The sequence below is a fragment of the Clavibacter nebraskensis NCPPB 2581 genome, from assembly GCF_000355695.1.
In the GTDB taxonomy this organism is placed as follows: Bacteria; Actinomycetota; Actinomycetes; order Actinomycetales; family Microbacteriaceae; genus Clavibacter; species Clavibacter nebraskensis.
On sequence record NC_020891.1, the window covers coordinates 1,809,599 to 1,867,269 of the forward strand.

Consider the following 57,671-nt stretch of genomic DNA (forward strand, 5'->3'; position numbering starts at 1 on the left):
GCGAAGTAGTTGGCGAGCCGGGCGCGCAGGTTGTTCGCCTTGCCGACGTAGAGGACGCGGTCCGCGGCGTCGCGGAAGCGGTACACGCCCGGCGACGTGGGGATCTCCCCCGCCGCCGGACGGTACCCGACGGTGTCGGTGCGGGCCATCAGACGGCGGCGCGCTCCGGGCGCGCACGCGAGGACTCGAGCGCGGCGGTCTCGGCCTCGGCCTCGAACACCTCGCGGAGGAACCTGCCCGTGTAGCTCTCGGGCACGGTGGCCAGGTGCTCGGGCGTGCCGGTGGCGAGCACCGTGCCGCCGCCCGCGCCGCCCTCCGGCCCCATGTCGATGAGCCAGTCGGCGGACTTGATGACGTCGAGGTTGTGCTCGATGACGATGACGGTGTTGCCCTTGTCGACCAGCCCGTTGAGCACGAGGAGGAGCTTCCGCACGTCCTCGAAGTGGAGGCCGGTGGTCGGCTCGTCGAGCACGTAGACGCTCCGGCCGTTCGACCGGCGCTGCAGCTCCGTGGACAGCTTGACGCGCTGCGCCTCGCCGCCGGAGAGCGTGGTGGCGCTCTGGCCGAGGCGCACGTAGCCGAGGCCCACGTCCACCAGCGTCTTCATGAAGCGGTGGATGGCCTGGATCGGCTCGAAAAACTCCGCCGCCTCGCTGATGGACATGTCGAGCACCTCGGCGATGCTCTTGCCCTTGTAGTGGACGCTCAGGGTGTCGCGGTTGTACCGCGCTCCCCCGCAGACCTCGCAGGCCACGTACACGTCGGGCAGGAAGTTCATCTCGATCTTGATGGTGCCGTCGCCCGAGCACGCCTCGCAGCGCCCGCCCTTGACGTTGAAGCTGAAGCGGCCGGGGAGGTACCCGCGCGCCTTGGCCTCGGTGGTCTCGGCGAAGAGGGTGCGGATCCGGTCGAACACGCCCGTGTACGTGGCCGGGTTTGACCGGGGCGTTCGGCCGATGGGGTTCTGGTCGACGTGGACGACCTTGTCGAGGTTCTCGAGCCCGGTGACGCGCGCGTGCTTGCCCGGCACCTTGCGGGCGCCGTTGAGCTCGTTGGCGAGCACCCGGTAGAGGATGTCGTTCACGAGCGACGACTTGCCGGATCCGCTGACGCCCGTGACGGCCGTGAGGGTGCCGAGCGGGAAGGCCGCCGTGACGTTCTGCAGGTTGTTGGCGCGCGCGCCCACGACCTGGATCTGGCGCTTCCGGTCGACCTTGCGGCGCTTCGTGGGCGTGGCGATGGCACGGCGTCCCGCGAGGTAGTCGCCCGTGAGCGACTCGCGGTTCTCGATGAGCCCCTCGTACGAGCCCGAGTGCACGACCTTGCCGCCGTTGACGCCGGCGCCGGGACCGATGTCGACGATCCAGTCGGCCGTGCGGATGGTGTCCTCGTCGTGCTCGACGACGATGAGCGTGTTGCCGAGGTCGCGCAGCTTCACGAGCGTCTCGATGAGGCGCCGGTTGTCGCGCTGGTGCAGGCCGATGGACGGCTCGTCCAGCACGTAGAGCACGCCCGTGAGCCCCGAGCCGATCTGCGTGGCCAGGCGGATCCGCTGCGCCTCGCCGCCCGAGAGCGACGCCGCCGCCCGCGCCAGGTTGAGGTAGTTGAGCCCCACCTCGATGAGGAACTCGAGGCGCACGCGGATCTCCCGGAGCACCTGCGCGGCGATGTGCGCCTCGCGGTCGGTGAGCTCCAGCTGCGCCATGAACTCCTGCGCGTCCGAGAGGCTCATCTCGGCGACGTCCGCGATGTTCGCCCCGTGCACGAGCACCGCGAGCACCTCGGGCTTCAAGCGCTTGCCGTCGCACACGGGGCATGGGATCTCCCGCAGGTACTCGCCCCAGCGCGCCCGCTGGTTGTCGGTCTCCGCCTGGGCGAACTGCCGCTCGATGTACGGCATGACGCCCTCGAAGCCCGACGAGTAGGTCATCTCGCGGCCGTAGCGGTTCTTCCACTTGACCTGGACCTCGAAGTCGTTGCCGCGGAGGACCGCCTCGCGGACCTCCTCGGACAGCTTCCGCCAGGGCGTGGTGAGGGAGAACTTGAGGTCGCGCGCGAGGCCCGCGAGCAGCTTCTCGTAGTACTGGAAGAGGCCCTTGCCCTGCGTGGTCCACGGCAGGATGACGCCGTCGGCGATGCTCAGCGACTCGTCGCCGATGAGGAGCTCCTGGTCCACCGACATGCGCGTGCCGAGGCCCGAGCACTCGGGGCAGGCGCCGAAGGGCGCGTTGAACGAAAAGGTGCGCGGCTCGATCTCGGTGAGCTGGATGGGGTGGTTGTTCGGGCACGACAGCTTCTCCGAGTACGTCTGGAGGCCCCCGGGGCCCTCGACGTCGACGAAGTCGATCATGACGATGCCGTCGGTGAGCCGGAGCGCGGTCTCGAGCGAGTCCGTCAGGCGGCCGAGGATGTCGTCGCTCGCGACCAGGCGGTCGACGACGACCGAGATGTCGTGCTTGTACTGCTTCTTGAGCTTCGGCGGCGAGCTGAGCTGGATGAGCTCGCCGTCGACGATGGCGCGCGAGTAGCCGCCGGAGGCGAGCTCCGCGAACAGGTCGACGAACTCGCCTTTCTTCTGGGACACGATGGGGCTGACGACCTGGTAACGCGTGCCGGTCTCCAGCTCCATGAGCTGGTCGGCGATCTGCTGCACGGTCTGGCGGGAGATGCGCTCGCCGCACACGGGGCAGTGCGCGACGCCGATGCGCGCCCACAGCAGGCGCATGTAGTCGAAGATCTCGGTGATGGTGCCCACCGTGGAGCGCGGGTTGCGGTTCGTCGACTTCTGGTCGATGGAGACCGCGGGGCTCAGGCCCTCGATGAAGTCGACGTCCGGCCGGTCGACTTGGCCGAGGAACTGGCGCGCGTACGCGGACAGCGACTCGACGTAGCGGCGCTGGCCCTCGGCGAAGATCGTGTCGAACGCGAGGGACGACTTGCCGGACCCCGACAGGCCCGTGAAGACGACGAGCGAGTCGCGCGGGATGTCGAGGTCGACGTCGCGGAGGTTGTGGACGCGAGCGCCGCGGACGCTCAGGAGGGACGAGGACTCGACGGGGGAGATTGACACCCGTCCATCGTATGCGTCGCCACCGACACCTCCGACGGCGCGGGGGTCGCCGGCCATCGCCGCTCCCCCGCGCCGGCCGGTCAGGACAGGTGGCCGGCCTTCTCCATCTGCCGGAGCTCGCGCTTGAGGTCGCCCAGCTCGTCGCGGAGGCGCGCCGCGAGCTCGAACTTGAGCTCGCCCGCGGCCTGCAGCATCTGGTCGTTGAGGTCGGAGATGATCGTCTCCAGCTCGTTCGCCCCGGCCGCTGCCTTGCCCTCGCGCCGCAGGTTCGGCGTGGGCGAGCGCTTGCCGCCGCCGCGCCCCTCCAGCATCTTCTTCGTGTCCTCGCCTTCGCGGGCGAGGATCTCGGTGATGTCCGCGATGCGCTTGCGCAGCGGCGTCGGGTCGATCCCGTGCTCGGTGTTGTAGGCGACCTGCTTCTCGCGACGCCGGTCGGTCTCCTCGATGGCGCGCTTCATGCTGTCGGTGAGCACGTCGGCGTACATGTGCACCTCGCCGGAGACGTTGCGCGCCGCGCGACCGATGGTCTGGATGAGCGACGTGGACGAGCGGAGGAAGCCCTCCTTGTCGGCGTCGAGGATCGCGACGAGCGACACCTCCGGCAGGTCGAGGCCCTCCCGGAGGAGGTTGATGCCGACGAGCACGTCGTACACGCCGGCCCGCAGCTCGCTCAGCAGCTCGACGCGACGCAGCGTGTCGACGTCCGAGTGGAGGTAGCGCACGCGCACGCCCGCCTCGGCGAAGTAGTCGGTGAGCTCCTCGGCCATCTTCTTCGTGAGCGTGGTGACGAGGATGCGCTCGTCCTTCTCCACGCGGATGCGGATCTGCTCGAGCAGGTCGTCGATCTGACCCTTGGTGGGCTTGACCACGATGGCCGGGTCGACGAGGCCGGTGGGGCGGATGATCTGCTCCACCACGCCGTCGCCCATGCCGAGCTCGTACTTGCCGGGCGTGGCCGACATGTAGACGGTCTGGCCGACGCGCTCGGTGAACTCGTTCCACTTCAGCGGCCGGTTGTCGAGCGCGCTCGGCAGCCGGAAGCCGTGCTCCACGAGCGTGCGCTTGCGCGAGGAGTCGCCCTCGAACATGGCCCCGATCTGCGGCACCGTGACGTGCGACTCGTCGATGATGACGAGGAAGTCGTCCGGGAAGTAGTCGAGCAGGCAGTGCGGGGCCTCCCCCGCGTCGCGCCCGTCGATGTGGCGCGAGTAGTTCTCGATGCCGGAGCAGAAGCCGATCTGCTGCATCATCTCGATGTCGAAGTTGGTGCGCATGCGCAGGCGCTGCGCCTCGAGCAGCTTGCCCTCGCGCTCGAGGACGGCGAGCCGCTCCTCGAGCTCCTGCTGGATGGTGCCGATGGCCCGCCGCATGACCTCGGTCTCGGCGACGTAGTGGGAACCCGGGAACACGGACACGGAGTCCATCTTGCGGACCACGTCGCCCGTGAGCGGGTGCAGCTGGTACAGCGCCTCGATCTCGTCGCCGAACATCTCGATGCGGATGGCCAGCTCCTCGTACATCGGGATGATCTCGATGGTGTCGCCGCGCACGCGGAAGTTGCCGCGCGAGAAGTCGACGTCGTTGCGCTGGTACTGCATGGAGACGAACTTGCGGATGAGCGTGTCGCGGTTGATCTGCATGCCGACCTGCAGCGCGACCATCGCGTTCATGTACTGCTCGGGCTGGCCGAGGCCGTAGATGCAGGACACCGTGCTCACCACGACGACGTCGCGACGGCTGAGCAGCGAGTTGGTCGTGGAGTGGCGCAGGCGCTCGACCTCGGCGTTGACGGACGAGTCCTTCTCGATGAAGGTGTCCGTCTGCGGGACGTACGCCTCGGGCTGGTAGTAGTCGTAGTAGGAGACGAAGTACTCGACCGCGTTGTCGGGCATGAGCTCGCGGAACTCGGTGGCGAGCTGCGCGGCCAGGGTCTTGTTGTGCGCGAGGATCAGCGTCGGGCGCTGGACCTTCTCTATGAGCCAGGCGGCGGTGGCCGACTTGCCGGTTCCCGTGGCGCCGAGGAGCACGACGTCGGGCTCACCTGCGTTGACGCGTCCGGCCAGCTCGGCGATGGCCGTGGGCTGGTCGCCGCTCGGGGAGTACTCGCTGACGACCTTGAACGGGCGCACGGAACGGGTGGGCTGCATGCCATCAGCCTACGAGCGGCCACCGACACCACCGGGCAGGTTCGCCCAGAGCCGATCCGTCTGCGCGAGCGTCGACGCGAGCGAGACGCCGGAGTCGATGACGTCGTCGGCCACGGCGAGGCGGTCCTCGTCGGTCGCCTGGGACGCGATCCGGCGCCCGGCCTCCTCGGGCGACATCCCGCGCAGCTCGACGAGGCGGCGGATCCGCTCCTCGCGCGGCGCGTGGACCACGACGATCCGGTCGAACTCGTCGACGCGGCCGGACTCCACCAGGAGCGGGATGTCGTAGACGACGACGGCAGCCGGGTCCGCCTCCCCCGCCGCGGCCATGCGCGCGGCGGACAGCGCCCGCACGGCGGGATGCGTGATGGCCTCGAGGTCGCGGCGCGCGTCCGGGTCCTGGAAGACGACGGCGCCGAGCGCGGGCCGGTCGAGGGAGCCGTCCGGGGCGATCACGCCGGGACCGAAGCGCCGGGCGATCTCGACGAGGGCCGGCGTGCCGGGCTCCACCACCTCGCGGGCGAGCCGGTCGGCGTCGATGCGCACCGCGCCGAGCTCCGCCAGCCGGTCGGCCACCACCGTCTTGCCCGCGGCGATGCCGCCCGTCAGTCCGATCACCTGCATGGATCCAGCCTAGGCGCGGTCGGGACCGGGGACGACGGAGGCCGCCCTCCCCGAAGGGAGAGCGGCCTCGTCGTGGTGCGGTGGGACTACTTCGAGCTGGACAGCTTCTCGCGCAGGGCGGCGAGGCTCTCGTCGTCCGCCAGCGTGCCGGCGCCCGTCGAGTCGCTCGTGAAGCCGGGGCCGGCGGACGTGATGCCCGTGTCGGCCGCCTCGGCCTCGGCTGCCGCCGCGACCTGCTTCTTGTGGGCCTCCCAGCGGGCCTGGGCTGCGGCGTACTGCTGCTCCCAGGTCTCGCGCTGCGACTCGAAGCCTTCCTTCCACTCGTTGGTCTCCGGGTCGAAGCCCTCGGGGTACTTGTAGTTCCCCTGGTCGTCGTACTCGGTGAGCATGCCGTAGAGGGCGGGGTCGAACTCGGTGCCCTCGGGGTCGACGCCGTCGTTGGCCTGCTTGAGGCTCAGCGAGATGCGGCGACGCTCGAGGTCGATGTCGATGACCTTGACGAACACCTCGTCGCCGACGGACACGACCTGCTCGGCGAGCTCGACGTGCTTGCCGGAGAGCTCCGAGATGTGCACGAGGCCCTCGATGCCCTCGGCCACGCGGACGAACGCACCGAACGGCACCAGCTTGGTGACCTTGCCGGGCGTGACCTGGCCGATGGCGTGCGTGCGGGCGAAGACCTGCCACGGGTCCTCCTGCGTCGCCTTGAGCGACAGGGAGACGCGCTCGCGGTCCAGGTCGACCTCGAGGATCTCGACGGTCACCTCCTGGCCCACCTCGACGACCTCGCTGGCGTGCTCGATGTGCTTCCAGCTGAGCTCGGAGACGTGCACGAGGCCGTCGACGCCGCCCAGGTCCACGAACGCGCCGAAGTTGACGATCGAGGAGACCACGCCCTTGCGGACCTGGCCCTTCTGGAGGTTGTTGAGGAACGTGCTGCGGCTCTCGGACTGCGTCTGCTCGAGCAGGGCACGGCGCGACAGGACCACGTTGTTGCGGTTCTTGTCGAGCTCGAGGATCTTGGCCTCGATCTCCTGGCCGAGGTACGGCGTGAGGTCGCGGACGCGGCGCAGCTCGATGAGCGAGGCCGGGAGGAAGCCGCGGAGGCCGATGTCCACGATGAGGCCGCCCTTGACGACCTCGATGACGGTGCCGGTGACGACGCCGTCGGACTCCTTGATCTTCTCCACGTCGCCCCACGCACGCTCGTACTGCGCGCGCTTCTTGGACAGGATCAGACGGCCTTCCTTGTCCTCCTTCTGGAGGACGAGGGCCTCGACGGTGTCGCCGACCTTGACGACCTCCGTGGGGTCGACGTCGTGCTTGATGGACAGCTCACGCGAGGGGATGACTCCCTCGGTCTTGTAGCCGACGTCGATCAGGACCTCGTCCCGATCGATCTTCACGACGGTGCCCTCGATGAGGTCTCCGTCGTTGAAGAACTTCAGTGTCTTCTCGACCGCGGCGAGGAAGTCCTCTGCAGATCCGATGTCGTTGATCGCGACCTGCTTGGGCGCCTTGTCGGTCGTTGCGATTGTCATGTAGTTAGTGCTCCAGGATGGGCATGAATAAGGCCGCTGGCGCGGACCCGCGCGGGTACCGGTCGAGCGGCGGACGGATGGGTCGTCGCAGAAGTGCGACACTCAATCTTAGACCCGGCCCGGGAGGCGGGACAACCGCGCCGCGCGGGACGACCGCCGGGCGCGGTCTCAGCGGAGGACCGCGGCCCGCAGGGTGTCGAGGCCCACGCCGCCGACGTCGAGCGCGCGGCGGTGGAACGCGCGGATGTCGAACGCGTCGCCCTCGCGGCGGCGGGTCTCATCGCGGAGGTCCTCCCAGATGCGCTGGCCCACCTTGTAGGAGGGGGCCTGGCCCGGCCAGCCGAGGTAGCGGTTGACCTCGAAGCGGACGAACGACGGATCCATGTTGACGTTGCGGCCCATGAAGTCGAAGGCGTAGTCGGCGTCCCACCGCGCCTCGCCGTCGGGGCGCGTCTTGCCGAGGTGGACGCCGATGTCGAGCACGACGCGGGCGGCGCGCATGCGCTGGCCGTCGAGCATGCCGAGCCGGTCGGCCGGGTCGTCGAGGTAGCCGAGCTCCTGCATGAGGCGCTCGGCGTACAGCGCCCAGCCCTCCGCGTGGCCCGACGTGCCGGCGAACCGCCGCCAGGTGTTGAGCTCGGCCTTGTTGTAGGTGGCCTGCGCGATCTGCAGGTGGTGGCCCGGGACGCCCTCGTGATAGACGGTGGTCAGCTCGCGCCAGGTGTCGAACTCGGTCACGCCCTCGGGCACCGACCACCACATGCGGCCCGGGCGGCTGAAGTCGTCCGCGGGGCCGGAGTAGTAGATGCCGCCCTCCTGGGTGGGGGCGATCATGCACTCGAGCGCCCGGATCTCCTGGGGGATGTCGAAGTGCGTGCGGCCGAGCTCCTCGACCGCGCGGTCGCTCGTCTCCTGCATCCAGGCCCGCAGCGCATCGGTGCCGTGGAGCTTGCGGGACGCGTCGCCGTCGAGGTGCGCAATGGCCTCGAGCACGCTCGCGCCGGGGAGGATCTCGCGGGCGATGGCCTCCTGCTCCTCCACCATGCGGGCGAGCTCGCCCACGCCCCACTCGTACGTCTCGTCCAGGTCGACCTCGGCCCCGAGGAACGAGCGGGAGCGGAGGGCGTACTGCTCGCGGCCCACGGCGTCGGCCTCGCGGCCGGCCGGCTCGAGCTCGGAGCCGAGGAACGCGGCGAGCCGCGCGTAGGCCGAGCGGGCCTCCTCGGCGCGCGCGCCCACGGCCTGGCGCAGCGATGCGGGCAGCTCGCCGGCGTCGGGTCGCGCGTCCTGGGCGAAGGAGCGGAAGAAGCCGTCGGGCGCCGCCTGGCGCTCGACCTGCCCGAGCACCTCGCGGATCTGCCGCTTCGCGGGGACCTGGGCGCGGCGGACGCCCTCGCGCAGGGTCTCGATGTAGCCGTCGACCGCGCCGGCGACGTTGCCGAGCCGCGTGGCGACGTGCTCCCAGTCGTCCACGGTGGCCGTGGGCGAGATGTCGAAGACCTCGCGGATCGCCTGCGCGGGCGAGGCGATCACGTTGAGATCGGAGAGGTGCACGCCCGCGTCGTGCATCTCGACGTCCAGCTCCAGCTCCCGGGTGAGGTCCATGCGGGTGACCTCGTCGACCGCGTCGACGGGCGTGGCCGCAGCGAGCTGCCGGACGACCGCACGGGCCGCCTCGGCGTGCGCCGCGTGCCCCACGGGCGACGTGTCGCCGTACTCGCCCTCGCGGCCCGGGCGGCCGAGGTAGACGCGCTCCTCGGGGCGCAGGTCGAGCGAGGCGTCGATCCACCCCTCGGCGATGCGGTCGATGTCCGTCTGCGGTCGGGGGGCCTTCGGCGTCGTCGTCATCCCTCGACCGTACCGGCTCCCAGGAGGGCCCGGACGGTCGCGGGATCCGTCGCGCCGCGCAGCTGCTCGGCGCGCACGGGGTCGAGCAGGATCTCGGCGAGGCGCGACAGCAGCGCGATGTGGCCGCCCCCGGTGGCCGCGATCCCGATGACGATGCGGACGTCGTGGCCGTCCCAGTCGACGCCGTCGGGCAGCCGCAGCAGGCTGATGGCGTCGGCCCGCACGAGGTCGCGTCCCGCCGCGAGGGTGCCGTGCGGCACCGCGACGCCCTCGCCCACGAAGGTGGACACGGAGCGCTCGCGCTCGAGCATGGCCTCCACGTAGCCGGCCTCGACGGCGCCGGCCGCGACCAGCGCCTCGCCCGCCTGGCGGATGGCGGACTCGCGGTCGTCTGCGCGCGCGTCGAGCCGGACGGAGCCGTCGGCGAGGAGGTCGGAGAGTCGTGCTGTCGTCATGCGCTGTGCTCCTCGTGCTGGGGGATGGGCGGGCGGATCCGCGGGTCAGTGCGCGGCGGCGGCCCACGAGTCGCCGCGGCCCACCTGCACCTCGAGCGGCACCCGGAGGTCGGCGGCGTGCGCCATGCGGTCCGTGACGATGGCCTCGAGCGCCTCCCACTCCCCCGCGGCCACCTCGAGGATGAGCTCGTCGTGCACCTGCAAGAGCATGCGCGACGCCATGTCGCGCTCGCGCATGTTGGCCTCGATGCGGATCATCGCGATCTTCATGATGTCGGCCGCGGACCCCTGGATGGGCGCGTTGAGCGCGGCCCGCTCGGCGTTGTCGCGGAGGACGCGGTTGGGGCTGTTGAGGTCGGGGAACGGGCGCCGGCGGCCGAAGATCGTCTCCGTGTACCCGGCCGCACGCGCCTCCTCCACGACCTGGCGGAGGTAGTCGCGCACCGCGCCGAAGCGGGCGAAGTAGTCGGTCATGAGCTGCTTCGCCTCGGACGACGGGATGCGCAGCTGCTTCGACAGGCCGAACGCGCTGAGGCCGTAGGCCAGGCCGTAGCTCATGGCCTTGACCTTGGCGCGCATCTCGGCGCTGACGTCCGCGGGCTCCACGGCGAAGATGCGGGAGCCGACGAAGCGGTGCAGGTCCTCCCCCGCCGCGAACGCCTCGATGAGGCCCGCGTCGCCGGAGAGGTGCGCCATGATGCGCATCTCGATCTGCGAGTAGTCGGCCGTGAGCAGCGTCTCGTAGCCCTCGCCCACGCGGATGGCGCTGCGGATGCGGCGGCCCTCCTCGGTGCGCACGGGGATGTTCTGCAGGTTCGGGTCGTTCGAGGAGATGCGGCCGGTGGTGGTGCCGGTCTGCACGTAGGTGGTGTGGATCCGCTCGTCGTCGCCGATGCCGCGCTCGAGGGTCTGGATGATCTGCCGCAGCTTGCTCGCGTCGCGGTGCTCGAGGAGCAGGTCGAGGAACGGGTGCGGGTTCGACGCCTGCAGGTCGGCCAGCGCGCCGGCGTCCGTGGAGAAGCCGGTCTTGTTGGCGCGCGTCTTCGGCATGCCGAGCTGGTCGAAGAGGACCTCCTGCAGCTGCTTCGGCGAGCCGAGGTTGATCTCCTTGCCGATCTCCGCGAAGGCGCGCTGGGCGAGGTCGGTGATGCGCTCCTGCAGCTGCGCCGACAGCTCGGCGAGCCCGGCGCGGTCTGTCGCGACGCCGCGGAGCTCCATCTCCACCAGCACGAGGAGCGTGGGCATCTCGATGTCGACCATGACGCCGAGCGTGCGCTCGTCGAGCACCTCGCGCAGCGCGTGCTCGACCCGGAGCGTGTACCAGGCCTCGACGGGCGCCGTCAGCGCCTCGGTCTCGGGGACGAGCTGGTTGGCGTCGGGCTGGGGCAGATCCTCCAGGAGGTACCGGCTGACGAGAGCACCGAGCGTCTTGTCGGTGAAGCCCGGACGCAGCAGCCACCCCGCGACGAGGACGTCGAAGGCGAGGCCGGAGACGGCGAGGCCGGCGCGGCGCATCGCCTTCACCTGGACCTTGGCGTCCGCCATGATCTTCGGGGCGTCGCTCGCGAGCCACCGCTCGAAGGGCGCGTAGTCGGCGCGCCCCTCCTGCCACGGCAGGGTCACCGCCTCGGTCGCGCTCGCGAGCCCGAAGCCGACGGGCTTCCCGTCCTGCGTCTCGACCGTGAGGCCCAGGCCGTGGGGCGAGGCGGCGCTCTGCCTCTCGATCCACTTCGCGAGCTCCTCGTCGAGCAGCTGCTGCGGCTGCGGGGCGGCCGGGGCGGTGGACGGCTCCTGCTCGACCGCGCCGACGGGCGTGCCCGCGCTGGACGCCGAGGCGCCGGATCCCTCGAGCTTCAGCACACGGTCCAGCAGCTGCTTGAACTCCAGCACCGCGAACACCTCGCGGAGGGCGGGTTCGTCGATGGGCTTCCGCTCGAGGTCGGCCGGGCCGAGCGGCAGCTCGACGTCGGTGAGCAGCCGGTTGAGGCGGCGGTTGCGGATGACGTTCTCGTACTGCGCGCGGAGGTTGTCGCCGACCTTGCCGGAGATCTCGTCGCGGTGCTCGAGGACCGCGTCGAGCGACCCGTACTGGTTCAGCCACTTCACCGCGGTCTTCGGGCCGACCTTGTCGACGCCGATGAGGTTGTCGCTCGTCTCCCCCACGAGCGCGGCGATGTCCGGGTACATCTCGGGCTGCACGCCGTACTTCTCGAACACCTTCTCCGCGTCGTAGCGCGTGAGCTGGGAGACGCCCTGCGTGGACGGATAGAGCAGCGTGACGTCGTCGTTGACGAGCTGGATGGCGTCGCGGTCGCCCGAGACGACGAGCACGCGGAAGCCCTGCTCGCGACCCTGCGTGGCGAGGGTCGCGAGGATGTCGTCCGCCTCGTGGTCCTCCTTGGTGAGGGTGGGGATGTTCATGGTCTTCAGCGCCCGCTCGAGCAGGGGCACCTGGCCGGTGAACTCCACGGGCGTCTCGCCGCGCGTGCCCTTGTACTCCGGGTACTCGCGCGTGCGGAACGAGAAGCGCGAGATGTCGAACGCGACGCCCACGTGCGTGGGCCTCTCCTTCTGCAGGAGGTTGATGAGCATCGCGATGAAGCCGTGCACGGCGTTCGTGTGCTGCCCCTCGCGGTTCTGGAAGCTCTCCGCCGGCAGGGCGTAGAAGGCCCGGAACGCCAGGGAATGGCCGTCGATGACGAGGAGGGTAGGCTTTTCCGTGTTCGGCACGGGTCCAGCCTATAGAGGGCTCCCGACGTCCGACCGGCCCTGGAGGATCCCCCATGACCCAGCCCGCACCCGAGGACGACATCGGCGCGCGGCTCGTCCGCCAGCCCCAGGACGTGGGCGCGCTCGCCGCGAAGATGGGCATCGTCTTCCACGAGCTGAGCCCCGGGAGGTCCGTCGCGACCATGCCCGCGGAGGGCAACACGCAGCCCTACGGCGTGGTGCACGGCGGCGCGTACGTGGTGCTCGCGGAGTCGCTCGGATCCATGTCCGCGAACGTCCACGCGGGCCCCGACCGCGTCGCGTTCGGCATCGAGCTCAACGCGAGCCACACGCGGTCCGCCTCGTCCGGAACGATCACCGGCACCTGCACGGCGATCCACCTGGGCGGCACGCTCACGACGCACGAGATCGTCATGACGGACGACGAGGGACGCCGGCTCTCGACCGTGCGCATCACGAACATCATCCGCGAGCGCACACCGCGCTGAGCGGGTCGCCCCGCGGCCGGGGCCTCGACGCGTCGGGCCGGCTAGGCCTTCTTGGCGCTCAGCTGCTCGATGATGGCCTGCGCCACGTCGTGCATGGTGAGGCGGCGGTCCATGGACGCCTTCTGGATCCAGCGGAACGCCTCGGGCTCGGTGAGGCCCATCTTCTCGTTGAGCAGGCCCTTGGCCCGGTCGACGAGCTTGCGGGTCTCGAAGCGCTCGACCAGGTCGGACACCTCGGCCTCGAGCGTGATGATCTGGGCGTAGCGGGCCAACGCGATCTCGATCGCGGGGAGCAGGTCGTTCGGCGTGAAGGGCTTGACCACGTAGGCCAGCGCGCCGGCCTCGCCCGCGCGCTCCACGAGCTCCTTCTGGCTGAAGGCCGTGAGGAGGACGACGGGGGCGATGTGGTTGCGGTTGAGGCGCTCGGCCGCGGAGATGCCGTCGAGCTGCGGCATCTTGACGTCCATGATGACGAGGTCGGGCCGGAGCTCGGTGGCGAGCGCGACGGCCGTCTCGCCGTCTCCCGCCTCGCCCACGACCTCGAAGCCGTTGTCGCGGAGGGTCTCCACGATGTCGAGGCGGATGAGCGACTCGTCCTCGGCGACGACGACACGGCGGGGGGCTGCGGGGGCTGTTTCCTGGTCACTCACGGATAGGAGCCTACGGTATCGTCGGGCGGGCCGGTGCGCGCCGGGACGGCGGATGACCGCAGGATCCCGGGTCGACCGGGGTGCGCCGGATTGGCGGAATGGCAGACGCGGAGCACTCAAAATGCTCTGTCCGTGAGGGCGTGTGGGTTCGAGTCCCACATCCGGCACCGCGTCCCGCGAGGGACATGCGAGAGGGCGGGCGACCACGTGGTCGCCCGCCCTCTCGCACGGGCACGGGAGCCGGGCCCCGCGCGTCCGCGCTACTTCTCGTACGCGGGAGCGGCCTCGTTCACGGCGTCGCCGACGACGTGGACGCGCAGCTCGTTCGTGGAGCCCGCGATCCCGGGAGGGGACCCGGCGATGACGACGACCTTCTGTCCGACCTCCGCGAGGCCCTCCGCGAGGAGGACCTCGTCGACCTGGTGGAACATCTGGTCGGTGTGCGTGACGGGCTCGACGAGGTACGTCTGCACGCCCCACGACAGGGCCAGGCGACGGCGGATGCCCTCGTTCGGCGTGAACGCGAGGATCGGGATGCCGTTGCGCAGGCGCGTCATGCGACGCACGGAGTCGCCCGACTCGGTGAAGACGCAGAGCGCCTTTGCCTCGACGAACTCGGCGACCTCGGCGGCCGCGAGGGTGATGGCGCCGCCCTGCGTGAAGGGGCGCGTGCCGAGCTTCGGGATGCGCTCCAGCCCGTGCTCCTCGGTCGACTCGATGATGCGGGCCATGGTCTTCACGGTGACGACGGGGAACTCGCCCACGCTCGTCTCGCCGCTCAGCATTAGCGCGTCGGCGCCGTCGAGCACCGCGTTGGCGCAGTCGGAGGCCTCCGCGCGGGTGGGACGGGGGCTCGTGATCATGGACTCCAGCATCTGCGTCGCGACGATGACGGGCTTCGCCTTGCGGCGGGCCAGCTCGACCGCGCGCTTCTGCACGATCGGCACGGCCTCGAGCGGGAGCTCGACTCCCAGGTCGCCGCGGGCGACCATGATGGCGTCGAAGGCGTCGACGATCTCCTCGAGCGCGTCCACGGCCTGCGGCTTCTCGACCTTGGCGACGACGGGGACGCGGCGGCCCTCCTCATCCATGATCTCGTGCACGCGGACGATGTCCGAGGCGTCGCGAACGAAGCTCAGCGCGATGAGGTCGGCGCCGAGGCGCAGGCCCCAGCGGAGGTCCGCCTCGTCCTTCTCGGACAGCGCGGGCACGTTGACCGCCACGCCCGGGAGGTTGATGCCCTTGTTGTTGCTGACCGCCCCGGCCACCTCGACCGTGGTCGTGACGCGGGTACCGTCGGTGGAGACCACGCGGAGGGTGACCTTGCCGTCGTCGATGAGCAGCGGGTCGCCCGGCTTCACGTCGCCCGGGAGGCCCTTGTACGTGGTGGAGCAGATGTCCTTGGTGCCGAGGATGTCCTCGACCGTGATGACGAAGGTGTCGCCGAACGCCAGGTCGTGCGGGCCGTCGGAGAACTTGCCGAGCCGGATCTTCGGGCCCTGCAGGTCGACCAGGACCGCGACCGCGCGGCCCGCGTCGTCGGCGGCCTTCCGGATGGTGGAGTAGATGCCCTCGTGGACGTCGTAGGTGCCGTGGCTGAGGTTCATCCGGGCCACGTCCACGCCGGCGTCGATGATGGCGCGGATGCTCTCGTAGGAGCTGGTCGCGGGCCCGAGGGTCGCGACGATCTTCGCTCGTCTGGTCATGCTCTGTCTGTCTCGCGTTTCTGCGTCGCACACGGACGCGGTTCGGGTGAGTGGTCGCGGTCGCGCCGAGGGCGGCGTCCGGGTCAGATGGAGAGAGCGCGGTCCGTGGGACGGACCGGGAACGGGAGCTCCGTGTCCCCCTCAAGGTACCGGTCGACGGCGGAGGCCGCTGAACGTCCCTCCGCGATGGCCCAGACGATGAGCGACTGGCCGCGGCCCGCGTCGCCCGCGACGAAGACGCCGGCCTGGTCGGTCTGGTAGTCCTCGCCGCGCGCGACGTTGCCGCGGTCGTCGAACGGGACCGCCAGCTGGCTCTCCAGGGCGTCCTTCTCGGGGCCGGTGAAGCCGAGCGCGAGGAGCACGAGGTCGGCGGGGATCTCGCGCTCGGTGCCCGACTTCGGCACGCGTCGGCCGTCGCGGAACTCCGTCTCGGCGACGCGGACGGCGCGGACGTGACCGTCGTCGTCCTTCAGGAACTCGACCGTGGTGGCGAGGTACTGGCGCTCGCCGCCCTCCTCGTGCGCGCTCGACACCTCGAAGAGCGTCGGGTACGTCGGCCACGGCTGGTCGGGGCGTCGCTCCGACGGCGGCTGCTGGCCGATGGCGAGGTTGGTGACCGAGGCCGCCTTCTGGCGGTGCGCGGTGCCGATGCAGTCGGCGCCCGTGTCGCCGCCGCCGAGGACGACGACGTGCTTGCCCTCCGCGTGGATCTGCTCGGGCACCTGGTCGCCCGCCGTCGCGTGGTTCGACTGGCGCAGGTAGTCCATGGCGAAGTGGACCCCGTCGACGTCGCGGCCCGGGATGTCGAGGTCGCGGGGCACGAGCGCGCCCGTGCAGACCACGACCGCGTCGTAGCGCAGGCGCAGGTCGGACCAGGTGATGTCCGTGCCGATGTCCACGCCCGCGCGGAAGCGGGTGCCCTCGGCGGTCATCTGCGCGAGGCGCGCCTCGAGGTGGCGCTTCTCCATCTTGAAGTCGGGGATCCCGTAGCGCAGCAGGCCGCCGATGCGGTCGTCGCGCTCGAACACCGCGACCGTGTGGCCGGCCCGCGTGAGCTGCTGGGCGGCGGCGAGGCCGGCGGGACCGGATCCCACGACCGCGACGGTCTTGCCCGTGAGGCGCTCGGGCGGGTGCGGCTGGACCCAGCCGTTCTGGAAGGCGTCGTCGATGATCGACACCTCGACCTGCTTGATGGTCACGGGCGGCTGGTTGATGCCGAGCACGCACGAGCTCTCGCAGGGCGCGGGGCACAGCCGTCCCGTGAACTCCGGGAAGTTGTTCGTGGCGTGCAGTCGCTCGATGGCCTGGCGGCCCTCGCCGCGCCACGTGAGGTCGTTCCACTCCGGGATGAGGTTGCCGAGCGGGCAGCCCTGGTGGCAGAACGGGATGCCGCAGTCCATGCACCGGCCGGCCTGGCGCACGAGCTCGCCGCGCTCCTGCTGCTCGTACACCTCCTTCCAGTCCATGAGCCGCACCGAGACGGGGCGGCGCTTGGGGAGCTCGCGCTCCGTCACCTTGAGGAAGCCCTTGGGGTCAGCCACCTGTCACCTCCAGGATGCGCTTCCAGGCGACGTCGCCGTCGGGGTCGAGGCCCTCGTCGACCGCGGTCTGGCGGGTGGCGAGGACGGCCGCGTAGTCCCGCGGCAGGATCTTGGTGAAGCGTTCCATGGAGGTCTCCGGGTCGGCGAGCAGGCGCTCGGCCACGGTGGATCCGGTCTCGGCGAGGTGCCGGCGGAGGAGGTCGAGCACGATCTCGGCGTCGGCGCTCCCGAGCGGGTGCAGCTCGAGCTCGCCCGATGCGAGGGCGTCGGTGTTGATGCGGTCGCGGTCGAGGTCGATCACGTACGCCGTGCCGCCCGACATGCCGGCGCCGATGTTCCGGCCGGTGCCGCCGAGGACGAGCGCGAGCCCGCCGGTCATGTACTCCAGCGCGTGGTCGCCCACGGCCTCGACGACCGCCGTGGCGCCGGAGTTGCGCACGAGGAACCGCTCCCCCACCATCCCGCGGATGAACATGGTCCCCTGCGTCGCGCCGTAGCCGATGACGTTGCCCGCGATGACGTTCTCCTCCGCGGGGAAGCCGGCCTTCTCATCGGGCCGCACGACGATGTCGCCGCCCGAGAGGCCCTTGCCGAGGTAGTCGTTGCTGTCGCCGACGAGGCGCAGCGTGATGCCCGCCGGCATGAACGCTCCGAAGGACTGGCCGGCGGACCCGCGGAGCGTGACGTCGATGGATCCCGTCGGGAGGCCGTCCTCGCCGTGCGCCTTCGTGACGAGGTGGCCGAGCATCGTGCCGACCGCGCGCGCCGTGTTCCGCACCGGCAGGTCGATCTCGACCCGGCCGCCGTGGTCGAGCACGTCGCGGCTGAGGCGGATGAGCTCGTTGTCGAAGTGGGCCTCGAGCTCGTGGTCCTGCGACCGGCCGTGCTTCATCGGCTCGTCGTCCGCGAAGGTCGGGCCGACCAGGATCGGCGTGAGGTCGAGCCCCGACGCCTTCCAGTGGTCCACCGCGTCCTCGACGCCGAGCAGGTCGTTGCGGCCCACGATCTCGTCGAGCGAGCGGTAGCCGAGGGCAGCCAGGTGCTCGCGGACCTCCTGCGCGATGAACTCGAAGAAGTTGACGACGTGGTCCGCCTTGCCGGGGAAGCGCTTGCGCAGCTCCGGGTTCTGCGTGGCGACGCCGACCGGGCACGTGTCGAGGTGGCAAACGCGCATCATGATGCAGCCAGACACGACGAGCGGCGCGGTCGCGAAGCCGAACTCCTCGGCGCCGAGCAGCGCGCCGACGATGACGTCGCGGCCGGACTTCATCTGCCCGTCGACCTGCACGACCACGCGGTCGCGCATGCCGTTGAGGCGGAGGGTCTGCTGCGTCTCGGCGAGGCCCAGCTCCCACGGGGTGCCCGCGTGCTTGAGCGAGTTGACGGGGCTCGCGCCGGTGCCGCCGTCGTGGCCCGAGACGAGGATCACGTCGCTCAGCGCCTTCGCCACGCCCGCGGCCACCGCGCCGATGCCCGACTGGCTGACGAGCTTCGTGTGGATCCGGGCGGACGGGTTCGCGCGCTTGAGGTCGAAGATCAGCTGCTTGAGGTCCTCGATCGAGTAGATGTCGTGGTGCGGCGGCGGCGAGATGAGGCCGACGCCGGCGGTCGCGTGGCGCGTGCGCGCCACCCACGGGTACACCTTGCCGGGCGGCAGCTGGCCGCCCTCGCCGGGCTTGGCGCCCTGCGCGAGCTTGATCTGGATGTCGTCGGCGTGCGTGAGGTACATGCTCGTGACGCCGAAGCGCCCGGACGCGACCTGCTTGATGGAGCTGCGGCGCTCGGGGTCGAGCAGGCGCTCGACGTTCTCGCCGCCCTCGCCCGTGTTCGACTTGGCTCCCAGGCGGTTCATCGCGATGGCCAGCGTCTCGTGCGCCTCCTCGGAGATGGATCCGTAGCTCATCGCGCCCGTGGAGAAGCGCTTCACGATGTCGCTGATGGGCTCCACCTCGTCGAGCGGCACCGGCGGGCGCGTGCCCGTGCGCAGCCGGAACATGCCGCGGAGGGTCATCAGGTCCTTCGACTGCGCGTCGACCATCGACGTGTACTCGCGGAAGATGTCGTACCGTCGCGTGCGCGTGGCGTGCTGCAGCCGGAAGATCGTGTCCGGGTTGAACAGGTGGGGGGATCCGTCGCGACGCCACTGGTACTCGCCGCCCGTCTGGAGGCGCTCGTGCGAGAGCACGGCCCCGTCCGTCGGGTAGGCGCTGCGGTGGCGCGCGGCGTTCTCCGCCGCGATGACATCGATGCCGACGCCGCCGAGTCGCGTCGTGGTGCCCGAGAAGTACTGGTCCACGAGCTGCTGCGAGAGGCCGACGGCCTCGAAGCACTGCGCGCCCGCGTAGGAGGACACCGTCGAGATGCCCATCTTGGACATGATCTTCAGGACGCCCTTGCCGAGCCCCTTGATGAGGTTCCGCGTGGCCTTCTCCGGCGTCACCCCCGTGAGCATGCCGCTACGGACCAGGTCCTCGCAGGACTCCATCGCCAGGTACGGGTTGACCGCCGAGGCGCCGTAGCCGATGAGCAGCGCGATGTGGTGCACCTCGCGCACGTCTCCGGCCTCGACCACGATGCCGACCTTCATGCGGGTCTGCTTGCGGATGAGGTGGTGGTGCACCGCCGCGATCATGAGCAGCGACGGGATGGGGGCGAGGTCGCGGTTCGAGTCGCGGTCCGACAGGACGATGAACTGCGCGCCGTGCGCGATGGCGCGGTCGACCTCGTCGCACATGGCGTCGATGCGCTTCTGCATGGCGAGCGGCCCGTCGTCCACGCGGTAAAGGCCGCTCACGATGGTGGTGGTGCGGCTGCCCGGCCGGTGGTCGATGTGGATGACCTTGGCCAGCTCGTCGTTGTCGATGACAGGGAAGTCGAGCACGACCTGCTTGGTGTGCTCGGGCCCGGCGTCGAGCAGGTTGCGCTGCGGACCCAGTCCGAGGCGGAGGCTGGTGACGACCTCCTCGCGGATGGAGTCGAGCGGCGGGTTCGTGACCTGCGCGAACTGCTGCGTGAAGTAGTCGAACAGCAGGCGCGGGCGCTGCGAGAGCACCGCGATGGGCGTGTCCGACCCCATGGCGCCGAGCGGCTCGGCGCCGACCTTCGCCATGGGCGTGAGGAGCATGCGTACCTCCTCCTCCGTGTAGCCGAAGGTGCGCTGGCGCCGCACGACGGACGCGGGGGTGTGCACGACGTGCTCGCGCTCCGGCAGGTCGGCCAGGTGGATGCGGTTCCGGAGCCACTCCCCCCAGGGCGCGCTGGCGGCGAGCTCGGACTTGATCTCCTCGTCCTCGATGATGCGGCCGGCCTCGGTGTCGACGAGGAACATCTTCCCGGGGCGCAGGCGGCCCTTCCGCATGATGCGCGCGGGGTCGATCTCGAGCACGCCGATCTCGCTGCCGAGCACCACGAGGCCGTCGTGCGTGACGAGGTAGCGGCCGGGGCGCAGGCCGTTGCGGTCGAGGGTCGCGCCGACGAGCGTGCCGTCGGTGAAGGTGAGGGCGGCCGGACCGTCCCACGGCTCCATGACCATGGAGTGGTACTCGTAGAAGTCGCGGCGGACCGGGTCGATGTCGGTCTGCTTCTCCCACGCCTCGGGGACCATCATCATCATCGCGTGCGGCAGGCTGCGGCCGCTGAGGCTGAGGAGCTCGAGGACCTCGTCGAAGGAGGCGGAGTCGCTCGCGCCGGGCGTCACGATGGGCAGCAGGGGCGCGAGGTCACCGAGCAGCTCCGACTCGAGCTGGGACTGGCGGGCGCGCATCCAGTTGCGGTTGCCCGCGACCGTGTTGATCTCGCCGTTGTGCGCCATCATCCGCAGCGGCTGCGCCAGCGGCCACGACGGGAACGTGTTGGTGGAGTACCGTGAGTGCACGATGGCGAGCTTGGAGGCGAAGCGCTCGTCGGAGAGGTCGGGGTAGAAGGGCTCCAGCTGGAGCGTCGTGACCATGCCCTTGTAGACGAGGGTGCGCGAGGACAGCGAGATGAAGTACGCGCCGAGCTCCCGCTCCGCGCGCTTGCGCAGCCGGAACGCCAGGCGGTCGAGCTCGAGCCCCGACGAGCGGTCCTCGGGCCGCGCGGCGTCGGAGGCGAGGAACAGCTGACGGAAGACGGGCATGGCCTTCCGCGCCAGGTTGCCGAGGTGCGACGGGTCCACCGGCACCTCGCGCCAGCCGAGGACGCGCAGGCGCTCGTCGCCGGCGATGCGCTCGATGCCGGCCTGCAGCTCCTCGCGCTCGGCGTCGTCCGTCGGCAGGAAGGCCATGCCGACCGCGTACTCCCCCATGGCCGGCAGCTCGAAGCCGACGACCCCGCGGAGGAAGGCGTCCGGGACCTGCGTCATGATGCCGGCGCCGTCGCCCGTGCCCGCGTCGGATCCGATCGCGCCGCGGTGCTCCAGGTTCCGGAGCGCGTCGAGCGCGTTGACGATGATGTCGTGGCCGGGGGTGCCGCGCAGGGTGGCCACCATGGCCAGGCCGCACGCGTCCTTCTCGAACGCCGGGTCGTAGAGGCCCTGCTTCGCGGGGAACGACCCGCCGGGAGGGGAGGTGGAGGAGAACGCCATGGGAACCGTCCTAGATGCACTGCGGAGGGACGTCGCTGGCCCTGTGGTGGGGACCGCCTCGCGGGGGAGGAGGCGGTGACCGCGGGGGTGCCCGCGCTGGGGACTAGGCGCCGCGTCCGCTTGTGGCGGGGAGAGCGTGGGAGTCCGACCCGGTGGATGCCCGATCGTCGTCGACGTCGGCGAAATCCGAATCCGTGTACACCGATGCTACCTCGCCGTCGCGGCCCGCCTTCGCGCGGGCGCTCACGTCCTCCGGGGTGCGGCCGGGCAGGTACGGGCTCGGCTCGCTGCCGACGTGGCGCCGGGTCTGGACGAGGAAGAGCACGAAGCCGACCGCGACGGCGAGGAACGCCGCCCAGACGTTGGTGCGGACACCGAAGAAGATCTCGCTGGGGTCGATGCGGATCGACTCGAAGACCATGCGCCCGAGGCCGTACCACATGAGGTACACGGCGAGGCCGCGGCCCCATTGGAGGCGGACGGCGCGGCCGAGCAGGATGATGAGCAGCGCCCCCGCGACGTTCCACACGATCTCGTAGAGGAACGTGGGGTGGAACAGCGTGCCGGCCGGGAGGCCGGCCGGGAACGCGGCGTTGGTCGGGTCGACCTCGAGGCCCCACGGCAGCGTGGTGGGCGTGCCGAACAGCTCCTGGTTGAAGTAGTTGCCCATGCGGCCCGCGGCCTGGGCGAGGAGGAGGCCGGGGGCCAGCGCGTCGGCGAAGGTCCAGAAGCGGACGCCCGTCCACTTGGAGCCGAGCCACACGCCCACGGCACCTCCGATGAGGGCGCCGAAGATGGCGATGCCGCCCTCCCACACGTAGAGCACGCGCCACAGGTTCGCGCCGTCGTAGAAGTAGTCGCCGGGGTGGGTGAGCACGTGGAACGCGCGGGCGCCGACGATGCCGAGGACGAGCGCGCACAGCGTGAAGTCGATGGTGACCCAGCTCTCCGCCCCGCGCTTGGTGAGCCGGTGGTTCGTGACGAACGCGGCGATGACGATGCCGATGAGGATGCACACGGCGTACGCGTGGATCACGAAGGTGAGCGGCAGGTCGATGCCGAGGCCCTGGAGCCACGCCGTGACGTCGAACCGGGTGTCGGACGGATCCGGGCTGGGGATGCTCATCGGGTCGAACAACGGATGGCGCTCACTTTCGCAGGGGATTCGGCGGGCGCGGCGGGACCGCGGGCCGGGGGCTACTGTAGCGCGGTTCCCCGCGCGAGATCGGCCGCGGCGCGGGCGACCCCGGGCACGCCGCCGTCGGCGAGGGCCGCGACGAGGGCGGACCCGACGATGGCGCCGTCGGCGTAGTCGAGCACCTCGCGCACCTGGTCGCCGGTGGAGATGCCGATGCCCACGCAGGCGCTCGTGGAGCCGGCGTCGCGCAGGCGCGACACGAGCCCGCGCGCGGCCTGGTCGACGTCCTGCCGCGCTCCCGTGATGCCCATCGTGGAGACCGCGTAGACGAACCCGCGGCTGCGCTCGACCGCCTGGTGCAGGCGGGCCTCGCTGGAGGACGGCGCCGCGAGGAACACGCGGTCGAGGCCCGTGCGCTCGGACGCGGCGAGCCAGTCGGCGCCCTCGTCCGGGATGAGGTCCGGCGTGATGAGGCCGGCACCGCCCGCGGCGAGGATGTCGTCCGCGAAGCGCTCCACGCCGTACTGCACGACGGGGTTCCAGTAGGTCATGAGGAGGACGGGGGCGTCGACGCGCTGCGTGATCGCGTGCAGCGCGTCGAAGCCGTCCCGGAGCCGGAAGCCCTGCGCGAGGGCCGTCTGCGTGGCGCGCTGGATGACGGGGCCGTCCATGACGGGGTCGCTGTAGGGCAGGCCGAGCTCGATGACGTCGACGCCGTTCTCGACGAGCGCGACGGCCGCCTCGATGCTCGTGGCGACGTCGGGGAAGCCGACGGGCAGGTAGCCGACGAGGGCGCCCGATCCCTGCTCGCGGCGGAGCGCGATGGTGCGCTCGACGGGACTGCCGGTGGGCGCGGCGGCGTGCGCGGCCGCGGTCACGACTGCTCCGCCCCGGCGTCGATGAGGTCGAAGTACCTGCCCGCGGTCTCCATGTCCTTGTCGCCGCGGCCGCTGAGGTTGACGAGGATGATCGACTCCGGGCCGAGCTCCTCGCCGAGCTCGAGCGCGCCGGCGAGGGCGTGCGCCGACTCGATGGCCGGGATGATGCCCTCGGTGCGGCTGAGCAGGCGGAGCGCGCTCATGGCCTGGTCGTCCGTGACGGGACGGTACGACGCGCGACCCAGGTCCGACAGCCACGAGTGCTCCGGGCCGACGCCCGGATAGTCGAGGCCGGCGGAGATCGAGTGCGAGTCTATGGTCTGGCCGTCCTCGTCCTGGAGGAGGTAGCTGCGCGCGCCGTGCAGCATGCCGGGGCGGCCCTTGGTGATGGTGGCGGCCGTGCGCGGGGTGTCCGCGCCGTCGCCGCCGGCCTCGAAGCCGTAGAGGGCCACGTCGGCGTCGTCGAGGAACGCGTGGAAGATGCCGATGGCGTTGGATCCGCCGCCGACGCACGCCGCGACGGCATCGGGCAGGCGGCCGGTGAGCGCGAGGACCTGCTCGCGCGCCTCCTCGCCGATGACCTTCTGCAGGTCCCGGACCATGGCCGGGAACGGGTGCGGTCCCGCGACCGTCCCGAAGACGTAGTTCGTGGTCTCGACGTTGGTGACCCAGTCGCGCATGGCGTCGTTGATGGCGTCCTTGAGCGTGCGCGAGCCCGAGCGGACCGGGATGACCTCGGCGCCGAGCAGGCGCATGCGCGCCACGTTCAGCGCCTGGCGCTCCGTGTCGACCTCGCCCATGTAGATGACGCAGTCGAGGCCGAAGAGCGCGGCCGCGGTGGCCGTCGCGACGCCGTGCTGGCCCGCGCCCGTCTCCGCGATGATGCGCTTCTTGCCGATCTTCTTCGTGAGGAGCGCCTGGCCCAGCACGTTGTTGATCTTGTGCGAGCCGGTGTGGTTGAGGTCCTCGCGCTTGAGGATGATGCGCGCGCCCCCGGCGTGTTCGGCGAACCGCGGCACCTCCGTGATGAGCGACGGGCGGCCCGTGTAGCTGCGGTGCAGCTCGCGGAGCTCCTCGATGAAGGCGGGGTCGACCTTGAGCTCCTCCCACGCCGCCGACAGCTCGTCGAGGGCGGCGACGAGGGACTCCGGGACGTAGCGGCCGCCGAACTCGCCGAAGTACGGGCCGGTGACGCTGCGCAGGTCGGTCATGTGCGGATGTCCAGGAACTCGGAGAGCGTGCGGACGGGATCGCCCGTGACGAGCGCCTCGCCCACCAGGACGACGTCGGCGCCCGCGCGGCGGTAGTGCGCGACGTCGTCGGCGGTCTTCACCGCGGACTCGGCGATGCGCACGACCCCCGCGGGGATGGAGTCGGCCAGGCTGCCGAAGAGGTCGCGGTCGAGCTCGAAGGTGGTGAGGTTGCGGGCGTTGACGCCGACGACCTGCGCGCCGAGGTCGAGCGCGCGGGACACCTCCTCGGCCGAGTGCGTCTCGACGAGCGCGGTCATGCCGAGCTCGCTCACGAGCGCGTGCAGTTCGACGAGGGTCTTCTGGTCGAGCGCGGCGACGATGAGGAGGACGAGGTCGGCGCCGGACGCTCGGGCCTCGAGCACCTGGTACGGCTCGCCGATGAAGTCCTTGCGGAGCACGGGGATGGAGACGGTGTCGCGAACCTGCTCGAGGTCCTGCAGCGAACCGCGGAACTTGCGGCCCTCGGTGAGGACGCTGATGGCGCTGGCGCCGCCGGTCTCGTAGCGGGACGCGAGGAGCGCGGGATCGGGGATCTCGGCGAGGGCGCCGCGCGACGGGCTCGAGCGCTTGACCTCGGCGATGATCTTCACGCGGTCCGCGGGCGCGAGCGCGCTGAGCGCGTCGAGGGCGGCGGGACGCGCGAGCGCCTCGGCCTCGACCTGGGCGAGCGGACGGGTCTCGCGGCGTGCGGCCGCGTCCTCGAGGGCGCCGGCGAGGAGGTCGCCCAGCATCTAGGAGTGCGCCTTCGCGTGCGTGACGGTGCGGTGCCCGCCGACGCCGAACCCCAGCTTCTTCATGACGCCGCCGGTGATCCAGCCGAGGATGGCGAGGACCGCCGATGCCCACACGACGGGCTCGATGGCGAACCAGAAGGCGATGGTGCCGACGGTGAACGCGACGAGCATGATGACGACAGCCGTCCAGGCCGCCGGCGAGTTGCCGTGGCCGGGTTCTGCGGACTCTGTGGACATGCGTGCTCCTCGGGGGTCGTGCGATCGGGACGGATCGAGTCTACCCGGCGGCGTCGGGGCGGCCGTCGGCTTGGGGAGGGCGGTCGGGGACGTCAGTCGACCCTCACGTGGCCGCGCCGGGCGGGGTCTCGTCCGCGTCGCCCGCCTCGCGGCGGGTGGGATCCGCGCCGCCGCTCAGGCTGTCCCAGGCCGCCACCGGGTCCTCCCGCGGGACGATCCGGCGGGCGGGCGACTGGTCGGGCGCGTCGTACCGGGACCGGCGGGTGGGCCAGCGCGGTCCCGTGACCGCGACGAAGAGGCCCGTCAGCGCCGACGCGATGCCCGCGACCAGCGTGATCGGACCCCACGGGGTCGTGGCCCACCCGTCGACGAGCTCCGCCACGGCCGACGAGCCCGCCACGCCCGTGACGGTCGTGACCGCGGCCTCGCCCGCCTGGACGGGACCCGCGGTCGCGGCGAACGCCGTGAGCGCCACCGTCGCGCCGATGAGCGCCTGCAGGATCCCGAGCACCACGCGGAGCACGCGGCCCGCGATGGCGAGCGCGCCGGCGAGGGCGAGGCTGGAGAGCGCGAGGGCGCTGAGCGCGGGGGCGGCGACGCTGCCCGCCACGGGCACGAGCGTCGGCGCCTGGCCGCCGATGCGGAGCGTCGACCAGTCCTGCGACCAGCCGAGGAACGTGGCGGCGCTCGTCGCGAGGACGAGCAGGAGAGCGAGGGACTTCGTGCGGCGGGTGACGCGCATCAGCGGAGGCGCCGCATGGCCTCGGCGACGGCGACCGCGCGCAGCGGGGCGGCGGCCTTGTTCTGCGTCTCGAGGTACTCGGCGTCCGGGTCGGAGTCGGCGACCATGCCGCCGCCGGCCTGGACGTGGGCGATGCCGTCGACGATGGTGGCCGTGCGGATCGCGATGGCGAGGTCCGCGTCGCCCGCGAAGTCGAAGTAGCCCACCACTCCCCCGTACACGCCGCGCTGGGCGGGCTCGAGCTCGTCGATGATCTGCAGCGCGCGCGGCTTCGGCGCACCCGAGAGCGTGCCGGCCGGGAACGTCGCGCGGAAGACGTCGATGCTCGAGACGCCGGGCCGGAGCGTGCCCTCGACCGAGCTGACCAGGTGCATGATGTGGCTGAACCGCTCGACGCGCATGAACTCGGTGACCTCGACCGATCCCGGGGCGCACGCCTTGAGCATGTCGTTGCGGGCGAGGTCCACCAGCATGAGGTGCTCGGCGCGCTCCTTCGGGTCGGCGAGGAGCGACTCCTCGTGCGCGACGTCCTCCTCCACGGTCGCGCCGCGCGGGCGGGACCCGGCGATCGGGTGCATGTAGACGTGGTCGTCGGTGACCGTGACGAGCGCCTCGGGCGATGACCCGACGATGGAGTACGGCTTCCCGTCCGCGTCCTCGAGCGTGAGGAGGTACATGTACGGGCTCGGGTTGAGCACGCGCAGGATGCGGTAGACGTCGATCGGCTCGGCCGTGGTGGGCTGGTCGAACCGCTGCGAGACGACGACCTGGAAGACGTCGCCCTCGTGGATGTGGTGCTTGCTGCGCGCGATGGCCGCGTGGAAGTCGGCGGGCTCGGTGCGGAGCGTCGCGGACGGCTGCGCCTGGAGGTCCACCTCCGCGAGGAACGTCTCCGACGGCCGGGCGAGGTCGGCCTGCATGCGGTCGAGGCGCGCCTGCGCGTCGGCCCACATGGCGTCCGCGTCGTCGGCGCCGTCATTGAGGGCGGTGGCGACGAGCGTGACGGTGCCGCGGCGGTGGTCGAGCACCGCGAGCTCGGAGACGAAGCTGAGCGCCTGCCCGGGCACGGGCACCTCGGCCGGCGGGCGGTCGGGCAGGCGCTCGATCTGGCGCACGGCCTCCCAGCCGATGAAGCCGACGAGACCGCCCGTGAGCGGGGGCAGGCCGGGGATCCGCGGCGTCTCCCAGCGGGCGTAGAGGGCGGCGAGGGCGGCGAGCGGGCCGTCGGGCGCGTCGTCGCCGAGGGCGCGGCGCGCGTCCATGCCGTAGTCGAGCCAGCGGGCCTCGTCGCCCTGCTGCGTCAGCACGCCGAAGGACGAGACGCCGACGAACGAGAAACGGGTCCAGATGCCGCCCTGGCCGGCGGACTCGAGCAGGAAGCTGCCCGGGCGGCCGGCGGTGAGCTTGCGGTGGACGCCGACGGGCGTCTCGCCGTCCGCGAAGACCTCGCGGAGCACGGGGATCACACGGTGGTCGGCGGCCAGGTCGCGGAACGCCTCCCGCGTGGTGGTGCCGGGTGCGGGGACGGACGGCGCGGCGGGGCGCGGGGTCTCGCTCATGGGGTGGGCCCTTCGTCGGCGGCGGGGCGCGCGCCCGGGACGGGGTGGAGGTGGTCCGCGTCGAAGCAGGTGCGCGTGCCGGTGTGGCAGGCCACTCCTACCTGGTCGACCTGGACGAGGACCGTGTCGCCGTCGCAGTCGAGGGCGGCGTCGCGCACGTACTGGCCGTGCCCGGACGTGTCGCCCTTCCGCCAGTACTCGCTCCGGGAGCGGGACCAGAAGGTGACGCGGCCGGTGGTGAGCGTGCGGCGGAGGGCCTCGCGGTCCATGTAGCCGAGCATGAGCACCTCGCGCGTGTCGTGCTGCTGGATCACGGCGGGCAGCAGCCCGTCGTCGGCGAAGGACGCGCGGGCGAGGATGCCGTCCACGTCGGGGACGGACGCCGATGCGCTCATCGTCGGACCACCTGACCGGCGTCCTGGAGGGCGCCCTTGACGTCGCCGATGGTGAACCGGCGGGAGTGGAAGACGCTCGCGGCGAGCACGGCGTCGGCGCCGGCCTCGATCGCGGGCGCGAAGTGGTCGAGCTCGCCCGCGCCGCCCGAGGCGATGACGGGCACGCGGCTGGCGGCGCGCATGGCGGCGACGAGCTCGAGGTCGAAGCCGTCGCGCGTGCCGTCGGCGTCGATGGAGTTGACGAGCAGCTCGCCCGCGCCGCGCTCGACGGCCTCCCGGGCCCAGGCGACCGCGTCGATGGTCGTGCGCGTGCGGCCGCCGTGCGTGGTGACGACGAAGCCGGACTCCGTGTCGCCGCGCGTCACGTCGAGCGAGAGGACGCACACCTGCGCACCGAACCGGTCGGCGATCTCGCCCACGAGGTCGGGGCGGGCGATGGCCGCGCTGTTGACGCCGATCTTGTCCGCGCCGCTCGCGAGCAGGCGGGCCACGTCGTCGGCGCTGCGCACTCCCCCACCGACCGTCAGCGGGATGAAGACCTGCTCTGCGGTGGCGCTCACGACGTCGTACATGGTGGAGCGGTCCTCGACCGTGGCCGTGACGTCGAGGAACGTGAGCTCGTCGGCGCCCTGCTCGTAGTAGAGCCGCGCGAGCTCGACCGGGTCGCCCGCGTCCTGCAGGTCGAGGAAGTTGACGCCCTTGACGACACGGCCGGCGGCCACGTCGAGGCACGGGATGACGCGGACCGCGAGCTGCGCGGCCGGGCCGGGGGCGGCGGATCCAGCGGATGCCACGGTCAGATCCGGGCGGCGTGGATGGGGCTGACGAGGATGGCGCGCGCGCCGACCTCGTGCAGGCGGTCCATGATCTGGTTTGTGTCGTCGCGCGGCACCATCGAGCGCACGGCGACCCACGCGGGGTCCTGCAGCGGCGAGATGGTGGGCGACTCGATGCCCGGCGTGATGGCCGTGGCGGCGTCGAGCAGGTCGAGCGGCACGTCATAGTCCATCAGCACGTAGCGGCGCGCGACGAGCACGCCCTCGAGGCGGCGGAGCAGCGTCGCGGCGCCCGGCTTCTCCTCGGCGCCGGAGATGAGCACGGCGGTCGAGCGGAGGATCACGGGGCCGAAGATCTCGAGCCCGGCCTTCCGCAGCGTCGTGCCGGTCTCGACCACGTCGGCGATGGCGTCGGCGACGCCCAGCTGGATGGCCGACTCGACGGCGCCGTCGAGGCGGATGAGCTGCGCCTCCACGCCGTGCTCGCGGAGGAACCCGCCGACGAGCACGGGGTAGCTGGTGGCGATGCGGACGCCCGCGAGGTCCTGGAGGTCGGCGAAGCGGCCGACGGGGCCGGCGAACCGGAACGTGGATCCCGCGAAGCCGAGCTCCGCGGTCTCGGACGCGTCCGACGCGGAGTCGATGAGGAGGTCGCGGCCGGTGATGCCGACGTCCAGCGCGCCGGATCCGACGTAGGTCGCGATGTCGCGCGGGCGGAGGTAGAAGAACTCGACGTCGTTGCGCGCGTCGAGGACGTAGAGCTCCTTCGGGTCACGACGGCCGGCGTACCCGGCCTCGGCGAGCATCTGGGCGGCGGTCTCGGCGAGCGAGCCCTTGTTGGGCACGGCGACACGGAGCATGGGGATCACTTCTTCCGATGGAGGGGGCGGCACGGGTGACGGGGCGCGTCACAGATGTCGGCCGACATCCTCCAGGGAGAGGCCGCGCGCGATCATCATGACCTGCACGTGGTACAGCAGCTGCGAGATCTCCTCGGCCGCGCGGTCGTCGGACTCGTGCTCGGCCGCCATCCAGACCTCGGCGGCCTCCTCGACGACCTTCTTGCCGATCGCGTGCACGCCGCCGTCCAGCTCGCGGACGGTGCCGGATCCCTCGGGCCGCTCGGCGGCGATCCGGGTCAGCTCGCCGAACAGGTCATCGAAGGTCTTCACGTGCTCCAGGGTACAGGCGCGCGCGGCCGCCCCGGCACGACGACGGGAGGCCGGGAGCGATGCGCTCCCGGCCTCCCGGTGGTCGTGCTGGTCGTGCGGGGACGCTCGCTAGCCGACGCCCTGCAGGTCGATCACGAAGATCAGCGTGCGGCCGGAGAGGCGGTGGCCGCCGCCCGCGGCGCCGTAGGCGAGCTCCGGCGGGACGACGAGCTGGCGGCGTCCGCCGACCTTCATGCCGGGGATGCCCTGCTGCCAGCCGGCGATGAGGCTGCGGAGGGGGAAGCGCACGGACTGGCCGCGGCTCCAGGAGGAGTCGAACTCCTCGCCGGACTCGAAGTCGACGCCGAGGTAGTGCACGTCGACGGTGTCGCCGGGCTGGGCCTCGGGGCCGTCGCCCACGGTGATGTCGGAGATGGTGAGCTCTGCGGGGGCCGGGCCGTCGACGGGCTCGACCTCGGGCTTCGTGGTGTCGGTCATGGATCCAGTCAAGCAGATCCGCGCGCGCCTCCCGTCAGTGCGCGTGCGTGTGCGCCTCGGCCGCGAGGCGCAGCTCGGCGATGGCCGCCTCGGGGTCGCCGCCGCGGAACACGCCGGATCCGGAGACGAAGGTGTCGGCGCCGGCCTCGGCCGCGCGGCCGATGGTCTCGACGTCGATGCCGCCGTCGACCTGGAGCCAGACGTCGTGGCCGGACTCGCGGAGGCGGGAGCGGAGGGCGCGGAGCTTGGGCATGGTCTCGGGCATGAAGGACTGGCCGCCGAAGCCGGGCTCGACCGTCATGACGAGGACCTGGTCGAACTCGGGCAGCAGCTCGAGGTAGTCGTCGACGGGCGTGCCGGGCTTCAGCGCGATGCCGGCGCGCGCGCCGATCTCGCGCAGGCGCCGGGCGAGCGCGACGGGCTCGCGCGTGGCCTCCGCGTGGAAGGTGACGCTCGCGGCGCCCGCCTCCGCGTAGCCGGGCGCCCAGCGGTCCACGTCGTCGATCATCAGGTGGATGTCGAGCGGCACGGACGTCACCTGCTGGAGGCGCTCGACCATCGGCAGCCCGAACGTGAGGTTCGGGACGAAGTGGTTGTCCATGATGTCGACGTGCACGAGGTCGGCGGTCGCGAGGCGCTGGATCTCGCGCTCCAGGTTCGCGAAGTCGGCGGACAGGATGCTCGGTTCGATGCGGACGGGCATGCTCCCGACCCTACCGGCGGGTCAGCAGGGCGATGAACATGGCGTCCGTGCCGTGCCGGTGCGGCCAGAGCTGCACGCTGGATCCGCGGGTCGCGGCGTCGGGGTCGGCGTCCGGCAGCTCGAGGTCGCCGTCGGCCACCTCCTGCAGCACCGCGCGCGTGTCGAGCGCGGTCACGTCCGCGTGGCGCTGGAGCGCCGCCTGCACGATGGCGCGGGTCTCGGCGAGGTGCGGCGAGCACGTGACGTAGGCGAGGATCCCGCCGGGCGCGAGAGCGCCGATCGCGGAGTCGATGAGGCCGGCCTGGAGGGCGCCGAGGCCCGCGACGTCGCGCGGGGTCTTCCGCCAGCGCGACTCGGGCCGGCGGCGGAGGGCGCCGAGGCCGCTGCAGGGGGCGTCGAGGAGGATCCGGTCGAACTCCCCCGGGTGGGTCTCCCCCACGGTCGTGCCGTCGAGCTCCCACACCTCGGTGTCGCCCGGGACGGCCCGGAGGGCGTCGCGGACGAGACCGGCGCGGGCGGGGACGAGCTCGTTCGCGGTGAGCAGGGCGCCGGAGCGGCCCGCCTCGGCGGCGAGGAGAGCGGCCTTGCCGCCGGGACCCGCGCAGAGGTCGAGCCAGCGCTCGCCGGGGGTGACGGCGCGGGCGCGGCTGAGCGCGAGGGCGGCGAGCTGGGATCCCTCGTCCTGGACGCAGACGCGGCCCTCGGCGACGCCGGGGGCGTCCATCGGGTCGCCGCCCTCGAGGTAGGCGCCCACGGGCGAGAACGCGGCCGGCTGCTCGCCGGTCTCCTCGACGGTCGCGAGGCCCGGGAGCGCGACGAGGCCCACGGCGGGCGCGGCGTTGTCGGCGCGCAGCAGGTCCTCGAGCTCGTCGGCGCGGCCCTCGCGGGCGAGCGCCTGGCGGAGGGCGCGCAGCACCCACAGCGGGTGGGAGTGCTCGAGCGCGAGGCGCTCGTCGTCGCTCGCGGCGCTGTCGAGCACGCGCTGCCGCCACCCGTCGGGCTCCGTGCGCGTGATGGTGCGGAGGACGCCGTTGACGAAGCCCGTGGCGGAGCGGGATCCGACCGCGCGCGCCATGTCGACGCCCTCGTTGACGGCCGCGTGCGTGGCGACGCGCATGCTCAGCAGCTGGTGGACCGAGAGGCGGAGCACGTCGAGGATGGGCGCGTCGATCGCGATGACGGGACGGCCGGCGGCCAGCTCGATCACGCGGTCGTAGTAGCCGGACATGCGCAGGGTGCCGTAGGCCAGCTCGGTGGCGAGCGCCGCGTCCTGGGCGCTGAGGGCCGCGCGGCGGATCCGGACGGGCAGCAGCAGGTTCGCGTAGGCGTCCGACTCGCGGACCGCGCTCACGACCTCGTAGGCGACGCGGCGCGCCGGGCTGACGGTCGACGGGCTGCCGACCTCGGCGCGGTCGGCGGCTCGACGGCGGTCGCCTCCCGCGAGGCGGCGGCCGGCCGGTCGGCGGGCGGGGGAACCGGTGCTGTCGTTCATCGTGCGGTGACGTCCTCCGTCGTGACGCCGCGCCACCAGTCGGCGGCGGGCATGGGGCGCTTGCCGGCGGGCTGCACCTGGATGAGCTCGACGGGGTGGCTGGCGGTGCCGACGGCGACGACGCCGCCGACGGACCGGATGCTCCCGGGATCCAGCGGGGCGGCGTCGTGCAGCTCGGCTGCCCGGTGGACCTTGACGCGCACGTCGTCCACCGAGGTGAACGCGCCGGGCTCCGGCGTCACGCCGCGGATCTGCGCGAGCACGGCGTGCGACGGGCGCGCCCAGTCGATCCGGCCGTCGTCGATGGTGGTCTTGGGCGCGAGCGTGGGCTCGCCCTCCTGGGGGCGCGCGACGGCGCTGCCCGCGGCGATCCCGTCGACCGTGCGCACGAGGAGGTCGGCGCCCTGCATCGCGAGCGCGTGCAGCACGTCCCCCGCGGTCTCGTGCGCCCTCGTGGGCCGCTCCTCCCGCGCGAAGACGGGACCGGTGTCCATGCCCCGCTCCAGCTGGAAGACGCTGGCGCCGGTGACGGTCTCGCCCGCCATGATCGAGCGCTGCACGGGAGCCGCTCCCCGCCAGCGGGGCAGCAGGGAGAAGTGCAGGTTGATCCAGCCCTGCGCGGGCGTCGAGAGGAGCGGCTCGCGCACGAGGCCGCCGTAGGCGACGATGACCCCGAGGTCGGCGCCGAGGGCGACGATGCGGGCGGTCGCGTCGTCGTCCAGGCGGTTGGTGCGGAGCGTCGGGATGCCCAGCCGCTCGGCCTCCGACGCGACCGGCGACGGCGTGAGCACGCGCTTGCGGCCGGTGGGCGCGTCGGCGCGCGTGACGACGAGCGCGACCTCGTGGCCCGAGGCGTGCAGGCGGACGAGCGACGGGACGGCCGCGCGGGGCGTGCCGGCGAAGACGAGTCTCATGCGGATCCATTCCGGGGACGGCGAGCAGGGCGGGCGGTGGCTGCGGGGAGCGCGGTCGGACCGCGACCGCGGTCGGCGCGGCGTCCGCGGATCAGAACAGCCCCGTGTCGTCGAACCGTACACGGAGCGGGACCGTGGGCCGGAACCCGGTGCGGCCCGCGACGGGCTTGCGGCGGCTGGAGGCATTCCTCACGACCGCCGCACGCAGCTCGCGCGCCGTGTCCGGGCCGCTCGCGTAGTCGAGGCGGACGATCGCGCGCACGCGGCCCTGCTCGGTGGGCACCGGGCCGAGGACGTCGACCCCCTCGATCCCCGCGAGCCGCTCCACCGCCTGGCCGACCGCGTCCGGCAGCCCCTCGACGCTCGCGGCGCGCACGGCCGGCGGGAAGCGCAGCGCCCGGCGCTCGAGCAGCTCCTCGCGCGCGTACCGCGGCTGCTGCCACGTGGCGAGGGCGCGCGCGACCTGGCCGCCGACGCCCACGAGCATCACGGGCGCCCGCGGCGCGGCGAGGGCGGCCGCGTTGGACCACTGGCGGAGCACGTCCTCCCCCACCCGCAGGCTCTCGCGCGCGAGCATCCGCTCCCCGTCGAGCAGGAGGATCGCGCGGTAGCCGCCGGCCGCGACGGGCTCGGCCCCGCGCGTGGCGACGACGAGCCGCGCCTCGGCGTCGACCTCCTGCACGTGGCGCTCGCCGTCGGCCAGCACCACCTGCACGCCGGGGAACGCGCGGCCGAGCTCCTCCGCGGTGCGGCCGGCGCCGATGGTGACGAGGCGCAGCTCGTCGGATCCGCAGTTCGCGCAGCGCCAATCGCCCGCGAGGTGGCCGCACCAGCCGCAGGTCGGCGTGCTCGTGGCGGTGGACATGCCGAGCGGGCCCGTGCAGACGGTGCAGCGGGCGGCCTGCCGGCAGGCGCGGCAGGCGACGAGGGGCGCGTAGCCGGGGCGCGCGACCTGGATGAGGACCGGCCCGTGCTCGACGGCGTCCTTCGCCGCGCGCCACGCGCCCGACGGGATCCTGGCCTGCCGGGCGAAGCCCTCGTCGCCCGTCTGCGAGGTGGTCGGGATCACCCGCGGGGTGCGGTTCGTGGCGGGAGCGACGCTCGTGAGGTAGCCGATCGCGACGAGCCGCTCGACCTCCGTGCTCCGGGAGTGCGCGAGCAGCACGAGCGCGGTGCCCTGCTGGCGGCTGCGCAGGAGAGCGACGTCGCGGGCGTGCGCGTACGGGCTGAGCGGCTCGGCGTGCAGCGGGTCGCCCTCGTCCCACATCGCGACGAGGCCGAGGCTCGGCGCGGGCGCGTACACGGCCGAGCGGTTGCCGACGACGATGCGGGGCACGTCGCCGAGGCCCGCGAGGAAGGAGCGGTAGCGGTCGGGGCCGGACTGGCGCGCGTCGGTGCGCAGGACGGAGCCGGTGGGGGCGTGCGCGGCGAGGGCCGCCTCCAGCTGGTCCTGGTCGCGGTAGTCGGGCACAACGAGCACGCTGCTGCGGCCCGACGCGAGCACGCGCGCGGCGGCCTGCGCGAGCGTGACGGCCCAGCGTCCGGCCCAGAGGCCGCCGGGCAGCTCGACGACCTCGGGGATCGCGTCGACGGCCACGCGACCGGATCCGTCGACCGCCGCGTCGAGCGTGCCGGGCGCGTAGCCGTCGATCACCGGGAGCGCGGCGGGGTCGACGACGGGAGCCGCGGGATCGGCGGGGGACGCCGCGTCCGCGTCCGCCACGGCCGCGAGGGCCGCGAGGTGCGCCTTCTCGACGCGCACCTGGCGCGGCGGCACGGCCAGCCGGATCACGTCGGACGCGGTCCCGGCCTGCCGGTCGGCGACCTCCCGCGCGAGCGTCCAGATCTCCGGGCGCAGCACGGGCAGCGCGGACACGACCTGCTCGACCTCGCTGAGCGCGCCGTCGTAGCCCCCGCCGTCGCCGACCTCTACGACGTAGCCGTCGGCGACCCGACCCGCCGAGCGCAGCGGCACGCGCACGCGGACGCCGGGCACGCATGTGTCCCGGAGCGCCTCGGGCACGGCGTAGTCGAACAGCCGGTCCAGCTGCGGCAGCGGGGAGTCGACCATGACGCGCACGACGGGGGGGCGTGCGTCGGCGGAGCCGGATGTCGTGGCGTCCGCGGCAGCCCCTGCCGTGGGCACGCCGGACGGATCCCCCGCGGTCACCCGGCGCCCCCGGTCATGCCGGGACCCGGGCGGCGGCGCGCGTCAGAGGCCCGCGGCGCTCTGCAGGTCGGCGACACGGTCGAGCGCCTCCCAGGTGAAGTCCGGCAGCTCGCGGCCGAAGTGCCCGTAGGCGGCGGTCTGCGCGTAGATGGGGCGGAGCAGGTCGAGGCGCTCGACGATGGCGGCGGGACGCAGGTCGAAGGTCTCGCGGATGGCGCGCACGATGCGCTCCTCGGGCACGTGCGCCGTGCCGAACGCCTCGACGTACAGGCCCACGGGCGCGGCCTTGCCGATCGCGTACGCGACCTGCACCTCGAGCCGGTCGGCGAGACCCGCGGCGACCGCGTTCTTCGCGACCCAGCGCATGGCGTACGCGGCGCTGCGGTCGACCTTCGACGGGTCCTTGCCGCTGAACGCGCCGCCGCCGTGCCGGCTGAAGCCGCCGTACGTGTCGACGATGATCTTCCGGCCGGTGAGCCCCGCGTCGCCCTTGGGCCCGCCGATCTCGAACTTGCCGGTGGGGTTGATGAGCAGGGTCGCCTCGCGCGAGTCGAGCTCGATGCCGATCTCCGCCGCCTGCGCGAGCACCGGGCGGATGACGTGCTCCTCGACCTCGCGGCGGAGGTCCTCCTGCGAGACCTGCGGGCCGTGCTGGGTGGAGAGCACGACCGTGTCGACGGTGCGCGGCACGAGGCCGTCGTACCCGATGGTGACCTGCGTCTTGCCGTCGGGCCGCAGGTACGCGAGCTCCCCCGAGTGGCGGACGGCCGCGAGACGCTCGGCGAGGCGGTGCGCGAGGTAGACGGGCAGGGGCATGAAGACGGGGGTGTCCCGCGACGCGTAGCCGAACATGAGGCCCTGGTCGCCGGCGCCCTGGAGGTCGTGCGCGTCGGTGGACGCGGATCCCGAGCGCGACTCGTACGAGCGGTCGACGCCCTGCGCGATGTCGGGCGACTGCGCGCCGATGGACACCGTGACGCCGCAGTTGTAACCGTCGAAGCCCACCTCGGAGGAGTCGTAGCCGATGTCCCGGATGCGGTCGCGCACGATCTGCGGGATGTCGACGTACCCGCTCGTGGTCACCTCGCCGGCGACGTGCACGAGGCCCGTGGTGACGAGCGTCTCGACGGCGGCGCGGCTCGTCGGATCCTGCGTGAGGAGCGCGTCGAGGATGCTGTCCGAGATCTGGTCGCAGATCTTGTCGGGGTGGCCCTCGGTAACAGACTCGGAGGTGAACAGGCGCAGGTCGGTCACAGGTGAGCTCCAGAGGATCGCGTGGTCGCCCGCCGGCCGCTACTGCGGCGTCGGCGCTCCCACTACGTCGAGAATTTGATGGGCCACCTGCTCCTTGGAGCCGGAGGCCTCCACGAGTGTATCGCCGGACCTCGCGAGCACCGTGATGGTGTTGCGCTCCGCGGTGAACCCGTGAGACCATCCGACCCTGTTGACGACGAGCAGGTCGCAGCCCTTCCGCTGGAGCTTGGCGCGGCCGATCCGGAGTAGCTCGGCCGGGTCCTCCTCGGTCTCCGCCGCGAAGCCCACGACGACGCGGCGCGTGCCGTCCGCCCGCGGGACGGCGGCGTCGGCGGCGAGCCGCTGCAGGACGTCCGGGTTCCGCACGAGCTCGACGGAGAGCGCGTCGCCCGCCTCCTCCTTCTTGATCTTGCCCGCGGAGACGGCGACGGGTCGGTAGTCGGCGACGGCCGCCGCCATGATGACGACGTCGGCGCCGTCGGCCTCGCGCACCATGGCGTCGGAGAGCTCGAGCGCGGTCGAGACGGGCACCACGCGGACGCCCGCCGGCGCGGGCACCTCCAGGTGCGCGGCGACGAGAATGACGTCGGCACCGCGGTCGCGGGCCGCGACCGCGAGGGCGACCCCCTGCCGGCCGGACGAGCGGTTGCCGAGGAAGCGCACGGGATCCAGCGGCTCGCGCGTGCCGCCGGCGGAGACGACGACGCGGCGCCCCTCGAGGTCCCGCCCGCCGGGGCGGACGGCGGCGAGGGCGGCGGCGATGACGTCCTCGACCTCGGCCATGCGGCCCGGCCCGGAGTCCGTGCCGGTGAGGCGGCCCGACGTGGGGCCGACGAGGGTGGCGCCGCGGGAGCGCAGGAGCGCCGCGTTCGCCTGCGTGGCCGGGTGCTGCCACATCTCGGTGTGCATCGCGGGGGCGACGACGAGGGGCGCGCGGCTGGCGAGGATCGTGGTGCCGAGCAGGTCGTCCGACAGACCGAGCGCCATGGTCGCGAGCGTGTGGGCGGTGGCCGGGGCGACGACGATGAGGTCGGCCTTCTGGCCGAGCGCCACGTGGCGGACCTCGGAGACGCCGTCGTAGAGGTCGCTCGTGACGGGGTTGCGGCTGACGGCCTCGAGCGTGGGCTTCCCGACGAAGCGGAGCGCGGCCTCGGTGGGCACGACGTGCACGTCGTGGCCGAGGAGCACGAGGCCCCGGACCACGCCGACGGCCTTGTAGGCCGCGATGCCGCCCGTGATCCCCACGAGGACCATCACGCGGCGGCGCTCCGGTGCCGCGTGGCGGGGCGGGCGTGCGGCGTGCGGTCGGCGCGGGGCATCCGGGGCGGTGCGGCTAGGAGGCCGCGGGCTCCGCGATGGGCGTGGCGACGAGCTTGTCCTCGTTGATCTCGTGCATGGCGACCGAGAGGGGCTTGTCGTCGATGGTGGAGTCGACGAGCGGTCCGACGTTGTCGAACAGGCTGCCCTCGTGCAGGTCGGCGTAGTAGTCGTTGATCTGGCGGGCCCGCTTCGAGGCGAAGATCACGAGCGCGTACTTCGAGTCGACCTTCGAGAGGAGCTCGTCGATGGGCGGGTCGATGATGCCCTGGGTCTTGTCAACCATGGATGTGCCGCTCCCTCATTGCATGGAAGAAGGCCGTGCGGGTCCGCGTCATGGACCGACGGCCTTCCTGGATCTCATCAAGTCTACGACCTCGCGCGCCGCCTCCGCGACATCGCGGTTGACGACGAGGTGGTCGAACTCGTCCTGCGCGGCCAGCTCCACCTTCGCGGTGTCCAGCCGGCGCTGCTGCTCCTCGGGCCCCTCGGTGCCGCGGCCGACCAGGCGGCGCACGAGCTCCTCCCAGGTGGGCGGCAGCAGGAACACGAGCCGCGCCTCGGGCATCGCGGCCCTCACCTGGCGCGCGCCCTGGATGTCGATCTCGAGCAGCACGCTCCGACCCTCGGCCAGCGCGGCGTCGATGGGCGCGCGCGGGGTGCCGTAGCGGTGGGCGTTGTGCACCGTCGCCCACTCGAGGAGCTCCTGCTGCTCGACCATGCGGTCGAACTCGGCGTCGGAGACGAAGTAGTAGTTGACGCCCTCGACCTCGCCCGGACGCGGCGCGCGCGTGGTGGCGGAGACGGAGAGCAGCACGTCGGGCTCGTTCTCACGGATGAATGTGGAGACGGTCCCCTTGCCCACCGCGGTGGGACCCGCGAGCACGACGAGGCGGCTGGGCTCCACGATCTGCTTCGCCGCCTGCCACTCCTCGAGGAAGCGCGTGAGGCGCACACGCTGGTGCACGCCCAGGCCGCCGAGGCGCTTGGCGGTGGAGATGCCGAGCTCGGCGAGGATCCGCTCGAGCTTGGTGGGGCCGATGTTCGGGATGCTCGTGAGGAACTCGGTGACGCGGAGGGTGGCCTCGGCGCGGCGGGCCGGATCCGCGGACGCGTCGAGCACGCCGAGCGGCGTGCGCTCCCCCGTGACGATGTCGTGCTTCACCTGCGCGCGCGCGCGACGGGCGGCGACGGCGGCCTGCGACGCGGCGACCCGGTCGACCTCGGGTGGTTCGGGCCTCATGGCAGCACCTCTTCGAGTCGTCCGGCGTGGTCGGTGACGGCCTCCGCGACACGCCGTGGCCCTGCCGCGAGGATACTCCGCGACGCGGCCGCGATCACAACGCCGGCGGCCGGGCCGAACAGCTTCCGGACATCGCCGAGCAGCGCGCCCTGGTGGCCGAAGCCGGGCGCGAGGATCGGGGTGCGGACGAGCCGCGCGAGGTCGAGCCCGGCGTCCGCGGCGTCGACGGTCGCGCCGACCACGAGGCCGAAGGCGCCGGGATCCGTCGAGGGGGCGTCGAGGGGGCCGTTCGCGGCGACGGCGGCGTCCTGGATCCCGCGCGCGACCGTGCGCGCGGCGGACCCGGCGGCGGATCCGTCGGCCGGGAGCACCGCGCGCTGCAGGTCCCGCGCCTCGGGGTTCGAGGTGGCGGCGAGGACGAAGACGCCCGCGCCCCACGCGTCGGCCGCGGCGCGGACGCCGTCCAGAGATCCGACGCCCGTGTAGGCCGTGAGGGTGACGGCGTCGGCGCGCAGCGGGCTGTCGGGCGCGAGCCAGGCGGCGCCGTACGCGTCGACCGTGGAGCCGATGTCGCCGCGCTTGGCGTCGGCGATCACGAGGAGACCCGCGTCGCGCGCCGCAGCGAGCACGCGCTCGAGGGCGGCGTACCCGGCGGATCCGTCGCGCTCGAAGAACGCGACCTGCGGCTTGACGATGCCGGCCCGCCCCGCGGTCGCCTCGACCACGCGCAGGCCGAACTCCTCGAGGCCGCGCGCGTCGTCGGCGAGGCCCCACGCGTCGAGCAGCGACCGGTGCGGGTCGATGCCGACGCACAGGTGCCCGCGCTCGCGGAACGCGCGGGCGAGGCGCGCGCCGAACGGCGGGGCGACCGGGGCCGCCCCGCCATCCGCGATCGTCACCTGCGGGCCTCGCGGGCGATCGCGTAGTCCTGCAGGCTCGTGACGTCGAAGCCCGCGCGGATGGCGTCGAACGACGCGACCGCGGCGGTGAGCTGCGCGATGGTCGTGAACAGCGCCTTGTCGGCCGCGACGGCCGCCGCGCGGATCTCGTAGCCGTCCGCGCGGGCGGTGCGTCCCGACGGCGTGTTGATGACCACGTCCACCTCGTCGCGGTTGATGAGGTCCACGATCGACGGCGAGTCGCCCGCGGCGGGCTCCTCGCTGTACTTGCGGACGACACGCGCCTGGATCCCGTTGCGGCTGAGGATCTCCGCCGTGCCCGCGGTCGCGAGCACCTCGAAGCCGAGCTGCTGGAGGCGGAGCACCGGCAGCACGATGGAGCGCTTGTCGCGGTCGGCGACCGAGACGAACACCGTGCCGGAGAGCGGGAGGCCGCCGAACGCCGCCTCCTGGCTCTTCGCGAACGCGCGCGGGAAGTCGCGGTCGATGCCCATGACCTCGCCGGTGGAGCGCATCTCCGGGCCGAGCACCGAGTCGACGATGAGGCCGTCCTTCGTGCGGAACCGCTTGAAGGGCAGCACGGCCTCCTTCACCGCGACGGGCGAGTCCATCGGCACGTCGGATCCGTCGCGCTCGGGCAGGAGCCCCGAGGCCTTGAGCTCTGTGATGGACGTGCCGACCATGACGAGCGACGCGGCCTTCGCGAGCGGGATGCCGAGCGCCTTCGAGACGAATGGCACCGTGCGGCTCGCGCGCGGGTTCGCCTCGAGGACGTAGAGCACGCCCGCGCCGATCGCGAACTGCACGTTGAGGAGGCCGCGCACGCCCACGCCCTCGGCGATGGCGCGCGTGGCGTCGACGACCTGCTGGATCTGGCCGCGGCCGAGGGTCACGGGCGGGAGCGTGCAGCTCGAGTCGCCCGAGTGGATCCCGGCCTCCTCGATGTGCTCCATGACGCCGCCGACGTACAGCTCGGTGCCGTCGTAGATGGCGTCGATGTCGATCTCGATGGCGTCGTCGAGGAACCGGTCGATGAGGAGGGGCTTCCCCGCGCCGATGATGCCCTGGTCGGCCATGCGCAGGAAGTAGTCGTGCAGGGTGGCGGTGTCGAAGACGATCTCCATGCCGCGGCCGCCGAGCACGTAGCTGGGGCGGACGAGCACGGGGTAGCCGATCCCCTCCGCGACGACCACGGCCTCGTCGATCGCGGTGGCCGTGCCGTTGCGCGGCGCGACGAGGCCCGCGGCGTCGAGGATGCCGGAGAACAGGCCCCGCTCCTCCGCGAGGTCGATGGCCGACGGGCTCGTGCCGAGGATGGGGACGCCCGCGGCCTCGAGGCCCTTGGCGAGCCCGAGCGCCGTCTGGCCGCCGAGCTGCACGACGACGCCCACGAGCTCGCCCGCCTGCTGCTCGACGTGCACGATCTCGAGCACGTCCTCGAGCGTGAGCGGCTCGAAGTAGAGCCGGTCGCTCGTGTCGTAGTCGGTCGAGACCGTCTCCGGGTTGCAGTTGATCATGATGGTCTCGTATCCGGCGTCGGAGAGCGCGAAGGACGCGTGCACGCACGAGTAGTCGAACTCGATGCCCTGGCCGATGCGGTTCGGGCCGGAGCCCAGGATGATCACCTTGCGGCGGTCGGACGGCACGATCTCCGTCTCGGAGTCGTAGCTGGAGTAGTGGTACGGCGTGAGCGCCGGGAACTCCCCCGCGCACGTGTCGACCGTCTTGTAGACGGGGCGGATGTCGGCCGCGTGGCGCGCGTCGCGCACCTCCTGCTCGGCGAGGCCGCGGATCTCGGCGATCTGCGCGTCCGAGAAGCCGTGGTCCTTGGCCTCGCGGAGCGTCGCCGCGTCGAGGGAGTCGGCGTCGCGCACGGCGTCGGCGACCTCGTTGATGAGCACGATCTGGTCGATGAACCAGGGGTCGATCTTCGTGGCGTCGAAGACCTGCTCCGCCGTGGCGCCCGCGCGGAGCGCCTGCTGCACCGTGACGATCCGGCCGTCGGTGGGCGTGCGGCTGACCTCGAGCAGCTCGTCGACCGAGCGGCTCTCGGGGCCCCAGTGGAACGAGGATCCGCGCTTCTCGAGCGAGCGCAGCGCCTTCTGCAGCGCGGTGGAGTAGTTGCGGCCGATGGCCATGGCCTCGCCCACCGACTTCATGGTGGTGGTGAGCTCGGCGTCCGCGGCGGGGAACTTCTCGAACGCGAAGCGCGGCACCTTCACGACCACGTAGTCGAGCGTGGGCTCGAAGCTCGCGGGCGTGACCTTGGTGATGTCGTTGGGGATCTCGTCGAGGCGGTACCCGATGGCGAGCTTCGCCGCGATCTTCGCGATCGGGAAGCCCGTGGCCTTCGACGCGAGCGCGCTCGAGCGGGAGACGCGCGGGTTCATCTCGATGACGATGAGGCGGCCGTTCGTCGGATCCACCGCGAACTGGATGTTGCAGCCGCCCGTATCGACGCCCACCCGGCGGATGATGTCGATGCCGATGTCGCGCATGTGCTGGTACTCGCGGTCGGTGAGCGTGAGCGCCGGCGCGACCGTGATCGAGTCGCCCGTGTGCACGCCGACCGGGTCGACGTTCTCGATCGAGCAGACGACGACCGTGTTGTCGGCCGTGTCGCGCATGAGCTCGAGCTCGTACTCCTTCCAGCCGAGGATCGACTCCTCGAGGAGCACCTCGGTGGTGGGGCTCGACTGCAGGCCGTCCGCGACCATGCGCTCGAGCTCCTGGCGCGTGTGCGCGAAGCCGGAGCCGAGCCCGCCCATGGTGAAGGACGGGCGGATCACGAGCGGGTAGCCGAGGTCCTCGGCGAACTCCACGGCCTGCTCGAGCGTCTTCGCGACGTGCGAGCGGGCGACGTCGGCGCCGGACTCGATGACGAGGTCCTTGAAGAGCTGGCGGTCCTCGCCCTTCTGGATGGCCTCGACCTTCGCGCCGATGAGCTCCACGCCGTGCTTGGCGAGGATGCCGAGCTCGTCGAGGCGGATGGCCGCGTTGAGCGCCGTCTGGCCGCCGAGGGTGGGGAGCACCGCGTCGGGCTTCTCCTTGATGATGATCTTCTCGAGCACCTCGCTCGTGATCGGCTCGATGTAGGTCGCGTCGGCGAACCCCGGGTCGGTCATGATTGTGGCGGGGTTGGAGTTCACGAGGATGACGCGCACGCCCTCCTCGCGGAGCACGCGGCAGGCCTGCGTGCCGGAGTAGTCGAACTCGGCGGCCTGGCCGATGACGATCGGCCCGGAGCCGATGACGAGGACGCTGTTGATGTCGTCGCGCTTGGGCATTACACGGTCTCCTGGGGGGTCGCGGCGGATGCGGGGGCGTCGCCCGCGGCGTGGATCAGCTCGATGAACCGGTCGAAGAGGTACGACGAGTCGTGCGGGCCGGCGGCCGCCTCCGGGTGGTACTGCACGCTGAAGGCGGGGATGTCGAGGCAGTTGAGCCCCTCGACCACCTGGTCGTTGAGCGAGACGTGGCTGACCTCCGCGCGGCCGAAGCCGGCGGGGCTGTCCACGGGGCCGTCGAGCGGCGCGGAGACCGCGAAGCCGTGGTTCTGGCTCGTGATCTCGACGCGGCCCGTGCGGCGGTCGAGCACGGGCTGGTTGATCCCGCGGTGGCCGAACGGCAGCTTGTAGGTGTCGAACCCGAGGGCGCGGCCGAGGAGCTGGTTGCCGAAGCAGATCCCGAAGAACGGGATGCCCTTCCGCAGCACGTCCTGCAGCAGCTCGACGTGGTACTGCGAGGCCTCGGGGTCGCCGGGGCCGTTCGAGTAGAACACGGCGGTGGGCGCGAGCTCGGCGAGCTGCTCCGTGGTGATCGACTGCGGCACCACGTGCACGTCGAGGCCGCGGGCCGCGAGGTGCTTCACCGTCGCGGTCTTGATCCCGAGGTCGAGCACGGCGACGGATCCGATGCGATCGCCGACGGCGGGGATCGTGTACGTCTCCTGCGTGGACACCTCGGCGGAGAGGTTGCGGCCCGTCATGTCGGGCGCCTGCCGCACCTGCGCGAGCTGCTCGTCGTCGCCGAGCGCGAAGGCCTCGCCGGAGAAGACGCCGGCGCGCATGGCGCCCTCGTCGCGGATCCGGCGCGTGACGGCGCGCGTGTCGATGCCGGAGATGCCGACCACGCCCTGCGCGACGAGGTCGTCCTCGAGCGTGCGCTGCCCGCGGAAGTTCGAGACCACGCGCGAGGGGTCGCGGACGACGTAGCCGGCGACCCAGATGCGGCGGGATTCCATGTCGTCGTCGTTCATGCCGGTGTTGCCGATGTGCGGCGCCGTCTGGAGCACGATCTGGCCCGCGTAGGACGGGTCGGTGATCGTCTCCTGGTAGCCGGTCATGCCGGTCGCGAAGACGGCCTCGCCGAGGGTCACGCCGCGGGCGCCGTACGCGCGTCCGACGTACCTCCGTCCGTCCTCGAGCACCAGGACTGCTGGTTCGTGTCGGGCCATGTCGGTCACTTCCCTTCGTTGTCGTCGTCGTGCGCAGGGCGCGTGATCTGGTGGAGGGCGTCGACGAGCGCGGTCTTCTCGCGCGGGTCGATCACCCGGAGGTACGTGTCGACCGCGGTCGCGGCCGCGGGGTCGAGGATCCAGGTCACGGCCACGAGGCCGCCCTCCTCCACGACGCGGTCGATCGCGTAGGTCGCGAGCCCGGATCCCGTGATGCGGTCGGCGGGCACGAGCACCTCGCGCTCGCCGTCGATCGCCAGCACGAGGCCCGCGTCGTGCACCCGGGCCGCGGCGCGCCCCCGGAAGCCGAGGGGCCGGACGGTCAGCCGGTCGAGCGGCTGGCCGGCCGTGGTCGTGGCGACGTAGAGCACGTCGACCTCGAGCGCGGGCGCTGCGAGCCCCGCGGGCGGACGCGGCGGCTCGGGCAGCGCGCGCTGGCGTCGGCGGCGCGCGCGCCAGCCGAGCACCATGAGCGCGAGGAGCAGGAGGAGGAAGGCGATCACCGTGATCGCGGGTCCGATGCGGTCGCTCATGCGCGTCCCGCCCCGGCGTCGGTGGAGGCCGCGTCGCGCGCGTCGGCGTCCCGGCGGTCGCGCAGCACGGCGGCGCGGGCGACCGTCTCGTGGTCGACGAGCGCGCCGTCGAGCACGGTCGGGTAGCCGCGGTGGAAGGTCGCGACGACGCGGCCGGGCAGCGTCATCTCCAGGTAGGGCGAGTTGCCGCTGAGCCCGCCGAGGTCGTCGCGGCCGAAGACGCGCGACGCGGACGGGTCGTAGAGCGTGATGTCGGCCGGGGATCCGCCGGCGAGCGCGTGCCCGTGCTCGGCGAGCCGGCCGATGCGCGCGGGCACGTGCGACATGACGCGCGCGACGCCCTGCCAGTCGAGGAGCCCGGTGTCGACCATGGCGAGCTGCACCACGGAGAGCGCCGACTCGAGGCCGACCATGCCGAACGCAGCGGCGTCCCACTCGCAGTCCTTGGCCTCCGTCGGATGCGGCGCGTGGTCGGTGGCGACGACGTCGATCGTGCCGTCGGCGAGCGCGGCGCGGAGGGCCTCGACGTCCTCGCGGCGCCGGAGCGGCGGGTTCACCTTGTAGCGCGCGTCGTAGCCGGCGACCAGGTCCTCGGTGAGCAGGAGGTGGTGCGGCGTGACCTCGGCGGTGACCTCGACGCCGCGGGCCTTGGCCCAGCGGATCACGTCGACCGAGCCCGCGGTGGAGACGTGGCAGACGTGGAGCCGGGATCCGACGTGCTCGGCGAGCAGCACGTCGCGCGCGATGATCGACTCCTCGGCGACCGCGGGCCAGCCCGTGATGCCGAGCTCGCCGGACAGCGCGCCCTCGTTCATGGTGGCGCCCTCGGTGAGGCGCGGGTCCTGCGCGTGCTGCGCGATGACGCCGTCGAAGGCCTTCACGTACTCGAGCGCGCGGCGCATGAGCAACGGGTCCGCGACGCACTTGCCGTCGTCGGAGAAGACGCGCACGGCCGCGCGGCTGGCGGCCATCGCGCCGATCTCGGCCAACGACTCCCCCGCGAGCCCCACCGAGACGGCGCCGATGGGGCGGACGGTCGCGTAGCCGGCCGCGTCGCCGAGCGCCTTGACCTGCTCGACCACGCCCGCTGTGTCCTGCACGGGCATGGTGTTCGCCATCGCGAAGACGGCGGTGAAGCCGCCGAGGGCCGCGGCGCGGGATCCCGTGAGCACGGTCTCGCTCTGCTCGTAGCCGGGCTCGCGCAGGTGCACGTGCAGGTCGACGAGGCCGGGCAGCGCGACGAGGCCGTCGGCCTCGATGACGCGCGCACCGGCGGGCGCCGTGAGGTCGGGCCCGATCTCGCGGATGACCCCGTCGGCGACGAGGATGTCGGCGCGCTCGCCCGAGGGCAGGGTCGCGCCGCGGATCAAGTGGGCGTCGCCCTGGATCGTGTCGTTCTGGGTCATCGGTCGGCCTTCCCGTCGCCGGACAGCAGGAGATAGAGGACGGCCATGCGCACCGAGACGCCGTTGGCGACCTGCTCGCGCACCGTGGACCTCTCCGAGTCGGCGGCGGCGGCGGATATCTCGAGCCCGCGGTTCATGGGCCCCGGGTGCATGACGATCGTATCGGGCCCGAGGAGCGCGAGGCGCGCGTCGTCCAGCCCCCAGATGCGCGCGTACTCGCGCGGGTTCGGGAAGAAGGCGGCGCGCATGCGCTCGGCCTGGATCCGGAGCATCATCACGGCGTCGGGCTTCCCCTCGACCAGCGCCGCATCGAGGTCGTAGCGCACGGTGACGGGCCAGGATCCGACGCCCACCGGCACGAGCGTAGGCGGCGCGACGAGCGTGACCTCGGCGCCGAGCGTCGTGAGCAGCCACGCGTTCGAGCGCGCGACCCGGCTGTGCAGCACGTCGCCGACGATGACGACGCGCGTGCCGTCGAGGCCCTTCCCGCGCGCGGCGGATCCGTGCAGCCGACGGCGGATGGTGAACGCGTCGAGCAGCGCCTGCGTGGGGTGCTCGTGCGTGCCGTCGCCCGCGTTGACGATGCCCGCGTCGATCCAGCCGCTGCCCGCGAGCGTGTGCGGCGCGCCCGAGGAGGGGTGGCGGACGACCACGCCGTCGGCGCCCATCGCCTGCAGCGTCTGCGCGGTGTCCTTGAGGCTCTCGCCCTTGGAGACGCTCGACCCCTTGGCGCTGAAGTTGATGACGTCGGCCGACAGGCGCTTGGCGGCGGCCTCGAAGGAGATGCGCGTGCGGGTGGAGTCCTCGAAGAAGAGGTTGACGACCGTGCGGCCGCGGAGCGCGGGGGTCTTCTTGATCTCGCGCGTGCCGACGTCGGCCATGTCCTCGGCGACGTCGAGGATGTGGACCGCCTCGTCCCGGGACAGGTCGCGGGTGGAGAGCAGGTGCCTCATCGGGACGCCCCCTCGCCGGCGGGGGCGGACGCGGGCTCGTCGTCCGGGCCGGCGATGCTCACCGAATCCTCGCCGTCGGTCTCGTCGAGCCGGACGAAGATCCGCTCGGCGAGGCTCGACGGCAGGTTCTTGCCCACGAAGTCGGCGCGGATGGGGAACTCGCGGTGGCCGCGGTCGACCAGCGCGGCGAGCCGCACGGCGGTGGGGCGGCCGAGGTCGCCGATCGCGTCGAGGGCGGCGCGCACGGTGCGGCCGGAGAAGAGCACGTCGTCGACGAGCACGACCGTGCGGCCGTCGACGCCGCCGGCGGGCAGGCGCGTGGGCGCGGGCGCGCGGGTGGGGTTCCGCTGCAGGTCGTCGCGGTACATCGTGACGTCGAGCGAGCCGACCAGGTCGGCGGGGGCCTCGGGCTCGAGGCGGGCGATGATCCGGCCGATGCGCTCGGCGAGGACGGTGCCGCGCGTGGGGATCCCGAGGAGCAGCAGGCCCTGGGGGCCGCGGTTCGACTCGAGGATCTCGTGGGCGATGCGCGTGAGCGCACGGGTGATGTCAGAGGGCTGCAGCACGATGCGCTGAGGCAATCCGACCTCCTTCCCCGCCTCTCGGGACGGATGTTAAAGGTGGTCTGTTCCGCCGGTCACTCTAGCGGGTCTCCCCCCGGACGCAGGGGCCCGCCGCGCCGCCCGCGCGTGTCCTCAGCGCGCGGAGGCGTCGAGCACCGCGCGGATCCGGCCGAGCACGGCCGCGTCCTGCAGGCTCGTGGCGTCGCCGAGGGTCCGACCCTCCACGAGGTCGGCGAGGAGGCGCCGCATGATCTTGCCCGAGCGCGTCTTCGGCACGTCCGGCACCGCGACTATCCGGCGGGGCTTCGCGACCGGCCCGATGGCGCGCGCGACGTGCGCCGTGAGGAGGGGCTCCAGCTCCGCGGCGAGCGCGTGCCAGCCCGCCGCGTCGTCGTCCGCCGGGCGCGCGTCGCCGCGCGGCACGACGAACGCGACCACGCTCTGGCCGGTGAGGTCGTCCGCGACGCCCGTCACGCCCGCCTCCCCCACGCGCGGGTGCGCGACGAGGGCCGACTCGATCTCGATGGTCGACAGCCGGTGTCCGGAGACGTTGACCACCTCGTCGATCCGGCCCTGCAGCGCGATGTCGCCGTCCGCGTCCCGGCGCGCGCCGTCGCCCGCGAGGAACCAGCCGCGGTCGGCGAAGCGCTCCCAGTAGGCGCTGCGGTAGCGCACCGGGTCGCCCCAGACGGTGCGGGCCATGCCGGGCCACGGGCGCTGGATCACGAGGAGGCCGGCCTCCCCCGGGCCGGCGGGCTCGCCGTCGTCGTCGACCACGTCGACCCGGAACCCGGGCAGGGCGCGGCCGGCGGCGCCGGGCTTGAGCGTCGAGACGCCCGGCAGCGGCGCGATGACCGCGGCCCCCGTCTCCGACTGCCACCACGTGTCGACGACGGGCGCGGATCCCCCGCCGACCTCCCGGTGGAACCAGCGCCACGCCGCGGGGTTGATCGCCTCGCCCACGGACCCCAGCAGCCGGATGCTCGAGAGGTCGTGCCCGGCGATGCCCTCGGGGAACCAGCTCATGAGCGACCGGATGAGCGTGGGCGCGGTGTAGTAGGTCGTCACCCCGTACCGCTCGATGATCTCGAGGTGCCGCCCGCGGTGGGGCGTGTCGGGTGTGCCCTCGTAGATGACCTGCGTCAGCCCGTTGGAGAGCGGCCCGTAGATCTCGTACGTGTGCGCGGTGACCCAGGCGAGGTCGGCCGTACACCAGTGCACGTCGTCGGGCTTGGCGTCGAAGTGCGCCCAGTGCGCCCACGACGCGTGGGCGAGGTAGCCGCCGGAGGTGTGCACGAGGCCCTTGGGGCGGCCCGTCGTGCCCGACGTGTAGATGATGAAGAGCGGGTGCTCGGCGTCGAAGGCGGCCGGCGCGTGCACGGGCGACGCGGATCCCACGGCGTCGTGCCACCACACGTCGCGGCCGTCCGTCCACGGGACCTCCTGGCCGGTGCGGCGGACGACGAGCACATGCTCGATCGACGCGACGCCCGCGACCGCCTCGTCGGCCTGCGGCTTGGTCGCGACCGCGGTGCCGCGCCGGTTCTGCCCGTCGCTCGTGATGAGGACCTTGGCGCCCGTGTCCTCGACGCGGAAGCGCAGCGCCTCCGCGGAGAAGCCGCCGAAGACGAGCGAGTGGACGGCGCCGATGCGCGCGACGGCGAGCGTCGCGACGATCGTCTCTACGAGCACGGGCAGGTAGATCACGACCCGGTCGCCCGGCCCGACGCCGAGCGCGGTGAGCGCGTTGGCGGCGCGAGACACCTCCTCCAGCAGGTCGCGGTAGGTCACCGTACGGCGGTCGCCCGGCTCGCCCTCGAAGTGCAGCGCGACCTCGTCCCCGCGGCCGGCGGCGACGTGGCGGTCCACGCAGTTCGCGGCGACGTTGAGGCGGCCGCCCGCGAACCAGGTGGCGGCGGGGACCTGCGGGGTGCCGTCGGCGGCGACCGGCGGGATCCACGTGTGCGCGGTCTCCCACGGCGTCTCCCAGTCGAGGCGGCGGGCGGCCTCCTCCCAGAAGGCGACCGGATCCGCCTCGGCCCGCGCGTACGCCTCGGCCGTGACGTTCGCGGACGCGGCCAGGTGCGCCGGCGGCGGGAAGAGCGCCTGCTCGGCGTCGGTGGCGGGGTCGGTCGCGGTCTCGGCCTGCTCGATGCGCGGGGAGGTCATGCGCCGACGCTACGTGCGCGCCCCCGGGGATCCGGAACCGGCGCGTCACGCGACGACACGGAGCGGGCGGGGTGCGCCCCCCCTAGGCCTGCGTCGCCGCGATCCGCGCCAGCATGCCGTTTACGAACGACGCCGACTCGTCCGTCGACAGCGACGCCGCGAGGTCGACGCTCTCCGAGATGGCGACGCCGTCGGGCACGTCGGCGTTGAAGAGGATCTCCCAGATGCCGATGCGCAGGATCGCGCGGTCGACGGCGGGCATGCGGGCGAGCGTCCAGTTCACCGAGTACGTCTCGATGAGCTCGTCGATCTCGTCCTGGTGCGCGACGAACCCCTCGGCGATCTCGCGGGCGTACTGCCACGAGGCCTGCCGGTCGGGCTCGGCCGCGGCGCGCTGCTGCTCGACCGCGAGGGTCGCAGGGATGGACTCGCCGCGGATGTCCGCGACGTAGAGGACGTCGAGGGCGCGCTTGCGCGCCTTGGTGCGTGCGCTCACGGGTCAGTCGGTGACGCGGCCGAGGTAGTCGCCCGTGCGGGTGTCCACCTTGACGCGCGTGCCCTGCTCGAGGAAGAGCGGGACCTGGATCTGGTGACCGGTCTCGACCGTCGCGGGCTTGGTGCCACCCGTCGAGCGGTCGCCCTGCAGGCCCGGCTCCGTGTACGTGATGGTCAGCACGACGGACGCGGGCAGCTCGACGTAGAGCCCCTCGCCGTTGTGCAGCGCCACGGTGACGTCCTGGTTCTCGAGCATGAAGTTCTTCGCGTCGCCGACCTGCGCGGCGGACAGCGTGATCTGGTCGTAGTCGCTCGTGTCCATGAACACGAAGTTCTCGCCGTCGGCGTAGAGGTACTGGAAGTCGCGGCGGTCGACCGTCTCGGTCTCGATCTTCGCGCCCGCGTTGAACGTGCGGTCGACAACCTTGCCGCTCATCACGTTCTTGACCTTCGTGCGCACGAACGCGCCGCCCTTGCCCGGCTTGACGTGCTGGAACTCGATGACGGTCCACAGCTGGCCGTCCATGTTGAGGACGACGCCGTTCTTGATGTCAGCGGTAGAGGCCATGCGGGGAGGATCCTTGCCTGTTCGACGAGCGGGAGGTGCGGCGTCGGAGCGGCCGCACGGGGGTGCCGGGCGCCGACCCGGTGCGGGCGGCGTGGCGATCCGAGGGATCAGCCTAACGGGTGGCGGTCACGACGTGCGCGAGGGCCAGGAGGTAGGAGCCCTGCCCGAGCCCGGCGATGACGCCCGTGGCGACGGGCGAGATGACGCTGGTGTGCCGGAACTCCTCGCGCGCATGCGGGTTCGAGATGTGCACCTCGAGGAGGAGGATGCCGGCCTTCGTCACGAGCGCGGCAGCGTCGCGGAGGGCGTACGAGTAGTGCGTGAAGGCCGCCGGGTTCATGATCACGGGGCTCGCGGTGTCGACGGCCTCGTGCAGCCAGCCGATGAGGGTCGCCTCGTCGTCGGTTTGCCGCAGGTCGATCTCGATGTCGTCGGGCGCGAACGCGACGAGCTCCCGGCGGAGGTCGTCGAGCGACCCGGTGCCGTACACGTCGGGCTCGCGGCTGCCGAGCCGTCCGAGGTTGGGGCCGTTGAGGACGAGCACGCGTGACATGCGCACCAGCCTAGGGCGGGTCAGCCGACGCTCTGGCCGCCGTCGGAGCGGATGCGCTGGCCGTTGATCCAGCCGCCCTCCGCCGAGAGCAGGAAGCACACGAGCGCGGCGGCGTCGCGGGGCTCGGCGAGCCGGCCGCGGGGCGTGGCCTGCCGCAGGCCCTCGCGCAGCTCGGGCGTGAACCAGCCGGTGTCGGTGGGCCCGGGATCCACGAGGTTCGCGGTCACGCGCACGTGCTCGAGCTCGCGCGCGGCCGCGATGACGATGCGATCGAGCGCCGCCTTGCTCGCGCCGTAGGGCACGTTGCCGACCACGTGGTCGCTCGTGAGGGCCACGATGCGGCCCGCGCCGGGCTCCGCGCGGTACCGCCGGGCGAAGCCCTGGATGAGCTGGAGCGACGCCCGCACGTTCACGGCGAGGTGCCGGTCGAGGGCCTCCACGGTCGTGTCGAGGAGGCCGCTGTCGACCGACTCGGCGTGGCTGAGGACGAGGCCCGTGATCGGGCCGAGCGCGCGCTCGACCTCGTCGAGGATCCGCTCGGCCGCGCCCGTGTCCATCAGGTCGGCCTCGATCGCGTGCGCCCGGCCCCCGGCGCGCACGACGGCCTCGGCGACCCGCGCGGGGTCGTCGGGCTGCGGGCCCCAGGGCATGCGCGCGTCGTAGGCGGACCAGTAGGAGAAGGCGACGTCCCAGCCGCCGAGGGCCAGGTCCTCGGCGATGGCCGCGCCGAGCCCCGCGACCCGGCCGACGCCCGTGATCAGCGCGACCGGGCGGACGGGCGCCTCGGGATGCGCAGGATCGCTCACGAGCCGATCTCCTGGTACGCCGCGAACAGCAGCGCCTCCTCGGGGCCGTTGAGCACGCTGGCCCGGCCGACGCCGTCGAGCACGATGAACCGCATCATGTCGCCGCGCGCCTTCTTGTCGCGCTTCATGCTCGCGACGAGCGTGGGCCAGCGCCCCACGGGGTAGCTCGTGGGCAGGTCGAGCGAGTCGAGGATCCGCCGGTGCCGGTCGACCGCCTCGTCGGACAGCGACCGCGTGAGCCGTGACAGCTCCGCCGCGAACACCATGCCGACCGCGACGGCGGCCCCGTGCCGCCAGCGGTAGCGCTCGGCGTGCTCGATCGCGTGGCCGAGCGTGTGCCCGTAGTTGAGGATCTCGCGGCGGCCCTTCTCCGTGAAGTCCTCCCCCACGACCTCGGCCTTCATGGCGATCGCCAGCTCTACGACCCGGCGGAACTCGGGGCTCGTCGGATCCGTGACGCGCGCGACGTCCGCCTCGATCACGTCGAGGATCTCGGGCACCGCGATGAACCCGGCCTTCACGATCTCCGCGAAGCCCGTGACGATCTCGTTCCGCGGCAGGGTCGCGAGCAGGTCGAGGTCGACGATCACGGCCGTCGGCGCGTAGAAGGCGCCCACGAGGTTCTTGCCCTCGGACGTATTGATGCCGGTCTTGCCGCCCACGGCCGCGTCGACCATCGCGAGCACGGTCGTCGGGATCTGGATGAGCATCACGCCGCGCAGCCACGTCGCCGCGACGAACCCGCCGAGGTCGGTCGTGGCGCCGCCGCCGAGCGTGATGACGGCGTCGGAGCGCGTGAAGTCGGTGGTGCCCATGATCTTCCAGCAGAACGCGGCGACCTCGACGCGCTTGGCGCCCTCGGCGTCGGGCACCTCGGCGAGGTACACCTCCACGTCGCCCTGCAGGCGCTCGCGCAACCGGGACGCCTCCTCGGCGAGGGCGGGCGCGTGCACGATGAGCACCTTGCGCACGCGCGGGCCGAGCAGCGCGCCCACGCCCCGGACGAGGCCACGGCCGACGGTGACGTCGTAGCCGGGCGTGCCGGACACGTGGATCACGGTGGGCGCGTCGGGTTCCGCGGCGGCGGTCTCAGCGGCTGCGGTGGGGGTCGATTCGGTCATGGCTGCCTCTCCCGGGCGAAGCGCTCGATCTCGCGGGCGATGTGCGGGAGCGGGCGGTCGGAGGTGTCGATGGTCAGGTCGGCGAGCGAGCGGTAGAGCTCCTCGCGGTCGGCGACGATGCGGCGCCAGCTGTCGAGGCCGTCGACGAGCGGGCGGTCGTGGCCGCGGATCCGCGCGCGCACGGCGTGCTCGCTGACGGTGAGGAGCACGACCCGGCACGACTCCAGGTCGGCGCGCGTCGCGGCATCGAGGACAGCTCCCCCGCCGAGCGAGACGACCCCCTCCTCCGCGAGGGCGGCGGCGACCGCGGCCCGCTCGAGCTCGCGGAACCGCGGCTCGCCGTGCTCGCGGAAGATGTCGGCGATGGATCCGTGCGCCTGGACGATCGCGCGGTCGGTGTCCGTGAACGGCACGCCCAGCGCCTTCGCGACGCGGCGGCCGACCGTGGTCTTGCCCGCGCCGGGCGGGCCGATCAGGACGACCGGCACGCTCAGGCCTCGGGAGGAGCGGGCGGCGCGGCGTCCGCCTCGTCCACGAGGTCGGCGCCCGTGCGGCGGCCCTCGGGGATCGCGTCGAGGTAGCCGCGGAGGTTCCGCCGGGTCTCGCCCACGGAGTCGCCGCCGAACTTCTCCAGCATGGCGTCGGCGAGCGTCAGCGCGACCATGGCCTCGGCGACCACGCCCGCGGCGGGCACCGCGCACACGTCGGAGCGCTGGTGGTTCGCGGGGGCCGCGCCGCCCGTGGCGGTGTCGATGGTGCGGAGGGCGCGCGGCACGGTCGCGATGGGCTTCATCCCGGCGCGGACACGGAGGACCGTGCCCGTCGACATGCCGCCCTCGGTGCCGCCCGCGCGGTCCGTGGACCGGCCGATGCCGGCGTCCGTGGAGAACAGCTCGTCGTGCGCCTCGGATCCGCGGCGCGTGGTGGTGAGGAAGCCGTCGCCGACCTCGACGCCCTTGATCGCCTGGATGCCCATGAGCGCCGCCGCGAGCTTCGAGTCGAGGCGACGGTCCCAGTGCACGTGCGAGCCGAGGCCCGGCGGCAGGTCGTAGGCGAGGACCTCGACGACGCCGCCGACCGTGTCGCCGCTCGCCTTCGTGTCGTCGACCTCGGCGACCATGCGCGCGCTCGTCTCGGCGTGGAAGCAGCGCAGCGGGTCCGCGTCGAGCGCGTCCACGTCGGCCGGCGTCGGCAGCGGCGCGCCCTCGGGCACGCGGACGGGGCCGATGGCGAGCGTGTGGCTGACGAGCGTGATCCCGAGCTCGGCGAGGAACGCGCGCGCCACGGCGCCGAGCGCGACACGGGCGGCGGTCTCGCGGGCGCTCGCGCGCTCGAGCACGGGGCGCGCCTCGTCGAAGTCGTACTTCTGCATGCCCACGAGGTCGGCGTGGCCGGGACGGGGACGTGTGAGGGCGGCGGCGCGCGCGCCCTGCAGCTTCTCCGGATCCACCGGCTCGGGGCTCATGACGTCGACCCACTTGGGCCACTCCGTGTTGCCGATGCGCACCGCGATGGGGCTGCCGAGCGTACGCCCGTGGACCACGCCGGTCGACAGGCTCAGCTCGTCCTGCTCGAACGCCATGCGCGCGCCGCGGCCGTAGCCGAGCTTGCGACGGGCGAGGTCGGCGCGGATGCCGTCCAGGCTGACGGGCACGCCCGCGGGCAAGCCCTCCAGGACGGCGATGAGTTCGGGGCCGTGGGATTCCCCGGCGGTGAGCCAACGCAGCATGGCCCCATCCTCCCACAGCGGCAGGGTCGACCCCGCGGGCCGGGCTCCCGTCGAAGGCCTCCCACAGCGGCAGGGTCGACCCCGCGGCTCAGGCTCCCGTCCAGGCCCTCCGCGGATCCCGGCCGACGCTCGCGAGCATCGCCGCCAGCACCGGCTCCTCGTCGGGCAGCGGCAGCTCGGCGTCCCCGGCGACGAACAGGCGCACCTGGCCGAGCGCCTGGTGCACGAGCATGTCGATCCCCGGCACGACGCGTCCGCCCGCGCGCTCCCACCCGGTGGCGATCCCGGTGGGCCAGGGCGCGTACGTGACGTCGAGGAGCACGGTCGCCTCGGACAGGGCGGCGGGCAGCGGCACGGTCGCGGCGGCGTCGCCCGGGAGGGTGCTGACCACGGTGTCGGCGTCGCGGAGCGCGCCCTGCGCGTCGTCGAGCGGCACGGCGCGGAGCGCGAGGCCCAGCTCGTCGGCCAGCGGCGCGAGCTCCCGGCCCTGCGCCGGACGGCGGGCCGCGACGACGACCTCGCGTGCGCCCATCCGGGCCAGCGCGACGACGGCCGAGCGCGCGGTGGATCCGGCGCCCAGCACGACCGCCCGCCCGCACCGCTCGACGCCGGCCATCTCGAACGCGCGCACGATCCCCGCGACGTCCGTGTTCGCGCCGCGGCGCCGCACCCCGCCGCCGCCGTCCTCCTCGAGGAGCAGCGTGTTGGCCGCGCCCGCGAGGCGGGCCGTGTCGTCGAGCAGGTCGAGGAGCGGCAGCACGTCGCGCTTGAGCGGCATCGTGAGCGACAGGCCGCGCCAGCCGGATCCGAGGCCCGCCACGAACGCGCCCAGATCCGCCCCCGCGCACTCCATCGCCGCGTAGGTCCAGTCCAGCCCGAGCACCCGGTACGCCGCGGCGTGCAGCCGGGGCGATAGCGAGTGCGCGATGGGGCTGCCGAGGACCGCCAGCCGCACGGCCGGCGTCCGCGGATCAGCCATTGCCCGGGTTGTCCTTCATGAACTGCTGCCACTGCGCGACGGCCTTCTCGTGCTCCTCGTACGTCTGGGAGAACACGGTGTCGCCCGTGATGGTGTTGACGGTGACGAAGTAGAGCCACGGGCCGTCCGCGGGCGCCAGCGCCGCCTTGATCGCGAGGTCGCCCGGGTTCGAGATGGGGCCGATCGGGAGCCCCGGGTGCACGTAGGTGTTCCACGGGTTGTCGTCCGAGCGCTCGGCATCGGTGGTCGTGACCCGGCCGACCGAGCTCGCGCCGTACGCGACGGTCGCGTCCGACTGCAGCGGCATGCCGATCGCGATGCGGTTCTGGAACACGCGCGACACCTTGTAGAAGTCCCCCTCGAAGCGGGCCTCCTTCTGGATGAGCGCGGCGAGCGTGAGCACGCGGTGCCGATCGGCGGGCGCGACGCCGGCCTGGTCGAGCGCCTGGAAGGTGCGGCTCACCATCGCCTTGACCATGTCGGTCGCGGAGGTGCCGGGAGGGAAGTCGTACGTGGCCGGGAAGAGGTAGCCCTCGATGTTCGGCGCCTCGGCGGGGATGCCGAGCGCCGCGCGATCCGCGGCCGCGGCCTCCAGGTCGGCGACGGGAGTGCCGGTGCCCTCC

The 57,671-nt window shown here is 72.6% G+C and carries 50 protein-coding genes and 1 tRNA gene (2 of these 51 running past the window's edge); 2 read left to right on the forward strand and 49 right to left on the reverse strand.

Annotation, left to right across the window (positions count from 1 at the left end; genetic code table 11):
• From uvrC to polA, 8 genes are all read right to left on the reverse strand, one after another.
• On the reverse strand, positions 1–149 hold the start of the coding sequence (gene uvrC, locus CMN_RS08525) for an excinuclease ABC subunit UvrC (protein ID WP_015490417.1). It extends 1,780 nt beyond the left edge of the window; only the first 149 of its 1,929 coding nucleotides appear in the window; its start codon is at positions 147–149; its stop codon lies beyond the left edge, outside the window.
• Positions 149–3,070 (reverse strand): excinuclease ABC subunit UvrA, encoded by a 2,922-nt coding sequence (gene uvrA / locus CMN_RS08530; protein ID WP_041465269.1) that lies wholly within the window; start codon positions 3,068–3,070, stop codon positions 149–151. The genes uvrC and uvrA overlap by 1 nt, the downstream gene beginning before the upstream one ends.
• An 80-nt stretch (positions 3,071–3,150) precedes the next feature.
• Positions 3,151–5,217, reverse strand: a complete 2,067-nt coding sequence (uvrB, locus tag CMN_RS08535) for an excinuclease ABC subunit UvrB (RefSeq protein ID WP_015490419.1) — start codon at positions 5,215–5,217, stop codon at positions 3,151–3,153.
• Positions 5,218–5,226: 9 nt separating this feature from the next.
• The gene (coaE, locus tag CMN_RS08540; protein WP_015490420.1) at positions 5,227–5,841 is read right to left on the reverse strand and encodes a dephospho-CoA kinase; all 615 of its coding nucleotides are present in this window, start codon (positions 5,839–5,841) and stop codon (positions 5,227–5,229) included.
• An 86-nt stretch (positions 5,842–5,927) separates the two neighbouring features.
• Positions 5,928–7,382, reverse strand: a complete 1,455-nt coding sequence (gene rpsA / locus CMN_RS08545) for a 30S ribosomal protein S1 (RefSeq protein WP_015490421.1) — start codon at positions 7,380–7,382, stop codon at positions 5,928–5,930.
• Positions 7,383–7,550: 168 nt separating this feature from the next.
• A complete protein-coding gene (locus CMN_RS08550; protein WP_015490422.1) occupies positions 7,551–9,230 on the reverse strand; it encodes a DUF885 domain-containing protein in 1,680 nt (559 codons plus the stop codon).
• Positions 9,227–9,685, reverse strand: coding sequence for a PTS mannitol transporter subunit IIA (locus CMN_RS08555; protein ID WP_015490423.1), 459 nt, complete (start codon positions 9,683–9,685; stop codon positions 9,227–9,229). Before CMN_RS08555 ends, CMN_RS08550 begins: the two co-directional genes overlap by 4 nt.
• 45 nt (positions 9,686–9,730) lie before the next feature.
• A complete protein-coding gene (gene polA / locus CMN_RS08560; protein WP_015490424.1) occupies positions 9,731–12,415 on the reverse strand; it encodes a DNA polymerase I in 2,685 nt (894 codons plus the stop codon).
• A 53-nt stretch (positions 12,416–12,468) separates the two neighbouring features.
• Between polA and CMN_RS08565 the strand changes: the two genes are divergently transcribed.
• A complete protein-coding gene (locus tag CMN_RS08565; RefSeq protein WP_015490425.1) occupies positions 12,469–12,903 on the forward strand; it encodes a PaaI family thioesterase in 435 nt (144 codons plus the stop codon).
• A gap of 41 nt (positions 12,904–12,944) precedes the next feature.
• Here the strand turns inward: CMN_RS08565 and CMN_RS08570 are convergent, their stop codons facing one another.
• A complete protein-coding gene (locus tag CMN_RS08570) occupies positions 12,945–13,553 on the reverse strand; it encodes an ANTAR domain-containing response regulator (protein ID WP_015490426.1) in 609 nt (202 codons plus the stop codon).
• A gap of 84 nt (positions 13,554–13,637) precedes the next feature.
• On the opposite strand from CMN_RS08570, the gene CMN_RS08575 reads away from it, so the two are divergent.
• Positions 13,638–13,720: transfer RNA gene (locus CMN_RS08575), tRNA-Leu, on the forward strand.
• Between the two features lie 93 nt (positions 13,721–13,813).
• On the opposite strand, the gene pyk is transcribed toward CMN_RS08575, so the two are convergent.
• From pyk to mltG, 40 genes are all read right to left on the reverse strand, one after another.
• Positions 13,814–15,259: a pyruvate kinase gene (pyk, locus tag CMN_RS08580; protein ID WP_015490427.1), complete on the reverse strand. Its 1,446-nt coding sequence runs from the start codon at positions 15,257–15,259 to the stop codon at positions 13,814–13,816.
• Between the two features lie 83 nt (positions 15,260–15,342).
• Positions 15,343–16,800 (reverse strand): glutamate synthase subunit beta, encoded by a 1,458-nt coding sequence (locus CMN_RS08585; protein ID WP_015490428.1) that lies wholly within the window; start codon positions 16,798–16,800, stop codon positions 15,343–15,345.
• Positions 16,793–21,364, reverse strand: coding sequence for a glutamate synthase large subunit (gene gltB, locus CMN_RS08590; RefSeq protein ID WP_015490429.1), 4,572 nt, complete (start codon positions 21,362–21,364; stop codon positions 16,793–16,795). Before gltB ends, CMN_RS08585 begins: the two co-directional genes overlap by 8 nt.
• A 103-nt stretch (positions 21,365–21,467) precedes the next feature.
• Positions 21,468–22,490, reverse strand: a complete 1,023-nt coding sequence (lgt, locus tag CMN_RS08595) for a prolipoprotein diacylglyceryl transferase (RefSeq protein ID WP_015490430.1) — start codon at positions 22,488–22,490, stop codon at positions 21,468–21,470.
• Positions 22,491–22,561: 71 nt separating this feature from the next.
• The gene (gene trpA, locus CMN_RS08600; protein WP_015490431.1) at positions 22,562–23,380 is read right to left on the reverse strand and encodes a tryptophan synthase subunit alpha; all 819 of its coding nucleotides are present in this window, start codon (positions 23,378–23,380) and stop codon (positions 22,562–22,564) included.
• Positions 23,377–24,591, reverse strand: coding sequence for a tryptophan synthase subunit beta (trpB, locus tag CMN_RS08605; protein ID WP_015490432.1), 1,215 nt, complete (start codon positions 24,589–24,591; stop codon positions 23,377–23,379). The genes trpA and trpB overlap by 4 nt, the downstream gene beginning before the upstream one ends.
• Positions 24,588–25,364 carry an indole-3-glycerol phosphate synthase TrpC gene (gene trpC / locus CMN_RS08610; RefSeq protein WP_015490433.1) on the reverse strand — a complete coding sequence of 259 codons (777 nt, stop codon included), beginning with the start codon at positions 25,362–25,364 and terminating at the stop codon, positions 24,588–24,590. Before trpC ends, trpB begins: the two co-directional genes overlap by 4 nt.
• Positions 25,365–25,604: a DUF6704 family protein gene (locus CMN_RS08615; protein WP_015490434.1), complete on the reverse strand. Its 240-nt coding sequence runs from the start codon at positions 25,602–25,604 to the stop codon at positions 25,365–25,367.
• Between the two features lie 103 nt (positions 25,605–25,707).
• A complete protein-coding gene (locus CMN_RS08620) occupies positions 25,708–26,346 on the reverse strand; it encodes a Trp biosynthesis-associated membrane protein (RefSeq protein WP_015490435.1) in 639 nt (212 codons plus the stop codon).
• Positions 26,346–27,905, reverse strand: coding sequence for an anthranilate synthase component I (locus CMN_RS08625; protein ID WP_015490436.1), 1,560 nt, complete (start codon positions 27,903–27,905; stop codon positions 26,346–26,348). Before CMN_RS08625 ends, CMN_RS08620 begins: the two co-directional genes overlap by 1 nt.
• The gene (gene hisI / locus CMN_RS08630; RefSeq protein ID WP_015490437.1) at positions 27,902–28,300 is read right to left on the reverse strand and encodes a phosphoribosyl-AMP cyclohydrolase; all 399 of its coding nucleotides are present in this window, start codon (positions 28,298–28,300) and stop codon (positions 27,902–27,904) included. The genes CMN_RS08625 and hisI overlap by 4 nt, the downstream gene beginning before the upstream one ends.
• Positions 28,297–29,094, reverse strand: coding sequence for an imidazole glycerol phosphate synthase subunit HisF (gene hisF / locus CMN_RS08635; protein ID WP_015490438.1), 798 nt, complete (start codon positions 29,092–29,094; stop codon positions 28,297–28,299). The genes hisI and hisF overlap by 4 nt, the downstream gene beginning before the upstream one ends.
• A 2-nt stretch (positions 29,095–29,096) precedes the next feature.
• Positions 29,097–29,936, reverse strand: coding sequence for an ATP phosphoribosyltransferase (gene hisG, locus CMN_RS08640; protein ID WP_015490439.1), 840 nt, complete (start codon positions 29,934–29,936; stop codon positions 29,097–29,099).
• Positions 29,937–29,984: 48 nt separating this feature from the next.
• On the reverse strand, positions 29,985–30,248 hold the full coding sequence (locus CMN_RS08645; protein WP_015490440.1) for a phosphoribosyl-ATP diphosphatase: 264 nt from the start codon (positions 30,246–30,248) through the stop codon (positions 29,985–29,987).
• Between the two features lie 108 nt (positions 30,249–30,356).
• Entirely contained in the window at positions 30,357–30,725 is a 369-nt protein-coding gene (locus tag CMN_RS08650; RefSeq protein ID WP_015490441.1) for an FKBP-type peptidyl-prolyl cis-trans isomerase, read from the reverse strand.
• Between the two features lie 34 nt (positions 30,726–30,759).
• Positions 30,760–31,428 (reverse strand): ribulose-phosphate 3-epimerase, encoded by a 669-nt coding sequence (rpe, locus tag CMN_RS08655; protein WP_015490442.1) that lies wholly within the window; start codon positions 31,426–31,428, stop codon positions 30,760–30,762.
• A gap of 10 nt (positions 31,429–31,438) precedes the next feature.
• Entirely contained in the window at positions 31,439–32,920 is a 1,482-nt protein-coding gene (locus tag CMN_RS08660; protein ID WP_015490443.1) for an RsmB/NOP family class I SAM-dependent RNA methyltransferase, read from the reverse strand.
• Positions 32,917–33,834 carry a methionyl-tRNA formyltransferase gene (fmt, locus tag CMN_RS08665; protein ID WP_015490444.1) on the reverse strand — a complete coding sequence of 306 codons (918 nt, stop codon included), beginning with the start codon at positions 33,832–33,834 and terminating at the stop codon, positions 32,917–32,919. Before fmt ends, CMN_RS08660 begins: the two co-directional genes overlap by 4 nt.
• 91 nt (positions 33,835–33,925) lie before the next feature.
• Positions 33,926–36,004 carry a primosomal protein N' gene (locus CMN_RS08670; protein ID WP_015490445.1) on the reverse strand — a complete coding sequence of 693 codons (2,079 nt, stop codon included), beginning with the start codon at positions 36,002–36,004 and terminating at the stop codon, positions 33,926–33,928.
• Positions 36,005–36,046: 42 nt separating this feature from the next.
• Positions 36,047–37,258, reverse strand: coding sequence for a methionine adenosyltransferase (gene metK, locus CMN_RS08675; protein WP_015490446.1), 1,212 nt, complete (start codon positions 37,256–37,258; stop codon positions 36,047–36,049).
• A 39-nt stretch (positions 37,259–37,297) separates the two neighbouring features.
• Positions 37,298–38,515, reverse strand: coding sequence for a bifunctional phosphopantothenoylcysteine decarboxylase/phosphopantothenate--cysteine ligase CoaBC (gene coaBC, locus CMN_RS08680; protein WP_041465270.1), 1,218 nt, complete (start codon positions 38,513–38,515; stop codon positions 37,298–37,300).
• Between the two features lie 76 nt (positions 38,516–38,591).
• Positions 38,592–38,861, reverse strand: coding sequence for a DNA-directed RNA polymerase subunit omega (rpoZ, locus tag CMN_RS08685; protein WP_015490448.1), 270 nt, complete (start codon positions 38,859–38,861; stop codon positions 38,592–38,594).
• Between the two features lie 48 nt (positions 38,862–38,909).
• A complete protein-coding gene (gene gmk / locus CMN_RS08690) occupies positions 38,910–39,818 on the reverse strand; it encodes a guanylate kinase (RefSeq protein WP_015490449.1) in 909 nt (302 codons plus the stop codon).
• Positions 39,815–40,717 carry an orotidine-5'-phosphate decarboxylase gene (gene pyrF / locus CMN_RS08695; RefSeq protein WP_015490450.1) on the reverse strand — a complete coding sequence of 301 codons (903 nt, stop codon included), beginning with the start codon at positions 40,715–40,717 and terminating at the stop codon, positions 39,815–39,817. The genes gmk and pyrF overlap by 4 nt, the downstream gene beginning before the upstream one ends.
• A complete protein-coding gene (gene carB, locus CMN_RS08700; RefSeq protein WP_015490451.1) occupies positions 40,714–44,004 on the reverse strand; it encodes a carbamoyl-phosphate synthase large subunit in 3,291 nt (1,096 codons plus the stop codon). The genes pyrF and carB overlap by 4 nt, the downstream gene beginning before the upstream one ends.
• Positions 44,004–45,173, reverse strand: a complete 1,170-nt coding sequence (gene carA, locus CMN_RS08705; RefSeq protein WP_015490452.1) for a glutamine-hydrolyzing carbamoyl-phosphate synthase small subunit — start codon at positions 45,171–45,173, stop codon at positions 44,004–44,006. The genes carB and carA overlap by 1 nt, the downstream gene beginning before the upstream one ends.
• A gap of 5 nt (positions 45,174–45,178) precedes the next feature.
• Positions 45,179–45,706 carry a PH-like domain-containing protein gene (locus CMN_RS08710; protein ID WP_015490453.1) on the reverse strand — a complete coding sequence of 176 codons (528 nt, stop codon included), beginning with the start codon at positions 45,704–45,706 and terminating at the stop codon, positions 45,179–45,181.
• The gene (locus CMN_RS08715; protein WP_015490454.1) at positions 45,703–47,112 is read right to left on the reverse strand and encodes a dihydroorotase; all 1,410 of its coding nucleotides are present in this window, start codon (positions 47,110–47,112) and stop codon (positions 45,703–45,705) included. The genes CMN_RS08710 and CMN_RS08715 overlap by 4 nt, the downstream gene beginning before the upstream one ends.
• Positions 47,109–48,065: an aspartate carbamoyltransferase catalytic subunit gene (locus CMN_RS08720; protein WP_015490455.1), complete on the reverse strand. Its 957-nt coding sequence runs from the start codon at positions 48,063–48,065 to the stop codon at positions 47,109–47,111. The genes CMN_RS08715 and CMN_RS08720 overlap by 4 nt, the downstream gene beginning before the upstream one ends.
• The gene (gene pyrR, locus CMN_RS08725) at positions 48,062–48,646 is read right to left on the reverse strand and encodes a bifunctional pyr operon transcriptional regulator/uracil phosphoribosyltransferase PyrR (RefSeq protein ID WP_015490456.1); all 585 of its coding nucleotides are present in this window, start codon (positions 48,644–48,646) and stop codon (positions 48,062–48,064) included. The genes CMN_RS08720 and pyrR overlap by 4 nt, the downstream gene beginning before the upstream one ends.
• A gap of 114 nt (positions 48,647–48,760) precedes the next feature.
• Positions 48,761–50,797 (reverse strand): acetate--CoA ligase, encoded by a 2,037-nt coding sequence (gene acs, locus CMN_RS08730; RefSeq protein WP_015490457.1) that lies wholly within the window; start codon positions 50,795–50,797, stop codon positions 48,761–48,763.
• Positions 50,798–50,879: 82 nt separating this feature from the next.
• The gene (gene nusB, locus CMN_RS08735) at positions 50,880–51,293 is read right to left on the reverse strand and encodes a transcription antitermination factor NusB (RefSeq protein WP_015490458.1); all 414 of its coding nucleotides are present in this window, start codon (positions 51,291–51,293) and stop codon (positions 50,880–50,882) included.
• Positions 51,294–51,296: 3 nt separating this feature from the next.
• A complete protein-coding gene (efp, locus tag CMN_RS08740) occupies positions 51,297–51,860 on the reverse strand; it encodes an elongation factor P (RefSeq protein ID WP_012038481.1) in 564 nt (187 codons plus the stop codon).
• A gap of 112 nt (positions 51,861–51,972) precedes the next feature.
• Positions 51,973–52,413, reverse strand: a complete 441-nt coding sequence (locus CMN_RS08745; RefSeq protein WP_015490459.1) for a type II 3-dehydroquinate dehydratase — start codon at positions 52,411–52,413, stop codon at positions 51,973–51,975.
• A gap of 20 nt (positions 52,414–52,433) precedes the next feature.
• On the reverse strand, positions 52,434–53,219 hold the full coding sequence (locus CMN_RS08750; RefSeq protein WP_015490460.1) for an SDR family oxidoreductase: 786 nt from the start codon (positions 53,217–53,219) through the stop codon (positions 52,434–52,436).
• Positions 53,216–54,340: a 3-dehydroquinate synthase gene (gene aroB / locus CMN_RS08755; protein ID WP_015490461.1), complete on the reverse strand. Its 1,125-nt coding sequence runs from the start codon at positions 54,338–54,340 to the stop codon at positions 53,216–53,218. The genes CMN_RS08750 and aroB overlap by 4 nt, the downstream gene beginning before the upstream one ends.
• Positions 54,337–54,828, reverse strand: a complete 492-nt coding sequence (locus CMN_RS08760; protein ID WP_015490462.1) for a shikimate kinase — start codon at positions 54,826–54,828, stop codon at positions 54,337–54,339. Before CMN_RS08760 ends, aroB begins: the two co-directional genes overlap by 4 nt.
• 2 nt (positions 54,829–54,830) lie before the next feature.
• Positions 54,831–56,069, reverse strand: coding sequence for a chorismate synthase (aroC, locus tag CMN_RS08765; RefSeq protein WP_015490463.1), 1,239 nt, complete (start codon positions 56,067–56,069; stop codon positions 54,831–54,833).
• An 88-nt stretch (positions 56,070–56,157) separates the two neighbouring features.
• Positions 56,158–57,048 (reverse strand): shikimate dehydrogenase, encoded by an 891-nt coding sequence (locus CMN_RS08770; RefSeq protein WP_015490464.1) that lies wholly within the window; start codon positions 57,046–57,048, stop codon positions 56,158–56,160.
• On the reverse strand, positions 57,041–57,671 hold the 3' end of the coding sequence (gene mltG / locus CMN_RS08775) for an endolytic transglycosylase MltG (RefSeq protein WP_227077666.1). It continues 722 nt past the right edge of the window; only the last 631 of its 1,353 coding nucleotides appear in the window; its start codon lies off the right edge, out of view; its stop codon occupies positions 57,041–57,043. The genes CMN_RS08770 and mltG overlap by 8 nt, the downstream gene beginning before the upstream one ends.

Bases quoted from the DNA above. Each gene is read 5' to 3' on its own strand.
- lgt (WP_015490430.1), bottom strand. From the start codon at position 22,490: ATGAGCATCCCCAGCCCGGATCCGTCCGACACCCGGTTCGACGTCACG.
- fmt (WP_015490444.1), bottom strand. From the start codon at position 33,834: ATGAGACTCGTCTTCGCCGGCACGCCCCGCGCGGCCGTCCCGTCGCTC.
- carA (WP_015490452.1), bottom strand. From the start codon at position 45,173: ATGGCCCGACACGAACCAGCAGTCCTGGTGCTCGAGGACGGACGGAGG.
- carB (WP_015490451.1), bottom strand. From the start codon at position 44,004: ATGCCCAAGCGCGACGACATCAACAGCGTCCTCGTCATCGGCTCCGGG.
- trpB (WP_015490432.1), bottom strand. From the start codon at position 24,591: ATGACCGACCTGCGCAGCGTCACCGGCCCGTACTTCGGCGAGTTCGGC.
- CMN_RS08565 (WP_015490425.1), top strand. From the start codon at position 12,469: ATGACCCAGCCCGCACCCGAGGACGACATCGGCGCGCGGCTCGTCCGC.
- pyk (WP_015490427.1), bottom strand. From the start codon at position 15,259: ATGACCAGACGAGCGAAGATCGTCGCGACCCTCGGGCCCGCGACCAGC.
- gltB (WP_015490429.1), bottom strand. From the start codon at position 21,364: ATGGCGTTCTCCTCCACCTCCCCTCCCGGCGGGTCGTTCCCCGCGAAG.
- CMN_RS08715 (WP_015490454.1), bottom strand. From the start codon at position 47,112: ATGACCCAGAACGACACGATCCAGGGCGACGCCCACTTGATCCGCGGC.
- CMN_RS08660 (WP_015490443.1), bottom strand. From the start codon at position 32,920: ATGAACGACAGCACCGGTTCCCCCGCCCGCCGACCGGCCGGCCGCCGC.
- rpe (WP_015490442.1), bottom strand. From the start codon at position 31,428: ATGCCCGTCCGCATCGAACCGAGCATCCTGTCCGCCGACTTCGCGAAC.
- efp (WP_012038481.1), bottom strand. From the start codon at position 51,860: ATGGCCTCTACCGCTGACATCAAGAACGGCGTCGTCCTCAACATGGAC.
- CMN_RS08550 (WP_015490422.1), bottom strand. From the start codon at position 9,230: ATGACGACGACGCCGAAGGCCCCCCGACCGCAGACGGACATCGACCGC.
- trpC (WP_015490433.1), bottom strand. From the start codon at position 25,364: ATGCTGGGCGACCTCCTCGCCGGCGCCCTCGAGGACGCGGCCGCACGC.
- CMN_RS08555 (WP_015490423.1), bottom strand. From the start codon at position 9,685: ATGACGACAGCACGACTCTCCGACCTCCTCGCCGACGGCTCCGTCCGG.
- gmk (WP_015490449.1), bottom strand. From the start codon at position 39,818: ATGAGGCCCGAACCACCCGAGGTCGACCGGGTCGCCGCGTCGCAGGCC.
- hisG (WP_015490439.1), bottom strand. From the start codon at position 29,936: ATGCTCCGTGTCGCCGTGCCCAACAAGGGCTCGCTCGCCGAGACCGCC.
- CMN_RS08745 (WP_015490459.1), bottom strand. From the start codon at position 52,413: ATGTCACGCGTGCTCGTCCTCAACGGCCCCAACCTCGGACGGCTCGGC.
- CMN_RS08620 (WP_015490435.1), bottom strand. From the start codon at position 26,346: ATGCGCGTCACCCGCCGCACGAAGTCCCTCGCTCTCCTGCTCGTCCTC.
- CMN_RS08625 (WP_015490436.1), bottom strand. From the start codon at position 27,905: ATGAGCGAGACCCCGCGCCCCGCCGCGCCGTCCGTCCCCGCACCCGGC.
- rpoZ (WP_015490448.1), bottom strand. From the start codon at position 38,861: ATGGTTGACAAGACCCAGGGCATCATCGACCCGCCCATCGACGAGCTC.
- acs (WP_015490457.1), bottom strand. From the start codon at position 50,797: ATGACCTCCCCGCGCATCGAGCAGGCCGAGACCGCGACCGACCCCGCC.
- CMN_RS08770 (WP_015490464.1), bottom strand. From the start codon at position 57,048: ATGGCTGATCCGCGGACGCCGGCCGTGCGGCTGGCGGTCCTCGGCAGC.
- CMN_RS08710 (WP_015490453.1), bottom strand. From the start codon at position 45,706: ATGAGCGACCGCATCGGACCCGCGATCACGGTGATCGCCTTCCTCCTC.
- coaE (WP_015490420.1), bottom strand. From the start codon at position 5,841: ATGCAGGTGATCGGACTGACGGGCGGCATCGCCGCGGGCAAGACGGTG.
- hisI (WP_015490437.1), bottom strand. From the start codon at position 28,300: ATGAGCGCATCGGCGTCCGTCCCCGACGTGGACGGCATCCTCGCCCGC.
- CMN_RS08650 (WP_015490441.1), bottom strand. From the start codon at position 30,725: ATGACCGACACCACGAAGCCCGAGGTCGAGCCCGTCGACGGCCCGGCC.
- rpsA (WP_015490421.1), bottom strand. From the start codon at position 7,382: ATGACAATCGCAACGACCGACAAGGCGCCCAAGCAGGTCGCGATCAAC.
- CMN_RS08615 (WP_015490434.1), bottom strand. From the start codon at position 25,604: ATGTCCACAGAGTCCGCAGAACCCGGCCACGGCAACTCGCCGGCGGCC.
- aroB (WP_015490461.1), bottom strand. From the start codon at position 54,340: ATGACCGAATCGACCCCCACCGCAGCCGCTGAGACCGCCGCCGCGGAA.
- aroC (WP_015490463.1), bottom strand. From the start codon at position 56,069: ATGCTGCGTTGGCTCACCGCCGGGGAATCCCACGGCCCCGAACTCATC.
- uvrB (WP_015490419.1), bottom strand. From the start codon at position 5,217: ATGCAGCCCACCCGTTCCGTGCGCCCGTTCAAGGTCGTCAGCGAGTAC.
- CMN_RS08720 (WP_015490455.1), bottom strand. From the start codon at position 48,065: ATGAGGCACCTGCTCTCCACCCGCGACCTGTCCCGGGACGAGGCGGTC.